The organism is Bacteroides sp. An322 (genome assembly GCF_002161765.1).
In the GTDB taxonomy this organism is placed as follows: domain Bacteria; phylum Bacteroidota; class Bacteroidia; order Bacteroidales; family Bacteroidaceae; genus Phocaeicola; species Phocaeicola merdavium.
On sequence record NZ_NFIN01000006.1, the window covers coordinates 115,344 to 172,252 of the forward strand.

Genomic DNA, 56,909 nt, shown 5'->3' on the forward strand with positions numbered 1-56,909 from the left:
AGGCAGGCGATGATGCCTTCTACACGCATATTCACCAAGTTTTCGATATTTCGTTTTTCGTGTTCGAAACGTTCGTGCGAGGTAGTGATGATGACGAAATATCCGTTAGCTATGGCTGTATCTTCAATGCCGCTCAAGATGGACGAGAAGAAATGCGTCACGATGTCGGGCACGATGACTCCGATGATGCGGGGCGTGTTTTTCCTCAGGCTCATGGCGAACGGATTAGGGCGGTAATTCATTTCTTTGGCAAGTTGTTTGGCTTTGGCACATAGTTCGCGGCTGATTTCGGGACTGTCCTTTAGTGCTCGCGAAACGGTGGGAATAGATACGCCGATCCGTTGGGCGAGGTCTTTCAGCGAGGTATGCTTCAGGTTGTTCATGAATGTTTGATTATTGGTTTCTTCTGTATCCATTTGCAAAGAAAGCATTTTTTACGGAATAACGGTACAGATATACGGATATTTTACGTAAACCATTACGTATATTTTCTGATGAGGTCACGGACTGATGAGGTTTATCTTGGCTTACCTTTGTCTTTGTAACCATTAAATTCGAAAAAATTATGCAATACCATGAAATCGGAAAAACGGGCATGAAGGTATCATCGCTCAGTTTCGGCGCTTCTTCATTAGGGGGCGTTTTCCATGACATTAAAGAAAAAGAAGCTATCGAAGCGGTGTTCACCGCTATTGAAACAGGCATGAATTTCATTGACGTATCGCCTTATTACGGCCATTACAAGGCAGAGACTGTATTGGGTAAGGCGTTGCAAGAGATTCCGCGTGAGAAATATTACCTCTCTACAAAAGTAGGCAGATATGGCAAGGACGGAGTGAACACGTGGGATTATTCGGGCAAACGTGCTACGGAAAGCGTGTACGAAAGTATGGAGCGTCTGCACATTGATTATATTGATTTGATAAATGTGCACGACATTGAGTTTGCCGACCTTCATCAGGTGGTAGATGAAACATTGCCTGCTTTAGTAGCCTTGCGCGAGAAAGGCGTTGTGGGGCACGTGGGCATTACCGATTTACAATTGGAAAACCTGCAATGGGTCATCGACCATTCACCTGCCGGTACAGTAGAGTCGGTGCTTAACTTCTGCCACTATTGCCTTTGCGATGATAAGCTAGCGGACTTCTTGGATTACTTCGAATCAAAAGGTATCGGTGTCATCAATGCTTCGCCTTTGTCGATGGGGTTGCTTACCGAACGTGGTGTACCCGATTGGCATCCCGCACCCAAATCCTTAGTGGAGGCTTGTTGCCGGGCTATGGAGCATTGCAAGGCGAAAGGTTATCCGATAGAGAAACTTGCCATGCAATATGCTGTAAGCAATCCGCGCATTGCCACCACGTTGTTTAGTACGGCGAATCCGCAAAATGTCCGCAAGAATGTAGCGTTTGTAGAAGAACCGATGGATGAAACCTTGTTGCAGGAGGTTCGTGCCATTATTGGTGACCAGATGCGTGTCAGCTGGGCGAATACTTAAAGGAGGAGTGCATTATGGCTTATACAATCATAGATGCCCATGCTCATTTGTGGCTAAGGCAAGATACGGTGGTAGACGGTTTGCCTATCCGTACATTACTGAATGGACGCTCGATGTTTATGGGCGAGGAACGGCAGATGCTTCCGCCTTTTATGGTGGATGGTGTGAACAGTGCCGAAGTGTTTCTTTCGAATATGGATTATGCCCAGGTAGGGGCAGCCGTGATTACGCAAGAGTTTATCGACGGGTTCCAGAACGATTACTTAGAGGAAGTCGCGCGGCGTTATCCCGACCGTTTTTTCGTGTGCGGTATGTGCGAGTTCCGTAAGCCGGGTTATTTGGAAGAAGCCCGTCAGTTGATAGCCCGTGGATTTAAAGGAATCAAAATACCGGCTCAGCGTCTGTTGCTGAAGGAAGGACGTGTAAAATTGAATTGCGATGAAATGATACAGATGTTCCGCTTGATGGAACAGAATGGCGTATTGCTTTCAATTGATATGGCAGACGGTGATACACAGGTGGGGGAATTGGAAGAGGTGATAGCCGAATGTCCGAATCTGAGAGTGGCAATCGGTCATTTCGGCATGGTCACGACTCCGGGCTGGACCGAACAAATTAAATTGGCTCGTCATCCTCATGTCCGCATTGAGTCGGGTGGCATTACGTGGCTTTTTAATGATGAGTTTTATCCTTTCCGAGGAGCGGTAAGGGCTATTCGTGAGGCAGCTGATTTGGTGGGCTTTGAGAAACTGATGTGGGGTTCGGACTATCCGCGTACGATTACGGCTATCACTTACCGTATGTCGTATGATTTTATTACGAAATCATCGGAATTGTCGGATGAGGAAAAGCGGCTTTTCTTGGGTGAGAATGCACGTAGCTTTTACGGCTTTGGCGATTTGCCCGAATTGCCTTACATTAAGAATATGTCGGAATAACCCCAATCGGTATGCGTATGAAAAACAAGAATTATACATTGCCTCTTGCACTGGTCTTCAGCTTGTTCTTCCTGTGGGCTATCAGCAGCAACCTGTTGCCTACGATGATACGGCAGCTGATGAAGACGTGTGAATTGAATACGTTCGAGGCTTCGTTTACCGAGTCAGCCTACTGGCTGGCATATTTTATCTTCCCGATACCTGTCGCTATGTTTATGAAGCGGTATAGTTATAAGGCGGGTATTGTTTTCGGCTTGTTGCTTGCCGCCATAGGCGGACTGCTCTTTTTCCCGGCTGCTACCATTAAGGAATATTGGGCGTACTTGTGTATCTTCTTTATTATCGCTACAGGGATGTGTTTCCTTGAAACGGCTGCCAATCCTTACGTTACGGCATTGGGTGACCCAGCTACAGCACCTCGTAGATTGAATCTGGCACAATCTTTCAACGGACTGGGCGCATTCATTGCTGCTATGTTCTTGAGTAAATTGATACTAAGCGGTGATACATATACTCGCGAAACGCTTCCTATGGACTATTCCGGAGGTTGGGATGCTTATATTCAAATGGAGACGGACGCAATGAAATTGCCTTACATGGCATTGGCTTTACTTTTGTTATTGATCGCTGTGGTGATTGTTTTTTCTAAGTTGCCTAAGATTGGTGATGAAGGACGGAAAAGCGAGTCGAAAGAAAAACTGATTGACTTTGGTGTGTTGAAACACAGGCATTTGCGTTGGGGTGTAATCGCTCAGTTCTTTTATAATGGCGGGCAGACGGCTATCAACAGTTTGTTTTTGGTGTATTGTTGTACGTATGCCGGATTGCCCGAAGCTACGGCTACCACTTATTTCGGACTGTATATGCTGATGTTCTTGTTGGGAAGGTGGATTGGTACCGGACTGATGGTGAAGTTCCGTCCGCAGGATATGTTGTTAGTTTATGCATTAGCCAATGTGGCACTTTGTGCGGTAGTAATGGCATTTGGCGGTCAGATAGGACTGTATGCCATGTTGGGTATTTCGTTCTTTATGAGCATCATGTATCCTACGCAGTTTTCTTTGGCATTGGAAGGGTTGGGCGAGCAGACCAAAAGCGGTTCGGCTTTCTTGGTCATGGCGATTGTAGGCAATGCTTGTCTGCCTCAGTTTACGGCATATTTGATGCATATCAACGAACAGATGTATCAAGTGGCATATATCGTACCTTTGGTATGTTTCCTTTTCTGTGCTTACTATGGATGGAAGGGATATAAAGTAATAAATTAAGAATCGTATTATTTAGTATTGAAGTTGAATATGAAAGCAGTTCAGATTGTAGCGCCTTCTGATATGAAGGTTGTAGAAATAGAACGCCCGGAGTTGCATGCCGGCGAAGTGTTGGTTAAGATTGCCTACGTAGGTTTTTGTGGGTCGGATTTGAATACTTATTTGGGACGTAATCCGATGGTGAAGTTGCCGGTCATTCCAGGTCATGAAGTTGGTGCGGTGGTAGAGGATATCGGTCCGGATGTGCCCGAAGGTTTTAGTAAAGGTATGTATGTAACGGTAAATCCGTATACCAATTGTGGTAAGTGCGCTTCATGCCGCAATGGTCGTGTCAATGCTTGTGAGCATAATGAAACCTTAGGTGTGCAACGTAATGGGGTTATGTGTGAATATGCTGTATTGCCTTGGACTAAAATTATTCCTGCGGGAAATATATCTCCGCGTGATTGTGCTTTGATAGAGCCGATGAGTGTAGGATTTCATGCCGTTTCACGTGCACAGGTTATTGATAATGATGTGGTTGTGGTTATCGGTTGCGGTATGGTAGGCATGGGAGCCGTGGTACGTGCTTCGTTGCGTGGAGCTACTGTGATAGCGGTTGATTTGGATGACGAAAAATTAGCATTGGCGCATCGGACAGGGGCAACGTATGTCATCAATTCTAAAACGGAAGATGTGCGCGAACGTGTGCGTCAGTTGACAGATGGCTTGGGTGCGGATGTGGTGATAGAAGCCGTAGGTAGTCCGGTTACATACGTGATGGCTGTAGATGTGGTAAGTTTTACTGGTCGGGTTGTATGTATCGGTTATGCCAAGAGCGAAGTGGCTTTCCAAACCAAGTACTTTGTGCAGAAGGAATTGGACATCCGTGGCTCGCGCAATGCATTGCCTGCCGATTTTCGTGCGGTTATTCATTATCTGCAAAGCGGAAATTGTCCGATAGAAGAATTTATTTCGGCTGTTGTCGCTCCAGAAGAAGCGCAACAGGCAATGGAACAATGGGCTGCTAATCCGGGAAAAGTTTTCCGTATTTTAGTGAAGTTTTAATTTAAAGAAATGGTTATATGAAAAGATTGCTTGCGTTAGGGTTGTTGTCTTTGACATTGGGAACCTCATTAAAGGCACAAGTAACCGAACGTCCTCGCCCGGTAGAGTGGGAACAGTTAGTGCCGGGTGCACGCTTTATGGACCGCTTTTTGCCAATGCCTGATGGAGTGAAAGGACAACATATTTGGGGTACGGATAGTGTGCAGAACCGTTATGTAGACAATGGCATCGAATTGCCGGATGTTTCGTTTTGGGGCGGCAATATCTTGCAGACTCCTGATGGGAAGTATCATTTGTATGTATGCGGTTGGCCCGAGCGTTCACCCAAAGGACACATGTTTTGGGGAAACTCGACTGTATTCCATGCGGTGAGTGATAAATTGTCGGGACCGTATCAAGTGCAAAATTCGATAGGTAAAGGGCATAATCCTGAAGCTTTCCGATTGGCAGACGGGCGTGTAGTGGTTTATGTAATTGACGGTTATTACATAGCCGATAAGGAAGACAGTCCGGTGTGGATGTATCAGAAGTTTGATTTTGATGCACGCGACCGTAAGATTATCGAAGGGCTTTCTAATCTTACTTTTGCCCGCCGTCCTGATGGCTCTTACCTGATGGTATGCCGAGGAGGAGGCGTATGGATTAGCCGCGACGGATTGTCGGCTTACCGGCAATTGACAGACAAACGGGTTTATCCGGATGTAGAGGGACGTTTTGAAGACCCGGTGGTATGGCGGGACAGTTTGCAATATCATTTGATTGTAAACGATTGGCTGGGGCGTATCGCTTTTTACCAACGTTCAAAAGATGGACTGCATTGGGTAACTGAACAAGGCGAAGCATACGTTCCCGGTGTTTCTGTACATCGTGACGGTGAAGTAGAGTATTGGTTTAAGTACGAACGTCCGAAGGTATTTCAGGATAAGGAAGGGCGTGCCGTGCAGATGAATTTTGCGGTGATAGATACATTGAAATGGGAAGACTTGCCTGGCGACCGGCATTCATCGAAGAACATTTGCATTCCGCTGAACAAAGGCTTGATGCTTTCCGTATTGAACGAAGAACCGATAACCGCTGCAACCAAACGTATTGAAGTGCGTATTAAAGCGGAACCGGATTTTCATCCGCAAACTGATGTGGATGTGGAATCATTGCGGTTTGGTTCATACAACGAAGTCAACTTCGGCAGAGGCTGTAAACCTGTAAAGACTCGGGAAGAAGGCGACGATTTGATTGTGGTGTTCAATGGAAAAGGAAGTGGTATCACTGCCGATGAATTTGCACCGAAACTGATAGGGCGTGACGTAAAAGGAAATTTGTTGTATGGTTATGCCCGTTTGCCTTACGTAGACTATACGCCTGCTCTGCTTTCTGCCCGTCGTCCGATATACGATAGAGAACAAAATGTATGGAAAGTGCAAGTGGAAAATTTCGGCTTATCGGCTTCTCAACCGACTGAAGTAGAAATCTATTCAGCCGACCAATCATTGGCAAAAGGAGAGGTTCCCGTTCTTGCCCCTTATGAAAAGACAGAACTGACCTTGCGTTCCGTTGAGGCTTTGCCTACAGATTCTGTAGCGTGCGAAGTGGTTATCCGTAGCGGTGAGGTGGAATTGGAAAGAGTGAAGTTTGAGTGATGATTTAGAAATGCGCTTATGAAAAAGATTCTTTTTTTACTTGCGTTCGTTTGCCTTATGATTCTGCTTTATTCGTGTCAGTCATCTGCAGGCTTTCGGGTCGTTTCTCCCGATGAGGCTTTAGAAGTGTCTGTTTCGAAAGATTCTTCCGGACTTTATGTCTACTCGTTTGCAGCCCAAGGAGAAGAATTAATCGCTTCTTCTCGTATTGGCTTTGAAGGGAAACATCAAGGAATGATTCCCGGTGCAGATTGGAGTGTTTCGTCATCTGTTTCCTGCTACGATGGGGTTTGGAAGCCGGTTTGGGGAAAACGAAGAGAAGTGAAAGACCAATATAATGAACTACTCTTATCGTTTAAAGCACCGGACGGGCAACAAGGCATTAACCAAATCCAGGTTGTCTTTCGAGTATATAACGATGGAGCTGCTTTTCGGTATATGATTCCGCAAGAAGCTGAGCCGAGCGAGGAGGTTGTAGGCGAATCTACTCAATATAACTTTGCCGGTGATTATACGGCATGGTTCTATAATGGCGAATTTCATAATTTAGGACCGGATAAATTGAGTGAGGTAGAAGGAGAGCGTCAACCTGTTATGACCATTCAGGCAGGCGAGCATCAGTTTATGGCTCTTCATGAAGCCGATTTAAGGATGGGAGAACCTTTGCTCTTATCTTCATTGAAAGGAGAACAAACATTTAACGTAGCTTCCAAGCCTGCTCAATTGGAACCGGGGTATGTTTCTGCGTGGCGTGTTGTCTTGCACGGGAAAACACCGGGAGAGATGGTCGATTCGCATTTGCTTGAACTGTTGAATCCGGAACCTGCAGGTGATTTTTCATGGGTAAAGCCCGGGGTGGCTGTATGGGACTGGCGTATTAACGGTGCAATTACAGACGATGGCTTTACCTATACGATGACTTATCCCTCGTGGGTGCGTATGGTTGATTTTGCTTCCGAGCAAGGATTCAAGTATTTGGTCTTGGATGCGAATTGGTATGGACCGGAGTTTGATGACGAATCGGATCCGTTGTCAGGAGGTAAGGTGAACGATGTAAAACGAATCTTGGAATATGGGAAAGAGAAAGGAGTCGGCATTTGGTTGTATCTGAATGATGTTGGCGGGCGGCAATATCCGATAGAAGAAACCTTGAAGCAATATAGCGAATGGGGAGCGGCTGGAGTAAAATATGGGTTTATGAATGGAACTCCGGAAGAAAAGAATGCTTGGACGCAACAGATTACCCGTTTGTGTGCCGAGAATAAGTTGCTGGTTGATTTCCATGACGGACCGGTTCATCCTTACGGACAAATGCGTACTTGGCCCAATGCCATTACCCGCGAATATTGTCAGGCTCAGTTGGATGCCCATCGGGTATTCGAACCCAAAACTTTTGTAACAGCTGTTTTTGTCAATATGTTGGCAGGTCCGTTGGATATGAATAATGGTATGTTTGATTTGCGTCAAGGCAATACCACTCGTGTGGATGAGAACAAGCCGGTTCCTTCTACGGTAGTGTCCGAAGCAGCCCGCACATTAATCACTTTCTCAGGCGTAACGATTATTCCAGATATTCCGGAGATGTATCGTAAATATCCTGAACTATTGGCTTTCTTGTCTGCTCAGCAAATGCCTTGGGTAGAAAGCAAGACTTTGATGGGTAAGATAGGAGAATATATCGTGATGATGCGTGAGACAGAAACGGAATACTTGGTTGCTGCAGTTACGAACGAGGAGGCGCGTACTTTGTCTATCCCTTTGGACTTCCTTCCTGAGGGCTTTTATACGATACAATTGATGTTGGATAGCGAGGATGCCCATTATTTGACGAATCGGGAAACGTATCAAGTGAAAACACAGGAAGTGAAATCTGGAGATTCTATTCAAGCCAAACTGGCTCCGGGTGGAGGTGCTTGCATGCGTATTAAGAAATAAATTGAAACACAGAGGCACACAGAGTGTTAATTTCTCTGTGTCCTCTTGGTTTTACTTAGTGATAAGAATGCCGGTATTCTTGTGGAGTAGTACCGACTAATTTCTTAAATAAACGGTTAAAGTAAGAATAGTCTTCGAAGCCGAGATTGAGGGCGATGTCTTTTACTGAAGTGTCGCTTGTTACCAATGTAAGTTGGGCTTTTTCTATCTTTTTTTGGTTGATGTATTGTAGTGGAGTCGTTTTTATTTCATGCTTGAACAGACGGATGAAGTGGTCTTTGGATAAACATGTTTGTTCAGCCAATTCGTCTATATTTAGGTTTTTGTTAATGTGGTTATGGATGTATGATAACACTTTCACTAAACGTTCGTCCCTGTTTTCCGATTTTGCTTGCGCATATTTCATAAAATGAGAGAGGAGTTGGTAAACAATTCCCCTTGATTCTACTTTGTCATAAAAAGCCCGTTGCTTATTTTTTAAGAGATTCTGCATGAGCGTTACGTTATTATCATAAGTTGTAGGATCTGATTTTTGTAGGCTCATGTGTGGATTAATGGCGCAGAAACGTTTTATCAATGCCAAATCCATTTCATTGCCAGGTATTTCTATTGGGAAGTTCCATTCGTCTAATATATTCTTACCTTGTTGGTTTTCTTCGTAGATGTGCATGTAGTAGTGGCAGAAGTAGGAATCGCAAATCGTATTGTGTTTGGTAAATGTTGGAATAAAATACATGTGTTGAGGTTTTAGTTGATAAATTCCAGAGGGCAGTTCTATTTGTGCGGTTCCTTCCGTTACATAATATAGGCGGACAAAGGGACTAACGACGTTTTTCCAATTCCAGTCGGCATTGTGAATAGCCAATCCGGCATTTAGTACTAGAGGATGCAGTTGGTCTATTGAGAAATTCATGATAATGAAACCTTTTGGTTGACACCTGCAAATATATATAAGGTATATGAATTCTCAAAATATTTGTTGTTCGAATTAATGTCGAAATAGTCCTATGAAATGTCGTTATTGTCAGATTTTCTTCTTAAAATTAATAGAATAAGTCGATAAAGTCCTATTATAACACGTTTATATCCTATATTGGAACGGTTTTATTCTGTACTTTTGTGCAGTGAATAATTTATAGTCATTAACTAAATAATACAATGTATGAAAAACAAGGCTTTATTCTTTTCATTGTTGTGCGCGGCTTTCGTGTCGTGTAGTCAAACTCCGAAATCTCCTTATGAAGTGCCGGTCTCTGAAGCTGACGAACCGATGATGACGGGTAAGTTTGAACCAACTTGGGAGTCGTTGAAGAATTACGAGGTGCCTGAATGGTACCGTAACGCGAAGTTTGGTATTTGGGCACATTGGGGACCGCAATGTGTGGAAGGTACAGGCGACTGGATGGCTCGCTCGATGTATATGGAAGGTTCGCATGCATATAAATACCATGTAGAACATTACGGACATCCTTCTGAAGTGGGTTTCAAGGATATTATTCCTTTATTTAAAGCAGAACATTGGAATCCTGATTCATTAGTGGCTTTCTATAAGAAAATAGGTGCGCAATATTTCTTTGCTTTGGGCAATCATCATGATAATTTCGACTTGTGGGACAGCAAGTACCAGCCATGGAACTCTGTAAATATGGGTCCGAAGCGTGATATATTGGCTGAATGGGAGAAAGCGGCTCGTAAACAAGGTCTTCCTTTCGGTGTCAGCCTCCATGCAGACCATGCATGGTCGTGGTATGAAACATCACAACGTCACGATACAATCGGTCCGAAGAAAGGCATTCCCTACGATGGTAAGCTGACTAAAGCCGATGGCAAAGGCAAATGGTGGGAAGGTTATGATCCGCAAGACCTTTATGCGCAGAATCATCCGATGAGTGAAGACAGTTGGGATGACGGTGCGATACATCGCCAATGGGCATGGGGAAATGGCGTCTGCATGCCTTCACAGGAATTTGTGACAAATTTCTATAACCGTACATTGGATGTCATCAATCGCTATAATCCGGATATTTTGTATTTTGATGTGACGGTTCTTCCGTTCTATCCGATCAGCGATGCCGGATTGAAGATTGCCGCACACCTCTATAATCACAGTATGGCTACACATGATGGTAAACTGGAGGCGGTGCTTACAGGTAAGATATTGGATGAAGAACAGCGCAAGGCTTTGGTATGGGACGTAGAGCGTGGGGCACCCAACGAAATTGTTGCTGATAAATGGCAGACTTGTACTTGCTTAGGCGGTTGGCATTACGACCAGTCGATTTATGACAACGACCGTTATAAATCAGCTGCCGATGTAGTGAAACTGTTAATGGATGTAGTGAGCAAGAACGGCAATCTGTTGCTGAGCGTACCTTTGCGTGCTGACGGAACATTTGATGAGAAAGAAGCGAAAATCCTGACCGAATTTGGTGACTGGATGAACATCAATAAAGAAGCTATCTATGATACAACCCCTTGGAAGGTGTTTGGGGAAGGACCGATAGCTAATTCGGATATCGCTATTAATGCCCAAGGATTCAACGAAGGCTCTTATACCAATACTACCGCTCAAGAAATACGTTTCACCCAAAAGGGAGATGATTTGTATGTAACGGCTTTGGCTTGGCCTGAAAACAAAAAGGTGATTGTAAAATCGCTTGCACAAGGGAATGAACTTTATCCCGAAGAAATAAAGGAAGTGGAACTGTTAGGATACGGAAAGGTGAATTTCAAACGTACGGCAGAAGGACTCTCAATAGAACTTCCTGGTAAACAATTAAATAAGATCGCTCCAGTTTTCAAGGTAAGGTAATCAGAATATCATAATAAGCAAATGGTTTGCCGGCTTTTTTAAGTCGGTAAGCCTCTCTTATGTCTTTTTTAAACATTAAAATTTTTGTGTATGAAAAGATCTTTTTGTAAAAGGATTTTGCAGGAGGTGAAAGTCATCCTTCTGCTAATGGTATGCTTTGTCGGCACTGTTGAAGCACAGGGACAAGGTATTGTGAGAGGTACTGTAACAGACAGTAGTGGCGAGCCGTTAATCGGTGTGAGTATTTTGGTGAAAGGTACGGCAAATGGGGTGATAAGCGATCTTGATGGTGGTTTTTCTATTTCAGCTGCTGCCGATGATGTCCTTCAATTCAGTTACGTAGGATATATCAATCAAGAAATACAAGTAGGTAATAAGAAGATACTGAATGTAATTATGGAGGAAGACACCAAACAGTTGGATGAAGTTGTGGTTGTAGGTTACGGTACGCAGAAGAAGGTTAATTTGACAGGTGCCGTGTCATCTATTACTTCCGATGATTTGATTAATAAGCCCGTTATGAGTACTGCTCAAGCTATTGCCGGTTTGGCACCAGGCTTGAGTGTTGTGGCAAATTCAGGTCGTCCCGGTGCAGGTGCCAGTGTGAAGATTCGTGGTACAGGTACTTTTTCTGGTGCAGGAACAGACCCATTGGTGTTGATTGACGGACTTTCAGGAAGCATTGATGATGTAGACCCGAATGACATTCAAAGTATCTCTTTCCTGAAAGATGCTGCATCTGCTTCTATCTATGGAAACCGTGCTGCCAATGGTGTCATTTTGATTGAAACAAAGAAAGGACAAGAGGGTAAGACGCAAATCAGTTACAATGCAACGTTCGGTTGGCAGACGCCGACAGAATTGCCTGAATTCCTTGATTCATGGGAATATGCTGAATATTACAATATGGCAATGCGCAATATGGGTTTGGCTGAAGCTTATTCTGCCGAACAGATTCAGAAATTTCGCGACGGATCTGACCCGGATAATTATCCTAATGTGAATCACTTGAAGTGGTTATTGGATACAGGTTCAGGATTTCAGCATCAGCACAATGTAAGTGTAAGAGGCGGTAATGAACGTACTAATTACAGTTTGTCGCTTGGATACCGCAAGCAGGATGGTTTGACGGCAAAGACATCAAATGAGCGTATGACTGCTACTTTTTCTTTGCAGACTCAGTTGACCAACCGCTTGTTGCTGAATATAAACATTAATGCGTATAATAACAATTATGATGCGCCTTATGGACAGCAGAATATTGATCAGATGATTGGTTATTCTGTACGTGAGCCGAATACCATTCCGGGACAGAAGTCGGACGGAAGTTTTGGCTATCAAGATAACTACAGCCCAGAAGCTTGGTTGGCTGGCGAGTCTTTTATTCACTATATTAACCGCAATGTCAGTGCGTTTGGTCAATTAAAATGGAATACGCCGATTGAAGGGCTTTCGATTTCCGGTAAAGCGGGTGTAAGCTATTGGACCAAACATGATAAAGAGTACATGGCTGAAACTTATTTTGATGATACCAAGACGGTAGGACCTTCCTCATTGTCTGTGCATTCTACAAACAAGACATACACAACATTTGAGGCATTGGTAAATTATGACAAGGTATTTAATGAAGTACATGGATTGAAAGTATTGGCGGGTACGTCAGTAGAACAAAGTGCTGACCGTTGGTTGGACGGATCCCGCAACACGTTCCCCAATAACTTCTTGTATGAACTAGGTGCGGGTGATGCGTCAACCGCTACTAATGGCAGTGGCTTTGATGAATATGCTTTAGTTTCTTTCTTCGGACGTGTCAATTATTCGTTCAAGGACCGTTATCTGTTGGAAGGAAATTTGCGTTACGATGGTTCTTCTCGTTTTGCCAAGGATAATCGTTGGGGACTCTTTCCTTCCGTATCAGCCGGCTGGAGAATTTCGGAAGAAGATTTTTGGAAAAACAGCAAGGCTGCTGATGTTTTTGATAATTTAAAGTTGCGTTTGTCTTACGGTGTGTTGGGTAATCAGAATATCGGAACTTATCCTTATCAACAGGTTTATGATTTGGGACATAACTATCCGTTAGGTAATCCGGCTACATTGACTCCCGGTACTTATGTATCTTCTTACAAGAATGAGGACATTACGTGGGAAAAGACAGCCATTACGAATGTCGGTGTGGATTTTGGCATGTTCAATGGAGCTATTAACGGTAGTTTGGAGTATTTTTACAAATATACGTCCGATATTTTGGCTTCAATGGAAGTGACTGGTATTATGGGAAGCGGAGTTGGAGAGTCCAATGTAGGTGCTGTGTCAAACAAAGGTATCGAAGTGAACCTTTCTTTCAATGGTCGCATAGGGAAAGACTTCCGTTTTAGTATAGCTCCTAACTTTACGTGGGTGAAGAATGCCGTGGAAGAACTGGCTAACGGTGCTACGGAAGAAATCAATAGTGGACGTATTGTGGGACAACCTCTTGGCATTATTTATGGGTATCAGACGGATGGTTTGTTTGTAGACCAGGCTGAGATTGATGCGGCTCCCGAACAATTGGTTGGTAAAAGCGACTTGAAGCCCGGTTATGTGAAGTATAAAGACATTAGCGGTCCGGACGGTGTGCCCGATGGAAAAGTCGACGCAGAATACGACCGTACTGTATTGGGAAGTACAACGCCTAAGTTCTATTATGGCTTGAATTTGTCTGCTTCTTATAAAGGCTTCGATTTTTCGGCATTGCTTCAAGGTTTGGGCGGATATCAGCGTTTGATAGGTTCGTATATGGCATACGCTTTTTATAATAACGGTAACATCCAACGTTGGCAAGCTGACAATTGCTGGACAGAAGAGAATCCGGATAAGTGGGCTGAATATCCGCGTATTGAGACGTTGAACATGAATAGTCCTAACCTTCAGACTTCAGATTATTGGATGCGTAATGCCAGTTTCCTGCGTATTAAGAATGTTCAGTTGGGTTATACATTCCCTAAGAAAATAACTAAGAAAATCGGTGTTGAAAAGTTACGCCTATATGTCAGTGGTCAGAACTTGTATAGCTTTAACGGTTTCTACAAAGGTTGGGATCCTGAAAATGAAATCGGTACAGGAGATGCTCCTTCGTATTATCCGATTACGGCTATCTATTCTTTTGGTATTAATCTTAATTTTTAATCATTTAAAATGAAAGTATTATGAAAGCATTCTATAAATGCGTTGCCCACATGATAAAGTTGGGTTTGTGTATTCTTCCTTTAGTAGGGGGAGTGTGCGGCTGTTCCGATTTATTGGATAAGAGCCCTAATTCGTCCATTTCCGATGGGAACTTTTGGAATAATGAAAAAGACGCTTATTTGGCTTTGGTAGGTTGTTATACGTTCCAAAGCGGGTGGACGAACGATGATTTTGCTACGGCTTGTGGTCTGCTTTATTTGGATTTCTGTGGTGGTAATGGTACAGAAAAAGAGAATTTCACGTCCATGATGGCGGGTACTAACTCGATAGCTACTAACAGTAATTCCGGACGTTATTGGAATAACGCCTATTGGATGATAGCCAAGCAGAATAATTTCTTGAAAAACGTGATTAATTGTCCGATGGACAGTGAGCAGACTCGTGCCCAATATATGGCTGAATCTAAGTGTTTGCGTGCATACTTTTTGTTCTATTTGGCTTTTCATTATAAGGATGTGCCCATGCCTTTGACTACGTTGACACGTGAGGAGGCTAATTCTATTTCACAAACTCCCCAGCAGGACGTATACGACCAGGTTGAGTCTGATTTGTTGGAATCTATAGATGTGTTGCCTGACTCGTATGACGCTTCGTCTTACGGGCGTTTCACTAAAAACGCTGCTCGTGTATTGTTGAGTCGTGTTTATTTGGCACAGAACCGTTGGGGAGAGGCTGCTTCCGTATTGAGGGCTGTCATGGATTCAGGACTTTATGAACTGGACCGCCGCAATGGAGACGATAGTTATGAGAAACTGTTTTGGATAGGCGGGGAGTATAGTCCTGAGACTATCTTCTGTGTAATGGGACTGGAGGACAAATTCACTACTGCCCGTTATCAATACCAATATCCGGAATGTGCTTATGGTGGCTGGCATCAGTTTGCCGTTTACAATGAATTGGTGAAGGAATACTTTTGTACGGATGGGAAGGGCATTGAGACATCGGAAGTCTACGATGACAACGACCCGTATATGAATCGTGACCTTCGTCTTTATGCTTCTGTTTTCTTGCCTCCATTGGGTAACTATCCCGGAACGAAGTTTAACGACTTGACGTATGATTGTTTCAACGGACCTAATACGGCTGATAGTTATAATCGTTATCCTTTGTTCAATGGCTATTGTCCTAAAAAAGGATGTGACCCTTCTATTACGGAAAACATAGGCTCTACACCTACTTATACTCCGCTTATGCGTTATGCAGAAGTTTTATTGAGTTATTTGGAAGCGTTGAACGAATCTGCTCCTGGCGATGTGACTCAAAGTGTGCTTGATGAAACTATCAATGATATTCGTGACCGTGTAAATTTGCCGGGTTATTCTAAGGCAGAACTTGCTTCGCAAGAAGCTGTACGCGAGGCTGTCCGCAAGGAAAGAAGAGTGGAATTGGCTTTTGAAGGATTCCGTTACTTCGATGTGCTTCGCTGGGGTATCGCTGAAGAGGTATTGAATCATACATTTACGGGCGTAAAACTTTCGGACAACCCCAATGACCGCAATTATCGCGGAAGTGGGGCTACAGCTTCTCCGGTGGATGAAGATATGTATTATCAGTTTGAAACTCGTTCGTGGGCAGCGCATAACCGGTACTTCCCTATTCCTCAGGGTGATATGAATATTAACAAGAACCTGAAGCAGAACGACGGGTATTGATTGTTATTAGGGTAACATGTACAGACTGGGGCTAAACCAGAACAAGCCTGCCTTACCAATAAAATGATGCATATTTTATGTGAATGTTTTATTGGAATTGGGTAGGCTTTTGTTATTTTTGTAGCGAGATCTCATCTCTTTTTAGCTTATTGCTTTGAAACATTTAAAAAAGAAACGTTATGACACAGAAACAAGGATATCCGGCAAAGAGTTATTCAGTGCCGACCAAACGTTATTGCCAGACATTGAGTCTGAAAGATAATCCAGCTTTAATCGCTGAATATAGGAAAATACATAGCCGGGCAGAATCATGGCCGGAAATCCGGGAAGGAATACGCTCGATCGACATCTTGGAAATGGAAATGTATATTTGTGGAACGCAAGTATTCATGATTGTAGAAACTCCTTTGGATTTCGATTGGGACACGGCGATGGAAGAGCTTTCTCATTTGCCACGGCAGCAGGAGTGGGAAGATTATGTAGCCCGTTTTCAAGAATGCGTACCGGGAAGCACATCATCCCAAAAGTGGAAGCTGATGGAGCGGATGTTTTATTTGTATGACGAATAGCGAGAGTATTGATTAAAAAAGAAAGTCCGTATGAAGCATTTGTTTTTATTTGTTTTTTGTTTCTGTTGTAGCAGTGCCGCTTTGATGGGGCAGCAAGCCGGATGGGGCAATTGGAAGATTTGGGGTGACCAAGGGAACGGTATGTATGTGAATCCCGTCATTCCGTCGGATTATAGCGATATTGATTGCATTCGGGTGGGAGAGGATTATTATGCCATATCTTCCACCTTCCAATTTTCGCCGGGCATGACGCTGCTGCACTCTAAAGACTTGGTCAACTGGGAAATCTGTTGCAACATTGTGGAAGATTTGACGCAAATAGGCGATGCGTTGAACTGGACGGTGATGGACCGTTATGCCCGTGGAATATGGGCAGGTACGCTCCGTTATCACGACGGGCGGTTTTATTTGTACTTCGGTACGCCCGATGAAGGTTTCTTCATGACTTCTTCTGTACGCCCGGAAGGACCTTGGGAACCGTTGACTCCCTTGATGCGTGAAGCCGGATGGGATGATTGCACGGTGATGTGGGATGAAGACGGGAAAGCTTATTTTGTAGGCACTCATTTTGCTGACGGTTATAAGACTTATCTCTTTGAAATGGCAGAAGATGGAAAAGGCATAGACCGCGAGTCGGCTGTGCTTGTCAATGAAGGCAATGGCAGGGAAGCCAGCAAGCTGATAAAGGCCGGCGAGTGGTATTATCTGGTATTCAGTGAGTATAAACCGGGGATAGGACGTTATGTCATGGCTAAACGTTCTCGTAAATTGGTCGGACCTTATAAAGAAGAAAAGCAATTGGCTTTGCCCAGTTGCGAAGCTATGGAACCCAATCAAGGAGGCATTGTAGAAGGGAAGGATGGCAATTGGTATTTCCTTACGCATCATGGCTCAGGCGATTGGAGCGGGCGGATTGTAAGCCTGTTGCCTGTTACGTGGGTAGAAGGCTGGCCTATCATCGGTGAGGTGCTTCCTCAACAGATCGGTACGATGGTGTGGAGCGGGAAGATGCCATACGAATATGAGGAAAAACTGACCCTCAAACGAAGCGATGATTTCGATGAAGCCCGCTTGGCTCCGCAATGGCAATGGAATTACCAGCCTCGTAAAGACTTTTTCTCATTAAGCAAACGACCGGGCTGGTTGCGCCTGAAGGCTTATCGTCCTTTGGAAGCCAATAACCTGATGAAAGCCGGCAATACATTGACCCAACGGACTTTCAGAAAGGAAACAAACGAAGTGACTATAAGGATGGATATTTCGGCTATGGTTGACGGGCAAAAGAACGGGCTTTGCCATTTCTCTTCAGAACATTCGGCTATCGGTATAGTAAAAGAGAAAGGTGTCTGTTATTTGGAATACCGGAAGAACGGTAAAATCACGAAAGGCAATCCTATACATTCCCGATACGTGTGGTTTAGTTCGCAATGGGGATTAGACGGCAAGTCCCGTTATTATTATAGTGTAGATGGAGATAACTTCATTCCCTTTGGTGAAGATTACCAACTGGTATGGGGAAACTATCGGGGTGACCGTATTGGCATTTATTGTTTCAATGATGAAAGCGATGGTGGGGCGGTGGATGTAGACTATTTCCATTACCGGTAAGGATGTATAAGTCTTATGACTTCATGTATAGGTTTGCTTTTTCGGTGAATTGTTATTTATTACGTAAAAGAGTGGATTATGAAAAAATTAATTTGTTTTTTTGTCGTTCTGTTTTGTTTTTTTGTGGAAGGAATGTCGCAAACGGTGCGTTCTTTTCAACGAGAAGATAATCGGGTCGTATTGGAAATGACAGACGGAGAATTACAACTTTATCCGTTATCGCCCAATACATTAAGAGTAAAGTTCGTAAAGCAATCTGTGGGAATGGAAATGCCTGAATGGATTTACGTGAATAGCGGAAAGGAGGAGACGTTTGCCATAGAGGAGGATAAAGATGCGGTTTCCGTTGTATTGCCGGGCATTATAGCCCAAGTGGAAAAGGAAAGTGGATTGATAACCTTCTTATCTCCGGCTGGAGATGTGATTTTACAGGAAGAAGCTCGTCTGCTTACACCGTCTGCTGTTCAAGGCATAGATACGTATTGTGCCACGCAAAAGTTTTATTCACCGGAAGACGAACATCTTTTCGGATTGGGACAGTTTCAGGACGGTTGCTTGAACGTGCGCGGATTGTCGCGCCGGCTTACGCAGGTAAATACACAGATTGCTATCCCCATGTTTGTGTCCGACAAGGGATATGGAGTGTTATGGAACAATTATGGATTGACTGATTTCAACCCTGCGGATGAGATGATTGAACTGGCTCCTTTTCAGAAAGAAGGCGAAGCAAAGGAAGTGGATGTGACTTCGACCGAAGGAGGTAAAAAAGAATTGCGTGAGAATTACATTTTCGCTTCGGAATTGACCATACCTGCAAAGGGACATTATTCGATTTTGTTGGATGTGGGGCAAACCATGGCAAGAAAATATCACTTGCGTATCGGGGATAAGACTGTCTTTGACATGGAAAACACGTGGTTGCCTCCTACCACTTCTGCGATTGTGGAATTAGAGGCAGGAACTTATCACGTCGTTGCAGAATTGGAGAAGAACGATAAGCCGAAAGTCTTTTTAAAGGAAGTGGATAATGAAACCGTACTCCGTTCTCCGGTGGCGGAATGTGTAGACTATACCGTGTTTTGTGGCAAGGCTGATGAGGTAATCGCTTCTTATCGCCAATTGACAGGGCGTGTTCCTTTATTCCCGGATTGGGCTTTAGGGTATATTCATTGCCGCGAACGATTCCACAATCAGCAAGAGCTGTTGGAAACGGCTGCTCAGTTTCGTAAAGATAGTTTGCCGATGGATGTGATTGTACAAGACTGGCAATATTGGGGGCGTTACGGATGGAATGCCATGAAGTTTGATGAAAAGGATTATCCGAATCCTACGGAAATGGTGAATAAATTGCACGAGCAAGATACGAGATTGATGGTTTCGGTATGGTCGAAAGTAGACCCTTCTTCTGAAGTCGGGAAAGCAATGGAAGAGCAAGGCTACTTCATTCCCGGAACTTCATGGGTGGATTTTTTCAATCCGAAAGCTGCAGCTTTTTATTGGGAGAATTTTAGTAACAGGCTCTTGGTGCATGGAATAGACGCTTGGTGGCAGGACGCGACAGAACCGGAGAATGATGACTTGCTTGGACGAAAAGTTGCCAATGGAAAGATACCCGGAGAGGTCTTTCGAAATGCATATCCTTTATTGGTGAGCCAAACGGTTTATGAAGGTTTGCGCCGGGATACCCCGAACAAACGAGCTATGATTCTTACCCGTAGCGCTTTTCCCGGAATGCAGCGTTATGCTACTGCTACTTGGTCAGGCGATATCGGATATGATTGGAATACATTGCGCAGGCAGATTGTTGCCGGATTGGGCATGTCAATTTCCGGGCAGCCTTGGTGGACGTATGACGCGGGTGGTTTCTTCCGTCCGGGTAATCAATACACAGATGCTGATTATCAGGAATGCATGATGCGCTGGATACAGACAAGCGTCTTTTTGCCTTTGATGCGTGTGCATGGATATGGAACAAATACCGAATTTTGGAATTATGGTTCAGAGGTTACTGCCCTTGCTCGCCAGTCGCTTGCCGATCGTTATCAGCTGGCTCCTTATATCTATTCGGAGAATGCGAATATCAGTTTCAATAATGGTACTTTTATGCGTCCTTTGGTGATGGATTTCGCAGATGATTCTGTGGCTGTTTCGCAAAAGTATCAATATATGTTCGGTCCTTCTTTATTGGTAGCACCTATCGTAGAAGAAGGTGTGAGAAATTGGAATGTGTATTTCCCTGCCACAGAAGGCGGATGGTATGATTTTTGGAGTGATAAGTATATAGCGGATAAAGGTTGGCAAGACGTTTCTGTATCTAAGAATCATATTCCGGTGTATGTAAAAGCAGGTTCGATTTTGCCATTGGCAGAGGGCAGACCTCAAACCATGAAAGAGGCTTATGCTGCCGATTGGATTGTTAAAGTATTTGTGGGGGCGGACGGCTCTTATACGTTGTACGAAGACGAAGGGACGAATTATAATTACGAGAAAGGCTTGTATTCGAAAGTCCGTTTCGATTGGGACGACAAAAAAGGTGAACTGACTATCGGAGAGCGGAAAGGCAAGTTCCCAGGAATGATTGGGAATCGTCGCATCCGTTTAGTAAAGGTGTCTGCGGTGTCTTCGGAATCGCATGACATCAGCTATACCGGTAAAAAGATAGTAGTGAAATTGTAGTTTAACAAAAATGATAATAGAATGATGACTACTTTATTTAATAAAATAGCCCTATTCTTGGCAATCGTTGCTTTGTGCGCTTGTCAGACGGAGAAGCAAGAAGTGGTTTCTCCCAATGGAGATTTGAGAGTTACGATAGAATGCATTCCTGAAAATGCTTATGGCGAAGCTGTTTTTTCTGTAGATTATAAAGGGAAACAAGTGCTTGCACAAACTCGTTTGGGCATGGAGACGGAAGTGCAGAAGTTAGCAGGAAACTTGAAATTGAAATCGGTTTCTGAAGCCAAGCCTATCGTAGATGATTATCAAATGCTGACCGGAAAGCGGAGCCATTGTATGAACGAAGCTTCCGAACGTGTTTATACTTTCGAAAATGAATCCGGGCAGGCATTGGATGTTACGTTCCGTGCCTACAACGATGGAGTAGTCTTTAAATATGGCATTTGTACAGAATCAGGCAAAGAGCGTATTATTCGTGAACATACCGCTTATGCTTTGCCTCAAGGTGCTAAGAGGTGGATGCAGAAGTATGATATAGGTTACGAAGGCTTTTTCCCTTTATCTACCGATGGAATACTTACCGGACATCCAGAAGTAGATACGTGGGGTTATCCGGCATTGGCAGAGTTGCAAGATTCCGTGTTCGTATTGCTGACCGAAGCGAATATCCGCCGGGGGCATTGCGGCTCTTTATTGTATAATGGCGAAAACCGCGATTGCTATCAAGTCCGTTTGGCTGATAATAAGATGCTGTGTGAAGGTGCTTGGGAGTCTCCTTGGCGGGTGCTTATCATTGGTAGCTTAGGCGATGTGGTGGAGAGTACGTTGGTGACCGATGTGGCAGACCCATCCAAAGTAGCGGATACGGAGTGGATAAAGCCGGGCTTAGTTTCATGGATTTACTGGGCGCACAACCATGGAAGCAAGGATTACCGTTTGTTGAAAGAGTACATAGACTTAGCTGTCCGCATGAAGTGGCCCTATAATCTGATAGACTGGGAGTGGGACGAAATGGGTAATGGCGGAAAGTTAGAAGATGCAGTGAAGTATGCAACAGCGTGTGGAGTCAAGTCTTTGGTGTGGTATAATTCGAGTACAGCTTGGTTAGGTCCCGGTCCGCTATACAGGTTGAACAAGAAGGAAGACCGCCGGAAAGAATATCAATGGTTGAGTGATTTAGGCGTATCGGGTATGAAGATAGACTTTTTTAACGGAGACAGCGTGTCTGCCATGAATTATTTCATCGACTTATTGGAAGATGCTGCCGATTATCAATTGATGGTGAATTTTCACGGAGCTACGGTGCCTCGCGGATGGCAACGTACTTATCCGCATTTGATGTCTGTAGAAGGTGTTTACGGTGCGGAATGGTATAACAATAATGCAATACTGACCGACCGGGCTGCTGCACACAACGCTACCTTGCCTTTTACCCGCAATGTCATAGGTCCGATGGATTATACGCCGGGCACTTTCTCTGACTCGCAATATCCGCACATTACCTCATACGGTCATGAACTTGCCTTGCCTGTGCTTTTTGAGTCGGCTTTACAACACATGCCCGACCGTCCTTCTGTTTACGCTCAGTTGCCGGAGGCAGTTAAACAGCTTTTGTCTGTTCTTCCTACGGCTTGGGACGATACGAAGTTGTTGGCAGGATATCCGGGTGTAGAGGTCGTTATGGCACGCCGCAAAGGTGACGTTTGGTATATAGCAGGCATCAATGGTACGGACAAGCCGCGCACGCTTCGTGCTTCTTTGGAGAAGTTGTCGGTGGATGGCAAGTCGATGGCATTGTTCAAAGACGGTGCCGATAACCGCAGTTTCAGTATTGAAGAGAATGTGCCGGCTGGTGATTCTCTTATTGTAGATTGTTTGCCACGAGGAGGTTTTGTAGGGGTGATAAAGTAAACAAAAGAAAAAGCGAGGTACCATTTTCTTGCCAGAACGACATGTTTTGTCGTTCTGGCTCCTTATCTTTGTCCCAAACAAAAGGAGGAAAGTCTATGGGAAGCCGATGGAAGGATTACAGCGGTTGCTGTTCATTATCAACAAATTGGAAGGGAAGAAACGTTATGTTCCCCAATGATTTTGTCATGGAGCTTCTTTCCCGAAGCCGTTCGTTGGAAGTGATAAGTCCTTTGCATCTCAGGGAGCGGGTACGGAGTATTTACGAAGAAGCGTTGAAGCGGAATGAATGTTAAGCATAATGGTTCTGTTATAATGCTCCGCTATCAGATATAATTGCTATGCCGGTACGATTATTAATCGTATCGATGTAGCCTGTGTGGGATGTTTTCCGCATGATTTTTTCCCATCGGGCAATGGCAGGCAGTTGCCAAACGTCCGTTATTTGTTTGTCTTCATTGATTTGCTTCATCACTTCATAATAATAGAAAAGATATTGTGATAGGTTCCGCTAACCCAGATTGTCCCGTTATCTTTTAGAAACTGTTTTAATTTAATTCGATAGTTTGTTTATCAAGCCATGAATCAATGTTTTGTCGAAAGGTATAGAAATCTGTTTCAAGCAGTCTCCCTTTTACGTTCTCCGTCCCAAAACCGTATGTTTTTGGTTCGAAAACCGTACGGTTTTGGGACGGAGAACGTACGGTTTTGGTTCGGAAACCATAAAAGGATGCCGTCTGCATCGGCAATATAACCCAAGTGTTTCATGTTTTGAAAGCATTTGGAATATACTTATAATGTCCGTAACATTTTTCTTTGATTAATTCAAAACAGTCTCTTAGTTTTTCACGACATTCCTTTATCCACGCATACGACTTTCCCACTTTGCACGCTTATCCCGCCATTGCTCAGGAAATAAGGCGGGTCGGCAAATATCATATCGAACTTGAAACTGAATTGTTTCAACAGTTCGATGCAGTCGCCGTGGAGGAGGGTGAAGGCGTGGTCGGAAGATTTGAAATAAGGGAGTATTTTATCATGAGAAATACAAGGATATTACTTATGCACTTTCCATCATAATTCATATTTGGAATACAAAAGAATATCAAAAATAAATCATCAATGGCAAAAGATCATTATATAACTTCCGTGATCAAAAAAGATCACTTTAATATTTGAATATGAATCAATATATCAGCTAATTGCAGATATGGAATGATACAGTAAGGTTAGAATATGATTACAGGAATATGGAGTTTCGCTTGCTTTCAATATTTTGTGAGAAATCTGTTGGCAAAGCATGCTTGATGTCTTCCAAAAGTTGCGTTTTCCCGCCTACCCATTTTACAAATGGTTTTGCAGATGTATATGTTTTGTTGTTCATATTCAGTACAAATGTTATTTTCTGCACAAAGATAATAAATCCATTGAAATTTCTTCCACTCTAATAGCCTCATACCCTTTAATCTGCACCACTATGGGATGCAGGGTTGTTCCTTGTATGAGCGATTTTACCTTTTCGCCTTGCGTGTATGCCTTGATTTGCTCTATGGCTTCCGCCCATTGGGCTTCGGCTTTTTCTTCTGTAGCCGTTTGGGGCAGGTATTTCAGTTTTAAGATGTAGCTGTGCTTTACCATGGGCCAACGGGTCAGGTCGGGCATGAGGAAGAAGTCGCAATAGCCGTGGTTCAGTTCCACTTCGGGGGCGGTGAGGTAATACGGGTTTAGGCTGAGGTAGGCGTTCATGAAGCCTTGCAGGTTCCGTTCGCCCTCTATTAGGCTTCGCACGGCGGTGGTGTCGTGATAGGCTTTCAGGATATGGTTCATCATGGAACGCCATTCCCCTTTGAAGGCGGCATCTGTATAGCTGCGCACCAAAGGCGAGAAGTCTATGGCGTGCACTTGTTGGTATTCCCGCAACAGGAAATCGTAATACTGCTTACGCACGTTGTTGTTGGGGATGCTCAGCTCTTGTTCAATGCCGTATGTGCCTGTAATGGTGACCATGCCGTAATAGAACAATAGGCTCTTGAACATTTTCGGGTCGGTCAGTTGGGCAGCAGGGAAAGAGTCTGCTACCGTGCCGAGCGTATATCCGTTTTCCGCTACTTCTAACAGGATTCCTTTCCGGTCTCCGTCCAATTGGTCGAGTTTGACGAGCTTGCCTAATTTGGCGTAATCCGTCCGTGTGTTGCGGTCTACCATTTCTTGCGGGGCATTTCCTTGCTGGATGAAATTGTTCAGATAATAGGCTACCATATCGCAATTGAACATCTTCGGGTCGGAATATACTGCCCTTTCCGAGAAGCAATATCCGTCGTACCAAGGCTTCATTTCGGCGATTAACGCTTCTTCATCGGCATGGAGTATGCCGGCTGATTGGTAATAGCGTATCATTTCCCGCACTTCGGTTTCGCTGAATCCTAACATCCGGTTGAACCGGGAATCCATAGTGATATTGGTGGCGATGTTGTATCCGCTGGTCAGATCATCCAGCGTCACAGGGCTTACTCCTAACATCAGAATGCGGTCGAAATTGCCTTTGAACTTCTTGAACACATCGCGGTAGAATCCGCTGGCATGGGTCATGGCATGGTAGATGGCTTCACCTTGTTCGTTAAGCACTGTGTTGGTGAAGTTATCGTATTCATCCACTATGAGGAATAGCTTATGGTTCTGTTGACGGGCAAAGGTATGAACGTAACTCATGATATCGCTTGCGGAAGTGAGTCGGGAAAGTTCATCCAGATAATAATCGGGATAATATTGAGCATATCTTCGGGCGAAATCCCGATATTGTACCCGTATGTAACCGTCGAAGTTTTCTTCCAATGCATGGATGTCTCCTCCTACTTGCGAGAAGTCAAGGTGGAGCACTTGGAATTTCCCTTGCCACGGCGTAGGATGTTCCGCTACCCATAGTCCTTTGAACATTTCGGGGAAGTTCTCCCGCTCGTTGATGTCGTAATAATAACGGAGCATGGAAAGGAACAGGCTTTTCCCGAACCGGCGCGGACGGATGAGGAATAGGAAGTGCCCTGCTTGTTCCATGGTTTCTATGTACATCGATTTGTCTACGAAGTATAAGGATTCCGTCCGGATTTGGCGGAAGTCCGATATGCCGTAAGGAAGGGGTTTGTATGTCATAGCCGTTTGCGTTTAAAAAGTCTGTTACAAAGATAATGAATTTGGTGGAATATAACTGCATTCGTTATGCGGTGAATGTTTTTTTCTTTATTTTTGTAGAGGTCTGTAAGATGTTTATGACTGATGACAATCCGTTGATTATTAAAATTGTGTTATTATGAGAACAAAACTTTTATTCTTGCTATTAGCATGTAGCCTGACTTTTCCTGTCAAGGCGCAGGGATATCAGCCTACCGAAGCGAATTTGAAAGCCCGTCAAGAGTTTCGGGATAAGAAATTCGGTATCTTTTTACATTGGGGACTATATGCCATGTTGGCTACGGGCGAATGGACGATGACGAATAAGGATCTTAATTATAAGGAGTATGCCAAGTTAGCTGGCGGTTTCTATCCTTCTAAATTCGATGCAGCAAGATGGGTGGCAGCCATTAAGGCATCGGGTGCAAAGTACATTACTTTCACGAGCCGTCATCATGAAGGCTTTTCAATGTTCGATACGAAGTATTCTGATTATAACATTGTGGATGCTACTCCTTTTAAACGTGATGTGCTGAAGGAATTGGCGGATGAGTGCCACAAGCAAGGCATCGGTTTACATCTTTATTATTCGCATATTGACTGGTATCGCGAAGATGCGGTGTGGGGACGTACGGGGCGTGGCACAGGCCGTCCTTATCCGGAAGGTAACTGGGATAGTTATTACGCTTTTATGAATCATCAGTTAACTGAATTATTGACCAATTACGGTCCCATCGGTGCCATTTGGTTTGACGGGATGTGGGATCAAGACCAAAACCCGGATTTTGATTGGGAATTGGATAAACAGTATGCTTTGATTCATCAGTTGCAACCCAGTTGTTTGATAGGTAATAACCATCATCTTGTTCCTTTCTCGGGTGAAGACATCCAAATCTTTGAGCGTGACTTGCCGGGGGAGAATAAAGCGGGGCTTTCGGGACAAGATATTAGTTCGTTGCCGTTAGAGACTTGTCAGACCATGAACGGAATGTGGGGATATAAAATAACGGATCAGAATTACAAGTCGGCTAAAGAATTGATTCAGTATTTAGTGGGTGCCGCCGTGAAAGATGCCAATTTATTGATGAATATCGGTCCGCAACCCGACGGAGAATTGCCGGAAGTGGCGGTACAGCGTTTGGCAGAAATGGGTGAATGGATGAAGGTCTACGGTGAAACCATCTATGGGACACGGGGAGGATGTGTCGCTCCGCATTCTTGGGGAGGTACTACGCAGAAAGGGAATAAACTTTACGTTCATATCCTTGACCTGAAGGACAAGGCGTTATTTCTTCCGCTTATCGGTCAAAAGGTTATGAAGGCTTCTTATTTCGTGGATGGAACACCTGTGAAGTACCAAAAGAATCAGGAGGGTTATACGCTTTTGCTTCGTGAGGTTCCGGTAGATATCGATACGGTAATAGAATTGGAACTGGATTGAAACTGCGGACCTTGTTCAGATAAACAATATCCCGATAACTCCGCAGAATAATCCGGTGAAGAATCCGCCCATTACTTCATTTAGCGTATGTTGCCGGACAATGATGCGTGCCGAACCCAACATGCCTGCGAGTAGGATGAAGGCACAGAGCCAGCCGATTGGGTTGAACTGGAAGATGAAGCTGTATGAGAGCAGTCCGCCCACCATCATGCCGCTACTTGCCGTATGAGTGCTGATTTTCCACTTGATATTAATAAGCGCACAGATGACCATACAAAGCAGGGTGGCGATGATGATGCCGCCCATATAGCGGGGCAGGTGATAGCGGTACATTGTGATCACGCATCCGATATAGCTTAGGATGGTGAGCGCGTAGGGGACGAAACGCCGCTCGCGCTTGCCTAATTCATGAAGTGTCCAGCCGTTGATTTTCTGCATCAGGTAGATGCTGAGCATGGGCAGGAGGATGGTGAAGCAATACACGATGCCGAGCACAATCAGCTTATATTGGAGGGGCAGGATGCGCAAGTAGGTGAACGTGAAGAGCAGGACGAACGCCACGAACGGAAGCAGGAAAGGCGTGAATATTGCGGAGATGATTTGTGCCGTCCTGTACAAGTTGTCCTTCGGTTCGGTGCGTTTGCGCGGTTCAGGTTCGTGATAGGTCAGTTGGTCGGGGATGTTCGTATCTTCCATATTCGGTTCTTTTATCTTCTTAATCGGGCTACGGGGATATTCAATTGCTGGCGGTATTTTGCCACGGTGCGCCGTGCAAGCGGATAGCCTTTCTCTTTTAAGATAGTAGCCAGTTCATCATCGGTGTACGGGCTGCTCTTGTCTTCGTGGTCCACACACTCTTTCAGGAGGCGTTTGATTTCGCGCACCGAGAGTTCTTCGCCGCTTTCGGTGGTATATCCGTCGCTGAAGAAGAACTTGAGCGGATAGATGCCGAAGTTGGTCTGCACGTATTTGCTATTGCTCACGCGTGAAATGGTCGATACGTCCAAGTGCGCACGTTCCGCCACGTCTTTCAGAATCATCGGGCGCAGGAGCGATTCGTCTCCTTCCTGAAAGAAAGGACGTTGCAGGTCGATAATTGCTTGCATGGTACTCATCAGGGTCTGTTGGCGTTGCTTTACGGCATTGATGAAGTTCTGTGCCGCATCCACTTTTTGTTTCAGGAAAAGCATGGCGTCTTTCGATTCCTTGCTTTGGTTCGCCTTGTTGCGGGTATGTTCGTCCAGCATATCGGTAAATTCCCGGCTCAGGCGGAGTTCGGGCACGTTATGATTGTTGAGGCTCAGGCTGATAGTGCCGTCGTCTTCGGTCTCCACGATGAAGTCGGGGATGATTTGCTGGAGATTCTTTCCGATAGCTTCTCCCATCGAGCTTCCCGGACGCGGATTGAGCTTCACCAGTTCCGCCACGGCGTCATCGTATTGCTTTTCGGTGATGTTCAGCTTTTGCAAGATTTTATCTTTGTTCTTCTTGGTGAAGTCATCGCAACACTTGTCGATGATGTCGTATTCGATTTGTTTCAAGGGCGAGTCTTCCTTGCGCTTGATTTGCAGGAGGAGACACTCTTGAAGGCTTCGTGCGCCGATGCCCGCCGGGTCAAAATCCTGAATGATAGAAAGCACGTGTTCCACTTCTTCGGGAGTAGCGTTGATTCCCTGATAGATAGCAAGTTCGTCAATAATGGCATCAATGTTTTTCCGCAAGAGTCCGTCATCGTCTAAGGAGCCGATGAGGTATTCGCCCAATTGTTTTTCCTCGGGCGTCAGGTCTTGCATATCGAGTTGTTCTTTCAAGGTCTCGTAGAAAGAAACGTTGTCTGAGAAGGGAATATCTTCGGGCTTCTCATCCCTTGAGCGGTTGTTCTCTTGCAATTTGTAGTCGGGAATGTCGTCTTCGGTGCGGTAATCACCCAAAGAGAGGTCTTCACCGAAATCGGTATTTGGCTCACCGTCCTGGTCGGTAGCATAGTCTTCCCCTTCGTCTTCGTGCAGGTCGTCTCCCGAAGGCTCCTTGCCTTCTTCCAATGCCGGATTGTCCAATAGTTCCGCATGGACGCGTTCTTCCAGTTCTACCGTGGGGAGCTCCAATAGCTTGACCGCCAATATCTGTTGGGGCGACAAGGTTTGTACTTGTTGCTGGGTCTGTGTCTGTACTTGACTTGAGTTGATTGCCATAAGCCGAATTTGATTAACTTTCGCAAAGGTAGAAAATAAATTTGAGAATGAATCGTTTTTCCTTATCTTTGTCAAATGATAGTTTGTAGGGGCGGGGTTTGCCCGCCTGTATGCACACACGTGGATGTTTTCGGGCAGGCTGACCCTGCCCCTACGAGATAATAATAAATTAACCTTAAACTTATGAGCAGATTATTTTGCATTGGTGTGCTGTGCGCACTTTTGTCGGCTTGCGCTTCTCCGTTCGAGAAGCAGGTGAAGGCGGATTTCGAGGAGAAGAAAGCCTTGTTTACCCAAGGGGATTTCTTTGAGGTGATTGATGCGGAAGGGCTTACGTCCGAAGAGCGGAATGCCCTGATGTTCTTGTATGCGTATATGCCGGTGGGTGATATCACCGATTATTCCGGCGAGTTTTATTTGGAGAATGTCCGAAGCTCGTTCGCCACGCGCGACGAAACGACTTGGGGGAAGTCGATACCCGATGAGGTGTTCCGCCATTTCGTCCTTCCGGTGCGGGTGAACAATGAGGCGCTCGACCGTTCGCGGATGATATTCCATGATGAATTGATGCCGCGCCTCGAAGGCTTGTCGATGTATGATGCCGTACTCGAAGTGAACCATTGGTGTCATGAGAAGGCGAACTACCAGCCTTCGGACGCACGGACCAGTTCGCCCCTTGCCACGGTAAAAACCGCATACGGGCGTTGTGGGGAAGAATCGACTTTCCTCGTGGCGGCACTCCGTTCGGTGGGCATTCCGGCACGGCAGGTGTACACGCCCCGCTGGGCACATACCGACGATAATCATGCGTGGGTAGAGGCATGGGCAGACGGGAAATGGTATTTCTTAGGAGCTTGCGAGCCCGAACCAGTCTTGAACTTGGGCTGGTTTAACGAGCCGGCAAGCCGGGGGATGCTGATGCATACCAAGGTGTTCGGACGCTACGAGGGACCGGAGGACGTGATGCGCACCACCGCCAATTATACCGAGATAAACGTGATAGGCAATTATGCGCAAAACGCACCTATATCGGTACGGGTAACGGATATAAATGGAAAGCCCGTGGCAGATGCTTGCGTGCGCTTCGGCATATATAATTATGCCGAGTTCTATCCGGTTTCGTCCCAACATACAGGCGAGGACGGTCTGGCGAGCCTTTCGGCAGGACTGGGCGACATGGTGGTATTGGCGGTGAAAGACCATGCCTTCGGGATGCGGAAAGTGTCGTTCGGGAAGGACAAGGAAGTGGAACTGAAGCTCGAACATCAGGTGGGCGATACGCTTTCACTCTCGCTCGACATCGTTCCTCCCGCAGGCGACTCGACTCTTCCGGACGTTACTCCCGAACAACGGGCGGAGAACGACATTCGTTTCAATCGGGAAGACTCCATCCGCAATGCGTATATCGCCACCTTCCCCGATGCAGATGCTATCCGTACCTTCGCTTCGGAGACGGGATACGATGCCGAAGCGGTTACTCCTTATATAATAGCTTCGCGCGGGAACGCTTCGGAGATAGAGGCTTTCTTGAAAGATGCGGCAGAGCGGAAGATGCGGAAGCGTGCATTGGATTTGCTGGGTACGCTTGCCGAGAAAGACCTTCGCGATGCTGAAGCCCGTGTGCTCGATGACCATTTGTATCACACCGATTCGCTGGCGGATGTGGCTATGGTATTGGCTCCCCGCATCGGAAACGAGATGCTTACGCCGTACCGCTCGTTCTTCCAGGAGGTTATCTCCGAGGAAGATGCTGCCCGCTTCCGTGCGAATCCTTTGGCGTGGGTGGAATGGTGTAAGGATAGCCTGACGCTCCGTGATGACTTGTGTACGGTGGGTACGGTTATCTCGCCCGAAGGCGTATGGAAGAGCCGCATCGCCGACCGCACTTCGCGGAACACGTTCTTCGTGGCGGTGGCTCGTTCGCTGGGCATTCCCGCCTGGATAGACCGTGTGACGGGATATGTATTATATAAAGAGAACGGCGAGGATGTGGCGGTCGATTTCGAGAGCGGAAGCTCGGAGCAGGTGGCGGAAGGCACGTTGAAGTTAGCCTATTCGCCGATTCCCCGGCTGGATGACCCTGCATACGCCCGCCATTTCTCTTTGTCGCGCTTCGACGGAGAAGGCTTTGCACTTCAGACTCATCCCGACTTCGAGCCGTGGAGCAACTTGTTTAAGGAGTCGGCGGTTCTTCCCGCGGGATATTACATGCTGGTATCGGGCAACCGTTTGGCGAAAGGCGGCGTGTTGGCGCAAGTCTCGTTCTTCGGCGTAGAGCAAGGCAAGGAGACTGATACGGAATTAGTGGTGCGCGAAAGCGATGAGGAGGTCAGCGTGATAGGAAGTTTCAATTCGGAAGCCAAGTTCCAGACTCCTGAAGGCGAAGAGACCTCGGTATTGCTCACTACAGGCAGGGGATATTTCATCGTCGGAATCGTGGGCGTGGGCGACGAGCCTACCAATCATGCCTTGAAGGATATAGCCGCCAAAGCGAAGGAACTGGAAGCGTGGGGCAGGAAAATCGTCCTCCTTTTCCCCTCCCGTGCCGCATACGAGAAATACACGGCGGCTCCGATTGAGGGCTTGCCCGCTACGGTGGTCTTCGGCATTGACGCGGACGGAAGCGTTGAGGCGCAGATACGTGAGGAGATGAAGCTCCGTGCCGGGACGCGCTTGCCCATCCTCCTCATCGCCGATACGTTCAACCGTGTGGTCTTCGAGTCGCACGGCTACACCATCGGCATGGGCGACCAGTTATTGAATACCATTCACGGATTGTAATACGATAGTTTTCACCACAGATTACACAGATTTAGATAATTAATAATTAAAAGTGAATAATGAACAACGGCAAGCGTATCCGTCTGCTGCTATTAACTATTAATTGTTCATTATTAATTATTTAAATCTGTGTAATCTGTGGTGAGTAAAAAAAGAAGCATAATGAAAAACGAGATTTTACTTTCACTCTCGAAAGAAGAACTGATTCGGCTTATCGAGGATTACTCGAAGAATTGGCTGGCGATAGACGGCGTGTGGTTCCAGTCGGTAGAGCGGACACGCGGAATGGACGAGGCAATGCATCACGATGCGGAAGCGTGGCGGAGGTTTACCGTTATCGAAGCCAAGCGCATCAAAGCGTTCTTAGGCTTGCCCGAACGTGCGGGACTGGAAGGATTAGCCCGCGCCCTGCAACTCCGCTTCTACGCCAACCTGAACGAGGCGGACATTATCATAGACGAGGAAAAGAAAACATTGGTCTATCGTACTCGCGAGTGCCGTGTGCAGCGGGCGCGCGAACGCAAGGGGATGCCTTTCCACCCGTGCAAGCCCGTGGGCGAGATAGAGTATGCAGGTTTCGCCCGCACCATCGATGAACGCATCACGTGCCAATGCCTCTCGTGCTTCCCCGATGTCACCGATCCCGGATGCTGTTGCGCTTGGCGGTTCAGGCTGGAGGAGTGAGCGGAGACAACGCTAAAAATATTCCGTAAAATAGGTACAAACATCGGGGATATGTCTACTTTCCCGCCTTTCATGTTGCCGTATCTTTGCGGACAATAAACTAAATGCAAGGAATTATGACACTCGAAGAATTTAAGGATTTTGTCAAGACCGGCAAGCCGCTTGACACGGAAGAGATACATCAGTTTATGGACAAAATGGGAGGGGAGGCGCGGAAAATCACTTTCCGGCTGAACTCTGCCTATCATACTCCGGAGGAAATCAGGGACATCTTGTCCGAGCTTTTCGGGAAAGCCGTCCCCTCCACGCTCCGTGTGTTCCCGCCGTTTTATACCGATTTCGGCAAGAACATCGAGGTGGGCGAGGATGTGTTCATCAACGCCTGCTGCCATTTCCAAGACCATGGCGGCGTACGCATCGGGGACGGATGCCAGATAGGGCACAATGTGGTGTTTGCCACGCTCAACCATTTTCTGGAGCCGGAGAAGCGCAAGATGACTTATTCCGCGCCTATCGTCTTGGGGAAGAATGTCTGGATAGGCTCTAACGCCACTATCCTGCAAGGTGTGACCATCGGCGACAATGCCGTGATAGGTGCCGGGGCGGTCGTTACGGGCGACATCCCTGCCGATACGGTGGCGGTCGGAATGCCGGCAAGGGTGGTCAAGCATATCTAATCAGCTCCGCACCCTCTGGCAGTACTCCGACGGCGTAACGCCCTCCTGCTTCTTGAACATCCGGCTGAAGTGCTGGGGATATTCGAAGCCGAGGCGGTCGGACACTTGGGAGACGGTTTCCCCTGCCGCAAGGCCGTTCTTGGCAAGCTGGATGACGAACTGGCGGATGTGGTTGCTCGCCGCGTCGCCGGTCGTCTTTTTGATGACATCGCCGAAGTAGTTGGGCGACATGCAGAGTTTGTCGGCGCAATACTGCACGGTGGGCAGGCCGAGGGTCTGTTGGAGCTTGTCCTCGAAATAATCGCGGAGCAGGCGGTCGAAGCAGACGAGGATGTCGGAGTTCTCAATCTTGCGGGTGACGAACTGGCGGTTGTAGAACCGCTGGCAGAAATTGAGTGCCAGTTCTATGTAGCCCACGAGGATGGCGTTTTGAAGCTCGTCCGGATTCTTGCCCAGTTCCTCACGAATCTGACGCATCAGGGAGGCAAGGATGTCATGCTCTTCGTCGGTCATGTGCAGGGCTTCGTTGATGCGGTAATCGAAGAAGGAATATTCCTTGATGCGCCTTTCCAGCGGGAAACCGTGCAGCAGGTCGGGATGGAACAAGAGTGCCCAGCCCGTCAGCATCACCTCCTCGCCGTTGTCCTCCTTGCCGCCTATCTGCCCGGGAGCCACACAGATGACCGTACCCTTCTTGTAATCATACTTGCCACAGCCGTATGCCAGGTCTATCTCCGCCTCATCGTGGAAGAAGATGCCGTACACGCCGTAATCGTTGAGGCTGTGGCGCACTGGCGACACTTCGGTATAGTCGATGACGCTGACCAACGGGTGCTGCTCTTTGCATCCGAGGTAGCGGCTGTAGTCGTTGACGTTTCGTACTTTCAGTATCTTGCTCATCTTGTTTCCTATTAAAACCTCTACAAAGATAAAGGATTTGAAAGATATAAGCGAGAAAAGCGGAAGGGAAACACTTGCCTCGCTCCCCGATTTTCTCTATCTTCGCAAACAAAAGAGAATATGATTATGAATTTCATTATCCGCCCAATCCGCCTCAACGAAACCATTCTCTTGTCGGAATTTCTCTATGAGGCCATTTACCAGCCTGACGCTTTGCATCCTGTTCCAAGAACGATTCTCCAACATCCTTCCTTTTGGAAATATATAGAAGAATTTGGAACACGGGAAGGGGATTTATGCGTTGTAGCAGAGATTGACAAGGTTGTCGTTGGTGCTGTGTGGACTCGGCTTATCCATTCTTATGGATTTGTAGATAATAAAACCCCGGAATTATCCATTTCACTTTATCCTCAATATCGGAATCAAGGCATTGGCACAAAGTTGATATATGGCATTTTTGAGGAGCTTAGCCGTGCGGGGTATCGAAGTGTGTCGCTATCTGTCAGCAAACAAAATCCTGCTGTGCGAATGTATCTTCGGATAGGATTTGCAATTGTCCAAGAAAATGATGCGGATTACATTATGGTTCATCCTCTTGCTTCGAAATGCTGAATTTCTTCTTGCCCACTTAAAATTTCTATCCGCCCCGATAACCGCTGCCGAAGCCTCCGACAGTTCCAATCGGCGCGGTTTTTATCCGTCGGAGGCTCGGACGGCATTTATCCTATAGGATTGGCATCATCCGAGGTTCCGACAGCACTTATCCAACAGGATTAGCATTGTCAGAGACTCCGACAGCGTCAATCGGGACGGATTGGTTCTGTCCTAAGCATTTTCGGGGCAAATTCTGCGGGATTACCGAAAGAAAAGCCTACATGCAGGGTATGCCGTAACAGATACATGGCACACCTTTTTTATTTCCCGATGCAGTTCCCGTCCCAATTTCCGTAAAAATGGTACGCTTCCCCCACTTATGGTTACAATGTTCCTCCTTATTCCACCGTAACTTTGCATCAGACAAAAACGAGAATACAATGAAACAGGAAACAGAATTACCTGAAGAATTGTGCGCGGACGAGGCGGTGTGCTTCATCGCATACCGCCATCACGTCACACCGCAACAGCTCTTGCGCCATTTCCTTTACGGGGAGGCATCCATACCCTTGGAGGATAACGAAGTGGAGATACTGAAAGGATTGTCCGAACAAGTCAGAGAAGATAAGATTACGAACATAAAAACGAGATAAAAGGATGAAAAAAGCAATCGTAATAATCGCCCTCGCACTGGCAGGAAGCCTGTCCGCGACGGCACAAACAACAGACAATATGAATAGAATCGAAGTATGCAAGCAGAATTACCGCACCCTGTTCGGCGGCGAAGCCTTGACCGGACAGGGCACAGACCCGGAGATGATGGACATCCTCCAGAAGTTCATCTTTGGTGAAGTATTCCAGACGGGCAACCTTACGCTGAAACAGCGCGAAATGATTACCTGCATCACCCTCGCTACGATGCAGACGCTCCCGCAACTGAAAGCCCATGCGGGTGCGGCACTTAACGTAGGCGTTACTCCCGAAGAATTGCGCGAAGTGATGTACCTTACCGCCCCGTTCATCGGCTTCCCCAAGATGCTGAATGCCGTGGGCGCGGTGAACGAGGTGTTCAAGGAGCGGGGCATCTCCCTGCCGTTGGGAAAGCAAGGCACGGTAACAGAAGAAACACGCCACAAAACTGGCAAAGCCATTCAAGACAAGCTCTATCCCGGCGGCATCGCCTCGGTGATGGAAGGCGTGCCCGGCAACATGGGCAAGGACGTGGAGCAGTTCCTCACGGATTATTTCTTCGGCGATATCTACAGCCGCGGCGCACTCGACTTGCCAACGCGCGAGCTGTTGGGCTACTGCGTACTGACCACCTTGGAAGCCGAAAGCCAACTTCATTCGCACTATCACGGCAACGTCAACGCCGGCAACTCGCCCGAAACATTGACCGCTGCCGTCATCCAGTGCCTGCCCTACATCGGCTTCCCCGCCGCTATCAAGGCGTTGCGCATCATCAAAGAGGAATATGTCATAAAATAACTGATTGAAAATATGACACCATTTATCCTTCGCCGATGGCAGGAATCAGACATTCCAGCTTTGGCAAAATACCTCAATAATAAAAAGATTTGGGACAACTGCCGGGACAGCTTGCCATATCCTTATACTTCCGAAGATGCTGCCTCATTCATACAATATGTCAAATCTCAAGACATACAGAATAATTATTGTATTGAAGTCCATGCGGAAGCTGCTGGAAATATAAGTTTCGACAGAGGCACGGACGTAGAACGCTTCAATGCGGAAATAGGTTATTGGATTGCCGAACCATATTGGAATAAAGGGATTATGACGCAGGCTTTGCGTCAAGCTGTCAGCGATTATTTCAACCAAACTGATGTCGTGCGGATTTTTGCTAAAGTTTATGCCGGCAACTTTGCCTCCATACGGGTATTGGAAAAGGCTGGTTTCCAAAAAACGGGTATTCAACACAATGCTTGTTTCAAGAATGGTCAGTTTTTGGATTGCCATTGTTTCGAATTGTTGAAAGAATACGCATTATAGGCATCCTCCCTTGCCCACGTCAAAAACTTCCAATCCTTCCCGATAGCCGCCGTCCCCGGCGGGGACAATGCTTAAAATTTTCCGCAAGCATCGTCCCCGGCGGGGACAGTGCTAAAAAACTTCTGTAACCTCCGTCCCCGCCGGGGACAGCATTAAAAATTTTCTGTAAGCGTTGTCCCCGCTGGGGACGGAGCTAAAAAACTTCTGCAACTATTGTCCCCGGATTTGGTCGGCTGCTCCGAAATCGCTATATTTGCGTATAATCAAATTTTTACCGTATGAAAAAGATTGTTACATTAAACGTCAAGCAACTTCGCACCGAAGAATGCTTCGGCTATCTGAAACTCGTCCTCGCCGAGACCGAAAACCTCCCTGAAGAAGAAACCCCGTCTATCCTCACCACTTCCGTAAACACATATACGGATAAATTCAACGGCTACGACACTGCATTGAAAGCGTCTGCCGTAAATCCTGCCACCGTTTCGGTGACCGCGACTGATGCGGGACGCGACGATGCGTGGCGCGGGACGAATGCTTACGTGAAGGCGATGTGCAACCACCCGACCGCTGACGTGGCAAGCGCGGCTGCCGAAGCCAAGTCGCTTTTCGACAAGTACGGCGACCCGACATCGCTGGCGCAGACCGAGGAAAGCGGCGTATTGCACAATCTGTTACAAGATTTAGAGGCATTCGATGCGAGCAAGCGCACTTTGTTGAATCTCGACGTATGGATTGCCGACTTGAAGGCGAAAGAAGAAGCGTTCCTTGCCGCAGCCGCCGAGCGGACGGAAGCCGATGCAGCCCGTCAGGTGGGCATCGTGAAGGAAACCCGCACCGCCGCCGAAGCCGCCTATCGCTCGTTGGTTGATACGGTGAACGCGCTGGCGATGATAAACGGCGATGCGGCATACGCCACGTTTATCGACCATGTGAACGCGATGATTGAGCGTCAGAAAGCTATCTCAAAGGCTCGCTCCACGCGGGCGAAGAAAGAAGACGAGTTTGCGGAATAACTGAAGAATGAATGCAGAGGCACGGAGACATAGAGTGATACATCAATAAAAAAACTCTGTGTCTCCGTGCCTCTGTGTTTGTTCTTATTTGCACAACGCTTCAATCGTTGCCCGCACGCGGCGGGCGGTGGTGACGTCGCGCGAATATTCGTCGGCGTCCTTGGCTCCCATGGTGACTTCGGGGTTGGTGAAGGTCATGAGGCTCTTCACTTTCTCGCGGGCGGAGAAATGGAACTCGCGGATGCCGGTGTCTTGCGCCAGTTGGCGGATGTTCGTTTCGTTTACGCCGCATCCAGCCAGGAGGATGATGCGCCCTGCGGCATAGGCTTGCAGGTCGTGGAGGAGGGGCGTGCCTTGGGGAGCGGTGGGCTGCTGTCCCGAGGTGAGGATGCGCGTCACGCCAAGCGAGGCTAATTCGTCGAGGGCACGGTACGGGTCGCGGCAATGGTCGAAGGCGCGGTGGAAGGTGACGGGAGTGCCTTCGGCGGCATCTATCAGGCGGCGGGTGGTCTCGATGTCGATGTCTCCGTTCTCGCGGAGGCATCCGAATACCAGTCCGTCGGCTCCCGCGCGGCGTGCCATGCGGATGTCTTCCAGCATCGTTTCCACTTCTATGGGGGAATAGAGGAAGTCTCCTCCGCGGGGGCGGATGATGACGTGCAGGCGGATGTGGAGCAGGCGGCGTGCCATTGTGATTTCGCCATACGAGGGGGTGGTCCCTCCTTCGGGGATGCCTGCGCATAGTTCTACGCGGTGCGCTCCTCCTTCTTGTGCGGCAAGGCAACTCGCTACGGAGTTGGCGCACACTTCAAATGTATAAGTTCCGTTGTTCATTGTTTGTGTTTTATTTCAACGCAGAGGCGCAAAAGCGCAGAGGTTTAAATTTATTGAATATCCGCATTTTATCCACTTGTCTATAGGGGTGTATTGCATACGCCCTGAAAACATTCACGTAGATAAGTGCATGCATTCGGGCGTATGCGATATGCCCCTACATAGGTTGTTTGCGGACATTCATATTAAATTTTAAGAGGAAGCGAAGTGTATAGAGAACAAGTGTCTGGTTTTGCGTCCTTCGCCTTCTTAAAAATAATTCTTTGCGCTTTTGCGTCTCTGCGTTCGATTATAAAAAAATTAATATACAAAGCTGCTTCCGCCCAAGAACTCGCGGAGGAGCGAGGTGGGAGGCAGCTGGTTATCGGGTACGGACGTGAAATAGCCTAAGAAACGCAGGAGGCGGTTGGCTTCGGAGTATGCCGGGCAATTGTTGGGCACCTTGCGCAAGAGCGGCTCGGCGTAGTCTTTCAGCACGGCAAGCTCGAAGAGGAGAGCAGAGTTGAACATCGCGTCGGCGTTCTCCTGATAGGGGAATATCCATTTGTCTTCGCCCGCCCGCACGCTTTCCCAGCGGTTGATGGTGTCTTCGGCACTGCTCCCCCGGTATTTCGAGTCGCGGATGATGCGCCGGATGAGGCGGTTGTCCGTGGTGGGGATGTAGTTGTGGTTATCCAGTTGGATAGTGGTGAGTGCCGACACGTATATCTTGTATTTGTTTTCGTCGGGGATTTGGGCGGTCAGTTCGGGGTTGAGGGCGTGGATGCCTTCCAGTATCAGAATCATGTTGTCGTTTATGCGGAGCTTCTTTCCGCTCATCTCCCGCTTGCCCGTCACGAAGTTGAAGCGGGGAAGCTCGATTTCCTTTCCTGCTATCAGTTCTTTCATCTGCGCTTCGAAGAAAGGCAGGTCGAGGGTGTAGAACGACTCGAAGTCGTGCTTTCCGTGCTCGTCCAGAGGGCTGTCTTCACGGTTCACGAAGTAATCGTCCAGCGAAATGGGATAGGGACGTATGCCGTTGGTGAGCAACTGTACGCTCAGGCGTTTGCTGAAGGTGGTCTTTCCCGACGAGGAAGGTCCCGATATGAGCACTAACTTCACGCGCTCCCCGTTTCGGTCGCGGTGGGCGATTTCATCGGCAAGGCGGGCGATTTTCTTTTCTTGAAGTGCTTCAGAAACGTTGATAAGGTCGGTGGCTAAGCCTTTGTGGCACGCAATGTTGAAGTCGCCCACGGTGGCGATGCCCATGATTTCGTTCCAGCGGTGGTATTCCTGGAATACTTCGAGCATCTTTTCCTGCTTCACCACTTCCTGCAGGCGGGTAGGGTTTTTCCGGTCGGGCACGCGCAGGAGCAGGCCGTCATAGTATTTCACGATGTCGAACAGGCGGATGTATCCCGTGCTGGGCACGAGGCTTCCGTAGTAGCAATCCGTGGTATTCCCCAAGCGGTAATAGAATGTATAGAGCTGGTCGTAGGTGCTCAGGAGCTTGGCTTTGTCCACCATTCCCCGCTGGGCGAATATTTCCGCCACTTGGCGGGTGTGGCATTCGATGCGTTCGAAGGGGATGTCGGCATCGATGATTTCCTGCATCTTCTGCTTGATGCGGATTACGTCGTCCAGCCCGATGGAACGGTCTAAGTGTAGGTTGCAATAATATCCTTTCGATACGGGATGTTCCAACGAGATGCTTCCCTGGGGATAGAGTTCTTCTACCGCCTTGACAAGGATGAAGCAAAGCGAGCGGAAGTAGGTGCGCATACCCGAAGGGTTGGTGATGTCGAGGAATTCCACGTCTTTGTTGTAATAGACCCTGAAGTTGAGGTCTTCCACTTTATTGTTAACCTTTGCGCTTACCACGCCGTAGGGCATATCCAGTCCGAAATCGTTGTAAATTTCCAAAAGGCTGATTCCTTCGCGGAAACTTCTTGTTTGATTGATGTTTTTACAATATATTTGTAACATGATTGTAATATGTATTACTTATGGTGAGAATTTGCCGTTAATTTACGGAATAAACACCGAAAGCCAATTGACATCTTAACTTAATTATAAATGGAGTATAGTTTTTATGATTTTTTAGCACTGTTAGGCTCGCTTGCCCTCTTCTTGTACGGCATGAAAATCATGAGCGAGGGACTTCAGAAGTTTGCGGGCGACCGTCTTCGGAGTATCCTGACAGCAATGACGACCAACCGGGTGACAGGTGTGTTGACCGGTACGCTCATCACCGCATTGGTGCAATCTTCTTCTGCCACGACGGTTATGGTCGTGAGTTTCGTAAACGCAGGCTTATTGACCTTGACGCAGTCCATCAGTGTCATTATGGGTGCCAACATCGGAACCACGGTCACCGCTTGGATTATCTCGGCTTTGGGATTCAAGGTAGACATTTCCGTCTTTGCCCTTCCGCTTTTGGCTTTCGGCATCCCGCTTCTTTTCTCGCAAAAAAGCTCGCGCAAGTCTATCGGTGAGTTCATCTTCGGCTTCTCTTTCCTGTTCATGGGATTGGATTTATTGAAGAAGAACGCTCCCGATCTGAGCCAGAATCCAGATATGTTAGCGTTTGTGCAGAATTATACCGATATGGGATTCTTCTCGGTCATCTTGTTCGTGATTATCGGTACGGTATTGACGATGATTGTGCAGGCGTCTTCCGCCACGATGGCGATTACCCTGATTATGTGTGCCAACGGCTGGATCAGTTTCGAACTGGGTGCGGCGTTGGTGTTGGGCGAGAACATCGGAACGACCATTACCGCCAATCTTGCGGCACTTACCGCCAACACACAGGCGCGGAGGGCTGCCTTGGCGCATCTGATGTTTAATGTATTCGGCGTGATTTGGGTGTTGATATTGTTCCAGCCGTTCCTGAATATGGTAGGTTGGATTATCGACGACTGGATGCAGGTGAGCGATGCGGGAGGTGCTGCGGTCTCGTTTAAACTCTCGGCGTTCCATACGTGCTTTAATGTATGCAATGTGTTGATTCTGATATGGTTCGTTAAATTGATTGAAAAGACGGTATGCAGGTTTATTCCCCAAAAGGAAACGGAAGAAGAGTACCGCTTGCAATTCATTTCGGGCGGTATGCTTTCTACGGCTGAGCTTTCCATTTTGCAAGCCCGCAAGGAAATTAACCTCTTTGCCGAGCGTATCCGGCGGATGTTCGGAATGGTGCGCGACTTGCTTCATACCACGAACGAGAACGATTTCAACAAGCTTTTCGCCCGCATTGAGAAATACGAAGGCATCAGCGATAACATGGAGGTGGAGATAGCTACGTATCTGACCCAAGTATCCGAAGGACGGTTGAGTTCGGAAAGTAAGTTCGAAATACGCGAAATGTTGCGCGAGGTGAGCGAGATAGAAAGCATCGGGGACAGTTGTTATAACTTGGCACGCACGATGAACCACAAGCGGCGTACCAACGTGGAGTTCACCGAGGAACAATATGGGCACATCGAACAGATGTTCCAACTGACCGATACAGCCCTGACGCAGATGATAGAAGTGATAGAAGATACGCATCATGCGGTAGACGTGAACCGTTCGTTCAATTTAGAGCACGAAATCAACAATTACCGCGACCAGTTGAAAGACCGTAACGTGATAGACATCAACGAAAAGGCATATAATTACCAAACGGGCGTACATTATATGGACCTCATCGCCGAATGCGAAAAGTTAGGCGACTATGTGGTGAATGTGGTGGAGGCGCATACCGAGACCAAGGAGAAAAAAGCCTGACGTTTGCTATGGATTGACCTACATCAAGAATTCGGCAGATTTGCTCAAATAGATGTTGTATAGCATGACAACGTAAGGTGCAAACCTGTAATTTTGTGTCGTAAAACATAAAAACAGATAACTGGCATGCTTAAAAGAGTGAAGAAAATTCTTGTAACAGGTCTTCTGGAAATGAAGAATAACAACGTGCGTATCTGGGAAGACATGACACGTTGACAGAGGATTAGAATTTTTTTGAATGTAGGTAAAAAGGTTGATGTATGATCTTTCAGGGTCATACATCTTTATGTTGAAAGCAAATGAAAATGGAATGAATATGAAGAAAGACCGCGGGCTTCGTGCTTCGCGGTCTTTCTTTTTTCTCAATATTTCACCTTATCCGCTTTGGCTTCCCAGTCGCGGAAAGCCTGAAGGGCTTCTTCGGGCAAGAGGCGTTCCGATTTCAGGCGGCGGTCTTCGGGTTTCAGTTCCAGTTCCTCGTAGATGAAAGCGTCATCAAAGCCGATGCGGGCGGCATCGTGCTGGTTGTTTCCGTAATACATCCGGTCGAGGTGTGCCCAATAGATGGCTCCCAAGCACATAGGGCAAGGTTCGCACGAGGTGTAGATTTCGCATCCGCTCAGGTCGAATGTGCCTAATTTGCGGCATGCGGCGCGGATGGCACTCACTTCGGCATGTGCGGTAGGGTCATGTTCGGGAGTCACGCGGTTGGTGCCTGTGGCGATGATTTCCCCGTCACGTGCAATGACGGCACCGAACGGACCTCCTCCTTCGGCTACGTTCCGTACCGAAAGTTCGATGGCTTTACGCATCAGTTCTTCTTTAGTCATAGGCATTCATGATTTTCGTGTCTCTAAAGATACGGAAAATTTCTTATCTTTCAAACGCAGAGACGCAAAATCGCAAAGTTATTATTTCCTTTCTCCGCGATTTTGCGTCTCTGCGTTCAATAATAAAAAAGCGGAGGTACACCGTATTGCGTACCTCCGCTCTTGGAACTTTATATAGGGTTAGGAAATTACATCATTCCGCCCATGCCTCCCATGCCTGCGGCAGGCATTTCAGGCTTTTCTTCTTTCTTTTCTACGATAACGCATTCTGTAGTCAGGAACATACCGGCGATAGAAGCGGCGTTTTCCAAAGCCACACGTGTTACCTTGGCGGGGTCTACGACACCTGCAGCGTGCAAGTTTTCGTAAACGTCAGTACGGGCGTTGTAACCGAAATCGCCTTTGCCTTCACGTACTTTCTGAACCACTACGGCACCTTCCTTACCAGCATTGGCTACAATCTGGCGCAACGGCTCTTCAATGGCACGCTTGATGATTTCGATACCGGTAGTTTCATCGGCATTGTCACCCTTCAAGCCTTCCAAAGCGTCGATGGCACGGATGTAAGTCACGCCACCACCCGGAACGATACCTTCTTCGATAGCGGCACGTGTAGCGCACAATGCATCGTCCACACGGTCTTTCTTTTCCTTCATTTCTACTTCGCTGGCTGCACCTACATACAATACAGCTACACCGCCTGACAATTTGGCAAGACGTTCTTGCAATTTTTCCTTGTCATAGTCGGAAGTAGAGTTCTTGATTTCGGCTTTGATTTGGTTGATGCGGTCCAAGATGTTGTCCTTATCACCCGCACCGTTTACGATAGTGGTGTTTTCTTTCGTGATAGTAACCTTCTCGCAAGAACCTAACATATCGATAGTAGCTTGTTCCAGCTTCAAGCCCTTTTCTTCGCTGATGACAACGCCGCCAGTCAGGATAGCGATATCTTCCAGCATGGCTTTACGACGGTCGCCGAAGCCCGGAGCTTTCACAGCACAAATCTTCAACTGGCCACGCAAACGGTTGACTACCAATGTGGTCAACGCTTCGCTATCTACGTCTTCGGCGATGACCAGCAACGGACGTCCGCTCTGAACAGCCGGTTCGAGGATAGGCAAGAAGTCTTTCAGGTTGCTGATTTTCTTGTCGTAAACCAAGATGTACGGGCGTTCCATGACGCATTCCATTTTTTCCGTATCGGTTACGAAGTAAGGCGACAGGTAGCCGCGGTCGAACTGCATACCTTCTACCACGCCGATTGTAGTGTCGGTACCTTTGGCTTCTTCGATGGTGATGACACCGTCCTTAGAAACCTTACGCATTGCGTCGGCAATCAGCTTACCGATAACCGGGTCGTTGTTGGCAGATACGGTAGCTACTTGTTCAATCTTGTCGTAGTTATCGCCTACGGTTTCAGCCTGAGCCTTGATGCATTCTACCACTTTTGCAACAGCTTTATCGATACCACGCTTCAAGTCCATCGGGTTAGCGCCTGCGGTTACGTTTTTCAATCCTACGCCTACGATAGCTTGAGCCAATACGGTAGCGGTAGTAGTACCATCGCCCGCATCGTCACCGGTCTTCGAAGCTACTGATTTAACCAACTGGGCACCTGTATTTTGGAACGGGTCTGCCAATTCTACTTCCTTAGCAACGGTCACACCGTCCTTTGTGATTTGCGGAGCACCGAACTTCTTTTCGATGATAACGTTACGTCCTTTCGGACCGAGGGTTACTTTTACGGCATTCGCCAATTCGTCCACGCCTTTCTTCAATTGGTCGCGGGCGTCAATATTGAAAAGTATTTCTTTTGCCATGATTGTTCTAATTTTTGATTTTTAATTCTTAATTGAGGATTGCGAGTACATCGCTTTGGCGCATAATCAGGTATTTCACACCGTCGTGTTCGATTTCGGTACCCGAGTATTTGCCATACAATACTTGGTCGCCTGCTTTCAGTACCATTTCTTCGTCTTTCGTGCCATTGCCTACGGCTACCACTTCGCCTTGCAACGGTTTTTCTTTAGCTGTGTCGGGGATGATGATTCCGCCGATTGTCTTTTCTTCTGCAGGTGCCGGAAGAATCAGCACTCTGTCTGCTAACGGTTTAATGTTCATAATGCAATATTGTTTTTGTTATTTATACGTCTTTTATCCGGTTTACTGATGTAAACCACTTCTATTTCTACTAAAACCGTGCCAAACTATTAAAACTGACAATATGGCAGTCCTTTGCCTACCCCGTTTTAGACAGGTTATGTGAGGAGACAGGTATTTTTAATAATTGCCTTGGCGGATATGCTTGCATTTATCCCGGAATATATATGCGTAGCCCGATGTATTTAGTCTCGTGCGCGGATGCAAATAGGTGCATGTAATTGCCTGCATATCAATGATGAAAATAAAAGACATTTGCTTGTTAACAGTTTTTTACGTTCGGATTCCCATTTCCCTTGGCGTTTTGAACGGGCTTTGTTATCTTTGCTTTTCGTAAAACGAAAACACGAATAAGCGAATGGAAATCGTATACCTTATTATCGGATTGATTGTCGGATGCGTGGCAGGCTGGGGGCTTGCCTCGCGGAAGAATGCCGTGCTAGCGGCTGAACTGAAGATGCAGGAGACGCATGCCCGCGAGATGCTCGATGCCGAACGTCGCCGCTTAGAAGAAAAGCTGGCGGAACAGAAACGGGAAGTGGAAGAATTGCACAAGCGTTCAGCACTGGAATTCGAGAGCCTTGCCGACAAGATATTCCGCCAGCGTGCCGAAGCGTTCAACCGCCAAAGTGCAGAAAGCCTGGGTGCCTTGTTGAAGCCGTTTGGCGATAACCTGAAGGAGTTCAAGCATCGGGTGGAGGAAGTGTACGACAAGGAATCGAAGCAACGTTTTTCGCTGGAAGACCGCATCAAGGAACTGGTTCAGTTGAACAAACAGATCAGCGATGATGCCAACAACTTGACCCGTGCATTGAAAGGCGATTCGAAGATGCAGGGCAATTGGGGCGAGATGATATTGGAAACAATACTGGAAAATTCGGGGCTTCACGAGGGACAGGAATATTTCCGCCAAGCGTTTTTAAAGGATGTCGAAGGCAACACCGTGCGTAACGAGGAAGGTCAACGCCTCCAGCCCGATGTGCTGGTGATGTATCCCGATAACCGGCGGGTGATTATTGACTCGAAGGTATCTCTTACGGCATACGCTTCGTATGTGGCAAGTGAGGACCGTGAGAAGCAGGAACGTTTCTTGAAAGCCCACTTGGCGTCGGTGCGGGCACATATCGACGAACTGAGCCGCAAGGATTATTCGCGTTACGATGTGGGTGCGCTTGATTTCGTGATGATGTTCATCCCCAATGAACCAGCCTACGTGCTTGCCTTGCAGACCGATTCCGAACTATGGAATTACGCCTACCGCAAGAAGGTGGTGCTGATGAGCCCTACGAACCTGATTGCTGCGCTCCGTCTTGCACTCGACTTGTGGAAACGGGAGTATCAGGAAAAGAACATTCAGGAAATCGTGCGCCGCGGCACTGCACTTTATGAAAAGCTGGTCGGTTTTACCGATACGTTCGGGCGTATAGGCGACACACTTAAATCGGTTTCGGAGGCATACGAAGCTGCACTTTCCCAGCTTTCGGAAGGGAAAGGCAACGTCATCCGCCAGGCGGAAATGCTGAAGGAACTGGGCATCACACCGAAGAAGCAGCTGAAAATGAAGTCGGAAGAGTGAGTTTTTCACCACGGATTATACAGATTTCAATAATTGTTGATGGTTAATAATGGAACTTACACTATTAACTCTTAATTATTCATTATCAATTATTGAAATCTGTATAATCCGTGGTGAATGTTAACGCTTTACGGCTTCAATCAACTCGTCGGGGGTGACAAGCGTCTGCTCGCCCGTTGCCATGTTCTTGAGCGTGAGCTTGCCTTCCTGCATTTCGTTCTCGCCCGCTATCGCTACGAAAGGAATGGCTTTGGCGTTGGCGTAACTCATTTGTTTTTTCATCTTCGACGCGTCGGGGAAGATTTCGGCACGGATGCCTGCCTGGCGTGCCTTTGCCAAGACGGGGAGCACGTATGCGGATTCTGCCGCTCCGAAGTTGACGAACAAGAGTTGCGTGCTTGCCGAAGCCTCTTTCGGATAGAGGTCGAGTTGGTTCAGTACGTCGTAGATACGGTCGGCGCCGAATGAGATGCCTACGCCCGATACTCCCGGAAGGCCGAACACGCCTGTCAGATTGTCATACCGTCCGCCTCCGCTGATGCTTCCTATCTGTACGTCGAGTGCTTTCACTTCGAAGATGGCTCCCGTGTAATAATTCAGGCCGCGCGCCAAAGTGAGGTCGAGTTCCACTTCCGAGTGGATGCCCAGTCCGGCAATCGTGTTCAGGATAAATTCGCTTTCCTCGATGCCCTTCATTCCCGTTTCGCTCGAAGCGAGCGTTTGCTTCAGGGTGTCGAGCTTTTCTTGGTTCGTCCCGCTCAGCCGGATGATAGGCTGGAGCTTGTCGATGGCTTCCTGAGGGATGCCTTTCGATGCCAATTCGGCGTTGACGTTTTCCAATCCGATTTTGTCTAGTTTGTCGATGGCTACGGTGATGTCTACTATTTTCTCCGCTTCGCCGATGATTTCGGCGATACCGCTTAGGATTTTGCGGTTATTGATTTTGATGGCTACCCGGATGCCGAACTTGCGGAATACGGTGTCGAGCATCTGTACCAATTCCACTTCGTTCAGGAGCGAATCGCTTCCTACTACGTCGGCATCGCATTGGTAAAATTCGCGGTAACGTCCTTTTTGCGGGCGGTCGGCACGCCATACGGGCTGTATTTGGAAACGCTTGAAGGGAAAAGTAATCTCATCGCGGTGCATCACCACGTAACGTGCGAAAGGCACGGTAAGGTCATAGCGCAAGCCTTTCTCGCAAAACTTGCAGGCGAGCTTGGCGGCGTTGCGCGAGAGTAGTTCCTCATCGGTCAGCCCTGAAAAATAGTCGCCCGAGTTTTGTATCTTGAACAAGAGCTTGTCGCCTTCGTCACCGTATTTCCCCATCAGGGTGGAGAGGCTCTCCATAGCAGGTGTTTCTATCTGTTGGAATCCGTAGAGGCGGAACACCTCGCGGATGGTGTCGAATATGTAGTTGCGTTTCGCCATTTCTACGGGCGAAAAGTCTCTGGTTCCTTTCGGTATGCAGGGTTTTGTTACCATAATAAAATCGTTTTAAGTTTGTCCGTGCAAAATTACGGGATTCTTTTTTAAATTGAAAATGTATCTGAACAGAAACGCAGGTTAACGCAGATTTTCGCGGATTATCATTTAATTATTAGTCTGCGTTAATCTGCGCTAATCTGCGTTTTCTTCGTTTCGGATAGACTCACTCGCGGCGGTTGGTGAAAATCAGGATGTAATACACTAAGGTGGCAAGCGAGCCGAGTGCAGCCACCACGTACGTATATGCCGCTGACTTCAGCGCGTCGAAAGCCTGAGATTGGTTATAATTATTGGTCACTCCCGCGCCTCTTAGCCATACTAAAGCGCGTCGGCTGGCATCAATTTCCACGGGGAGGGTGATGAAACTGAACAAAGTGGTCATCGCGAAAAGGCAGATGCCGATGAGCATCAATTGAGGGAAAGTGTTAATCAGGAACATGCCCGCCAACAATACCCATTGCACGATGGAAGACGAGAATTGCACCACGGGGACTAATGCCGAGCGCATCTGAAGCGGAGCGTATGCGCGTGCGTGTTGCACGGCGTGTCCGCATTCGTGGGCCGCTACGGCAGCCGCGGCTATGCTGCATGTGTTGTACACCCCTTCGCTAAGATTGACGGTTTTGTTGGCAGGGTTATAATGGTCGGTAAGCATTCCCGGTGTGCTGGTCACCCGCACGTCATAAATGCCGTTGTCGCGCAACATCTTCTCGGCAATCTCCCGTCCCGTCATTCCGTTGGAGAGCGCTATGCGCGAATACTTGTCGAATTTCCTTTTCAGGTTGGCTTGCACCAAATAGCTGAGGATGGCAATGCCGATAAATAAAATCCAATACGTCATAATCAATTCAAATCTTTAAGTAGTTTCTAGAAAAACAGTACAAATACTTTGCCAAAAGTAAGGAAAAAATAAGGAAATGTCAATCTGTCAGCCCTTAATTGAGGATTATTAAGTGATTAGATGAAGATATTTGAACTTTTTTTCAAGATTTCTTTGCGGATTCAAAAAAAAAGCGTACCTTTGCACTCGCAATCAGAAATGATGCAAATAGGTTTGATTCGCTAGCTCAGCAGGTAGAGCACAACACTTTTAATGTTGGGGTCTTGGGTTCGAGCCCCAAGCGGATCACTCAAACAAAAAGCAAAACAATGAAAACCGCTGATAATCAATCATTATCAGCGGTTTTTCTTTTTATCCATACCGCAAATTGAAGCAGAATACCGCATCTTACTGGAGGTGAAATAGGTGGACTTAATTTCCACATAAAAACAAGTCCACCTGATTGGATTATATTTCACTGATTTTCTGTGTTTTGCATAAAACAAACTCTTTTCAAAACATGTATTTTTACACCATCAAAAAAAGAAGAGTATGGCAATGCAAAGAAACTATTTTACGGTATTGTTTTTCCTGAAGAAATCAAAGCTGCTAAAAAATGGAGAAGCACCAATCTGTATGCGTATCACAATAAACGGAAAACGTGCAGAGGTACAAATCAAGTTACTTATTCCATTTATGATAATTACAATTTCAGGAACATTCTTAAGACCTCCATTTCTGCTATTTGTTGCAAACTCATCAATAGCCCCTATACCAGGAACAAACATGGAATCAGAAAACAAATGGAAGGATCTGCTTAGGGCTATTAGATATGACAAGTATAACAATAGTTGGTTAATATATACTTCAGATGGAATGTATGAATTTAAAGACTTATGGACCTCAGAAAGAATATCAAGACTAAATACTCCACCCATAAGTGTCATGGGATTAAACGTAATGGAGCAAATCAATGAAGATGAATGGATTATAGGCTCCTTTAGTGGCCTGTATATATGGAATAAAACTTTTGAAACATATTATGATGCTTTAAACAACAATATAGAAGCTCAAAGTTATGGTTTGCCTTTCTCTAATAATCAAGTATCAGGTCTTGTTTTCTACAACAATGAGCAAACAATACTATTTGATTATAATAATGGAGCTAGCACAATCGAATCTAAAAATGGTTTTATCAAAATGCCAGACAAATACAAAACAAGGCCAATGTCACTATGGAATCTGTCTTTAGAAATACATACTGGCAGAATTGTTACCTTTTTAGGAATCATGACATTACTAATACCATGCATATTAGGTATCACAATTATTATAATTCTTATAAGCGGTTGGAAAATAAGTAAATTAAAATGCTTTATTATGAGTGCAACTTCTTATATAAAGAAAGTATATAAATAATTTTAAAGTTTATCATATAAATAGGGATATACGGAATTAAGTATTGTTTATGCTTTTTATAATAGACAATACTTGTTCCGTATAATGGATATAAAATTCAGTTATTTATTAACAACGATTTTCTATTAACAAACTTAAATGCAGGTAAAAGAAATAATACAGCAAACGTCCAAGCAATGGGGTCTCCAAAACAAATAGCCCAGAATTTGAATATGGGGACTGCAAAAACACTAACAAATGTCCTTGCCAGCATTTCTGATATTCCGGAAAACAAAGCCAGTCGAGTATAACCTACCCCTTGGATAGTATATCTGAATATAAATGAAACTCCCAATACAATAAAGAATATTGCAGAAATCCTTATGAACAAAGCTGCATTCTCAATAACATCAATCTCTGAGGAATCAATAAACAACAGAACCAATTCTTTTGAGAAACTCCAAACAATTATATTCAATATTAAAACACATACTATTACTATTTTTAAAGCTGATTTTATTCCTAACCATATTCTTTCAGGTTTTCCGGCACCATAGTTCTGTCCACTATAAGTAGCCATAGCTATACCAAGACTTTCAAGCAAACAGACAAAAAATATTTTAATTCTCATTGCGGAAGTATATGCAGCAATATAAACAGTTCCAAGAAAATTATTGGCACTTTGCAGCATAATCATCCCTATAGCTATTATTGAAACCTGCAGTCCCATAGGAATACCTATATACAATAACTGCCTTGCAATTCTTAAATCAAATTTTTTATCGTGTTTGGAACCCTTAAGTATATCATACTTTCTGTAAATGTATATATAACAAAGTAAGGCTGATATTCCTTGTGAAAGCACCGTTGCAATAGCTGCACCAGTTACACCCCAATCCAATAAGAGAATAGTCAATAAATCCAATAATATATTTATCAGAGTTGATAAAGCCAAAAACAAAAAAGGTGTTCTACTATCTCCAATAGCACGTAGAATACTTGAAAAAAGATTATAGAAGAAAGTAAATGGAATACCCAAAAATGTAATGAGCAAATATATATAAGCTTTATTCATTATCTTTTCAGGAGTTTTCATCCAACCCAATATATCCGAGCACAACAGGCTTGTTATTATGGCAATCATTATAGACATTACTGCTGAAATCTTCAGACTAATAAAAATATATCTACGCAATGTCAAATAATCATGTGCACCAAATTTCTGAGCCATAGGGATTCCAAAACCACAACAACAGCCTGTACAAAATCCCAATATAAGGGTTATCACAGAAGTACCTGCACCAACAGCCGCAAGAGAGTTTATACCTAAAAATTTACCAACTATTACTGCATCAACTATAAAGTATGTCTGCTGGAGAAGATTGCCCAACAAAAGAGGGACTGTAAAATTAATCAAAACAGTCAATGGAGATCCAGATGTCATATCTCTATTACTTGCTATTTTCAACATACCAGAATTTATATACTTAAAAATGACTACTAAATAAAAAAATCCCCCAGACAGGGGATTCCTTCATTTAGATCTTACTACAATATAAAAACAGTATTCTCAAGCTATATCATAAAATCAGTTAGCTTTCAAATACATATCTTCTAAACATTGTATTCCTGATTGTGTTCTAAATATCTTATTTCTTACATTCTCAATCATTTCAGCAGAGAATCCATCCTCGAATATATTAACAAGAAAGTCTGCTTCAACAAGCAACTGATAATCTATTCCACTGATATTTGTATATGTGTGATGATGACCGACTAACCAACAAACCCGTTCTATCTGTTCACATGTATAATTACCTGTTTTTATCAAGAGTTTCTCCGCTTCTGCCGGACCTTCAAGTTCCTGGTGTTTTCCATCACAAACTCCATACTTCTGTTCACATATACGTATGCCAATATCATGAACAATTGCTGCTGTTTCAAGAATAAAAAGAGTTTCTTCGTCCAATTGTTCTTGTCTTCCAAGCAATGAAGCAAAATTATATACTTTGATAAAATGTTGTATTCGTTTAGCATCACCCCGATAGTATTCTATCATAGAGGAAATTAGCTGCAAATGTGTTGTATTCATAATTTCATTCTGTAAAAATAGGATTTACGTCATAATTAATCATCTTACCCATTCTCTCTCCAATTTCTCAAATTGAGGAAATAGAATATTATTTTCAATGAATATATGCTCAAATAAATCCTCTACAAACGTTTCCAGTTCAACCATCATCTGTTCATAATTTATACAAAGATTTTCATCCGGTACTCTAAAACCGTTTGTAATCTTTCTCAAATGCATATAGCGCATCCTTTCATTTTCATGCTCCATTGTCATTACTCTGATAGGATTTGAAATTGTTCCACAATGCATAGTCTCTATATATTCTTCATTATGTGAAGCATCGAACAATTCATACAAATATGGGAATAACACACTCTCTTCTTTCTGAAAATGCGATTCCAAGTCGTGCATTGACAACTTAACCTGATTAAACAATTCATTTAATTCAGGATATTCCATTCCATAATTGTCCTTCACATTCTCAATCATAGAAAGAAGATAAGCCCCTTTTTCCTTTGTATTCCTGTGATGATACTTTATAATATAATCTAAAAGCAAATCTAAAGGCCATAAATAAAATGGTGTTCCCTGATGTGATATATTTTCCAAATCGTGGAGGACTTCATCTATATTAGCGCTATTTTTTCCAGATAAATCTTCCAAACTCATATTTCCATTGCAATAGTCTATCCCATATCTGAAGAAAACAGACGCACTTGCAGAGTTTTCTAAGACAATATCCTTTACTTTCTTACATCTAAGTTCCATAAAATCAATATCTATTTTAAAATATTATGCAATAATCATTTTATATATCAAGATTTCACACTCTAGATAATTAATAACATCAAACAATATATCACCTATTATTTCTGTCTTGAGAGATATTCATTCTATATCTGAGATTTTCTTTCTGTAATTTAGTATAATTCTTGTAGAATGGAAAAACCGGCCCAAAACCTGTCCCGAAAGAAAATTTTGCTCCATAACTTATGGCCTTATGAATAAAATCTTCAGATTTATCTATTGCATCAATAATATTCCATCCTCTTGCTAAATAAGTAGCAATAGATGATGCGAACATATCACCCGTTCCATTCACATTCTTTGTTTTAATTATAGGTTTAATATATTCCCTAAAATCACCATTTTGTGGACAATAAAAATAATCTGCAAGTTTATCTTTATATGGCACAGATTTTATTATCACAGAATTACCCCAAATAGAAAGTTCCTTCAAGTCGTCTAGAATCCCATGTATATTCAATTTTCGCCCGAGTAGAATCTCTGCCTCTCGCATATTAGGTGTAATGATAGTGGCTAGTGGCATCAGTTTCTTTTTATAACAAAAAATAGCTTCATCTTCAAGAAGTTGATCACCCGAGGAACTAACCATAACAGGATCTACCACCAACGGTATACCAGCATAGTTTTTTATCGTCTCAGAGACTTTCAATACCAAATCTTTCGAATACAGCATTCCAGTCTTAATACAGTCGGCCTCGACATCCTCCATAAAAGACTGTATTTGAGACACTACCATATCAACAGGTATTAAACAAACATCCTTTACATGCTCTGTATCTTCATCAACAACACATGTGATAGCCCCTGCAGCGTATCCTCCACATGCAGATATTGCCTTGACATCTGCCTGTATCCCTGCAGAGCCAAGAGGTTCACTACCTGCTATAACAAAAACCCTGTAAGGGACCTTTCCTTCCTTAATCATTCTTACATCCTAATTTATCCAAACAACATACTAACTTATCAATGAAATAATCAACTTCCGACTTTGTAATACATAATGGAGGCAATATTCTCAGAATATTCCTACCAGAATATCCGGTAAAGATATGGTGATTGAACAGAAGCATCTCTCGGATCTTTGACACAGATATGGCAAACTCAACTCCTATCATTAGCCCACGTCCTCTAACATCAGTGATTAATGGCGATTCAATAGAACGCAGTTTGTGTATGAAATAATCTCCCACATTATTTGCATTTTCTATCAGGTTTTCAGTTTTCATGACCTGTATCACCGACAATGCAGCAGCACACCCAAGATGATTACCGCCAAATGTAGTTCCAAGCATTCCCTTACGAGGTTTGAAAACGTCACTTATCAGAACACCTGAAAATGGAAAGCCGTTGGCTATACCTTTGGCTACAGTAATGATATCCGGTTTAATGCCACTCCATTGATGAGCAAAGAACTTTCCTGTACGCCCGTAGCCAGACTGTATTTCATCCATAATTAGAATTGCGCCATATTGTATAGTCAGCTTACGCAATTCTTTAAGAAAATCATCCTCTGGAACTCTTATTCCACCAACCCCAGAAATACCTTCTATTATTACAGCACAAACATCTCCACTACGCAATACACTTTCCACCTCAGCTATATCCATTCCTGAAAAATATACATTATCATTGCAATTAAGAGGAGCTGTGATCAAAGGATTGTCTGTTACCTCTACTGCTGCTGATGTACGACCATGAAAAGAGTTTCTGAATGCTATCACCTTTTTCTTTCCGGTATGGAACGAGGCTAGTTTAAGGGCATTCTCATTTGCCTCAGCTCCAGAATTTACAAAAAATGCACTATAATCAGAATACCCGGAGATTTCCCCCAATTCATATGCAAGCTTCTCCTGAAGTTTATTAACTACTGAGTTAGAGTAAAACATCAGATTCTGCATCTGCTCATACATACATTTTACAAGGTACGGATGAGAATGCCCTATTGATATTACAGCATGTCCACCATAAAAATCCAAATATGAATTACCGTTGTCATCGTAAACATAACAACCAGAACCCCTAACAATATTTATAGGGAATATAGAATAAACATCAAACAAATTCATAATCTAATATTTTACTACTCCATCCTTCCATACTTCATTTCATCGCCATTCTTATCGTATTGTTTACGCTTGCCTGTTGGAGGAGCCGATAAGGTTACTTTGACTACAGCTGTACGATGAAGGCTTCTTTTAACTGCTTCCTCAAAAGCGTCCATGTGTTTTGGCAGAAAGCGTTGGCTAATTAATCTCAATGCCAAAATCTTTTCTTCATTATCAGTAACAACCTCAGCTTTTCCAAATGCAATAGCCGAACGGTACTGAAGAGTGAAAGTTCCATCTTTAGGACCAACCGTAGGTTGGCATTTTGTAACAGCAGAAAGACATACTTCTGGATTTACTGCTATAGCATCAAGTTTATCACCTTCTGGAGCACAATGAAAATACCAAATATCATCACCATTACTGGCCAAAGATAATGGTACTCCATATGCAGTACCGTCCGGTCTTGTAAAACTAACCGTTATATATGGAGCTTTGCGCATTATTTCCAATGCCCAGTTGCTGTCCATTTCCCTACTTACTTTTCTCATAAAGTTCTAAATATGCTTAAATATTTGCCTAATATTACAGGTAAGAACAACCTCTGTTCTATTACCTAGGTATAAAATATTCTATAACTATACGACAAAATTACCTTAGATGAAAAAAATACGATGTAATAAAAATGACACCATTGATATTTATTAGAGAAAATACCTGATGAAATAATCAATCCAATACATTTTCATTCTTAACTGTATGTTTTATTCAGCGAATATTTCAAATCTAAGAAGCTGTTTTGATTTCATTCGATAAATTTGTTAAGCATGATTTGGATGAATGCGATTTGTACCATGGCTTCCGCAGTTTCAGCGAGGAATTCATAATCGATGG

General features: G+C 45.4%; 44 protein-coding genes, 1 tRNA gene and 3 pseudogenes (1 of these 48 only partly in view). 27 read left to right on the top strand and 21 right to left on the bottom strand.

The features are described from left to right. A protein-coding gene (locus tag B5F91_RS05205; RefSeq protein WP_087428075.1) for a LacI family DNA-binding transcriptional regulator crosses the window boundary here: on the bottom strand, positions 1 to 383 show its start. It extends 649 nt beyond the left edge of the window; the window shows 383 of its 1,032 coding nt (coding positions 1-383); it begins with the start codon at positions 381 to 383; the stop codon falls past the left edge of the window. Between the two features lie 182 nt (positions 384 to 565). On the opposite strand from B5F91_RS05205, the gene B5F91_RS05210 reads away from it, so the two are divergent. From B5F91_RS05210 to B5F91_RS05235, 6 genes are read left to right on the top strand one after another with little or no spacing between them, the layout of a single operon-like run. Then, positions 566 to 1,498, top strand: a complete 933-nt coding sequence (locus B5F91_RS05210) for an aldo/keto reductase (RefSeq protein WP_087428031.1) — start codon at positions 566 to 568, stop codon at positions 1,496 to 1,498. Between the two features lie 14 nt (positions 1,499 to 1,512). After that, complete coding sequence (locus tag B5F91_RS05215; RefSeq protein ID WP_087428032.1) at positions 1,513 to 2,436, top strand: amidohydrolase family protein; 924 nt, start codon at positions 1,513 to 1,515, stop codon at positions 2,434 to 2,436. Between the two features lie 17 nt (positions 2,437 to 2,453). Then, entirely contained in the window at positions 2,454 to 3,704 is a 1,251-nt protein-coding gene (fucP, locus tag B5F91_RS05220; RefSeq protein ID WP_087428076.1) for an L-fucose:H+ symporter permease, read from the top strand. Positions 3,705 to 3,734: 30 nt separating this feature from the next. Continuing rightward, positions 3,735 to 4,751, top strand: coding sequence for a zinc-binding alcohol dehydrogenase family protein (locus B5F91_RS05225; protein ID WP_087428033.1), 1,017 nt, complete (start codon positions 3,735 to 3,737; stop codon positions 4,749 to 4,751). A gap of 17 nt (positions 4,752 to 4,768) precedes the next feature. After that, entirely contained in the window at positions 4,769 to 6,388 is a 1,620-nt protein-coding gene (locus tag B5F91_RS05230; RefSeq protein ID WP_087428034.1) for a glycoside hydrolase family protein, read from the top strand. 18 nt (positions 6,389 to 6,406) lie between these two features. Continuing rightward, positions 6,407 to 8,323, top strand: coding sequence for a glycoside hydrolase family 97 protein (locus B5F91_RS05235; RefSeq protein WP_087428035.1), 1,917 nt, complete (start codon positions 6,407 to 6,409; stop codon positions 8,321 to 8,323). Between the two features lie 55 nt (positions 8,324 to 8,378). Here B5F91_RS05235 and B5F91_RS05240 read toward each other — a convergent pair whose 3' ends face one another. After that, positions 8,379 to 9,236, bottom strand: coding sequence for an AraC family transcriptional regulator (locus B5F91_RS05240; protein WP_087428036.1), 858 nt, complete (start codon positions 9,234 to 9,236; stop codon positions 8,379 to 8,381). 249 nt (positions 9,237 to 9,485) lie between these two features. Between B5F91_RS05240 and B5F91_RS05245 the strand changes: the two genes are divergently transcribed. The 8 genes and pseudogenes from B5F91_RS05245 to B5F91_RS14860 all read left to right on the top strand — a co-directional run. Then, complete coding sequence (locus B5F91_RS05245; RefSeq protein ID WP_087428037.1) at positions 9,486 to 11,135, top strand: alpha-L-fucosidase; 1,650 nt, start codon at positions 9,486 to 9,488, stop codon at positions 11,133 to 11,135. Between the two features lie 90 nt (positions 11,136 to 11,225). Beyond that, positions 11,226 to 14,300, top strand: a complete 3,075-nt coding sequence (locus B5F91_RS05250; RefSeq protein ID WP_087428038.1) for a TonB-dependent receptor — start codon at positions 11,226 to 11,228, stop codon at positions 14,298 to 14,300. A 50-nt stretch (positions 14,301 to 14,350) separates the two neighbouring features. Beyond that, a complete protein-coding gene (locus tag B5F91_RS05255; protein ID WP_087428077.1) occupies positions 14,351 to 16,012 on the top strand; it encodes a RagB/SusD family nutrient uptake outer membrane protein in 1,662 nt (553 codons plus the stop codon). A 179-nt stretch (positions 16,013 to 16,191) separates the two neighbouring features. Continuing rightward, on the top strand, positions 16,192 to 16,581 hold the full coding sequence (locus B5F91_RS05260) for an L-rhamnose mutarotase (protein WP_087428039.1): 390 nt from the start codon (positions 16,192 to 16,194) through the stop codon (positions 16,579 to 16,581). Positions 16,582 to 16,611: 30 nt separating this feature from the next. Next, on the top strand, positions 16,612 to 18,189 hold the full coding sequence (locus B5F91_RS05265) for a glycoside hydrolase 43 family protein (RefSeq protein WP_087428040.1): 1,578 nt from the start codon (positions 16,612 to 16,614) through the stop codon (positions 18,187 to 18,189). 78 nt (positions 18,190 to 18,267) lie between these two features. Further along, positions 18,268 to 20,865 (top strand): TIM-barrel domain-containing protein, encoded by a 2,598-nt coding sequence (locus tag B5F91_RS05270; protein WP_087428041.1) that lies wholly within the window; start codon positions 18,268 to 18,270, stop codon positions 20,863 to 20,865. 21 nt (positions 20,866 to 20,886) lie between these two features. Beyond that, positions 20,887 to 22,776 (top strand): glycoside hydrolase family 97 protein, encoded by a 1,890-nt coding sequence (locus B5F91_RS05275; protein WP_162611697.1) that lies wholly within the window; start codon positions 20,887 to 20,889, stop codon positions 22,774 to 22,776. Positions 22,777 to 22,949: 173 nt separating this feature from the next. Further along, a pseudogene (locus tag B5F91_RS14860) lies at positions 22,950 to 23,069 on the top strand (WYL domain-containing protein); the annotation flags it as partial. A gap of 79 nt (positions 23,070 to 23,148) precedes the next feature. Here B5F91_RS14860 and B5F91_RS05285 read toward each other — a convergent pair. The 3 genes and pseudogenes from B5F91_RS05285 to B5F91_RS05295 form a co-directional block, all read right to left on the bottom strand. Then, positions 23,149 to 23,313, bottom strand: a pseudogene (locus tag B5F91_RS05285) (site-specific DNA-methyltransferase); the annotation flags it as partial. 315 nt (positions 23,314 to 23,628) lie between these two features. Then, positions 23,629 to 23,805 (bottom strand): annotated as a pseudogene (locus B5F91_RS05290) (site-specific DNA-methyltransferase); the annotation flags it as partial. 366 nt (positions 23,806 to 24,171) lie between these two features. Next, complete coding sequence (locus B5F91_RS05295; protein WP_087428043.1) at positions 24,172 to 25,920, bottom strand: ATP-binding protein; 1,749 nt, start codon at positions 25,918 to 25,920, stop codon at positions 24,172 to 24,174. A gap of 157 nt (positions 25,921 to 26,077) precedes the next feature. On the opposite strand from B5F91_RS05295, the gene B5F91_RS05300 reads away from it, so the two are divergent. Beyond that, positions 26,078 to 27,379 carry an alpha-L-fucosidase gene (locus tag B5F91_RS05300; RefSeq protein WP_087428044.1) on the top strand — a complete coding sequence of 434 codons (1,302 nt, stop codon included), beginning with the start codon at positions 26,078 to 26,080 and terminating at the stop codon, positions 27,377 to 27,379. Between the two features lie 15 nt (positions 27,380 to 27,394). On the opposite strand, the gene B5F91_RS05305 is transcribed toward B5F91_RS05300, so the two are convergent. Next, positions 27,395 to 28,075 (bottom strand): hypothetical protein, encoded by a 681-nt coding sequence (locus B5F91_RS05305; protein WP_239416253.1) that lies wholly within the window; start codon positions 28,073 to 28,075, stop codon positions 27,395 to 27,397. An 11-nt stretch (positions 28,076 to 28,086) separates the two neighbouring features. Continuing rightward, positions 28,087 to 29,571 (bottom strand): RNA polymerase factor sigma-54, encoded by a 1,485-nt coding sequence (gene rpoN, locus B5F91_RS05310; RefSeq protein ID WP_087428045.1) that lies wholly within the window; start codon positions 29,569 to 29,571, stop codon positions 28,087 to 28,089. A 183-nt stretch (positions 29,572 to 29,754) separates the two neighbouring features. On the opposite strand from rpoN, the gene B5F91_RS05315 reads away from it, so the two are divergent. The 3 genes from B5F91_RS05315 to B5F91_RS05325 all read left to right on the top strand — a co-directional run bounded on the left by B5F91_RS05315 (position 29,755) and on the right by B5F91_RS05325 (position 33,713). Further along, entirely contained in the window at positions 29,755 to 32,352 is a 2,598-nt protein-coding gene (locus tag B5F91_RS05315; protein WP_087428046.1) for a transglutaminase-like domain-containing protein, read from the top strand. Positions 32,353 to 32,514: 162 nt separating this feature from the next. Next, on the top strand, positions 32,515 to 33,036 hold the full coding sequence (locus B5F91_RS05320; RefSeq protein WP_087428047.1) for a DUF6125 family protein: 522 nt from the start codon (positions 32,515 to 32,517) through the stop codon (positions 33,034 to 33,036). Between the two features lie 116 nt (positions 33,037 to 33,152). After that, entirely contained in the window at positions 33,153 to 33,713 is a 561-nt protein-coding gene (locus B5F91_RS05325) for a sugar O-acetyltransferase (protein WP_087428080.1), read from the top strand. On the opposite strand, the gene B5F91_RS05330 is transcribed toward B5F91_RS05325, so the two are convergent. Next, positions 33,714 to 34,613 (bottom strand): AraC family transcriptional regulator, encoded by a 900-nt coding sequence (locus B5F91_RS05330; protein ID WP_087428048.1) that lies wholly within the window; start codon positions 34,611 to 34,613, stop codon positions 33,714 to 33,716. Between the two features lie 120 nt (positions 34,614 to 34,733). On the opposite strand from B5F91_RS05330, the gene B5F91_RS05335 reads away from it, so the two are divergent. The 5 genes from B5F91_RS05335 (at position 34,734) to B5F91_RS05355 (ending at position 38,233) form a co-directional block, all read left to right on the top strand. Then, entirely contained in the window at positions 34,734 to 35,225 is a 492-nt protein-coding gene (locus B5F91_RS05335; protein ID WP_239416255.1) for a GNAT family N-acetyltransferase, read from the top strand. Between the two features lie 422 nt (positions 35,226 to 35,647). After that, the gene (locus B5F91_RS05340; protein ID WP_087428049.1) at positions 35,648 to 35,860 is read left to right on the top strand and encodes a hypothetical protein; all 213 of its coding nucleotides are present in this window, start codon (positions 35,648 to 35,650) and stop codon (positions 35,858 to 35,860) included. A gap of 4 nt (positions 35,861 to 35,864) precedes the next feature. Further along, positions 35,865 to 36,695 carry a carboxymuconolactone decarboxylase family protein gene (locus B5F91_RS05345; protein WP_087428050.1) on the top strand — a complete coding sequence of 277 codons (831 nt, stop codon included), beginning with the start codon at positions 35,865 to 35,867 and terminating at the stop codon, positions 36,693 to 36,695. Between the two features lie 12 nt (positions 36,696 to 36,707). Next, positions 36,708 to 37,220 (top strand): GNAT family N-acetyltransferase, encoded by a 513-nt coding sequence (locus tag B5F91_RS05350; RefSeq protein ID WP_087428051.1) that lies wholly within the window; start codon positions 36,708 to 36,710, stop codon positions 37,218 to 37,220. A 278-nt stretch (positions 37,221 to 37,498) separates the two neighbouring features. Then, positions 37,499 to 38,233: a DUF6261 family protein gene (locus tag B5F91_RS05355; RefSeq protein ID WP_087428052.1), complete on the top strand. Its 735-nt coding sequence runs from the start codon at positions 37,499 to 37,501 to the stop codon at positions 38,231 to 38,233. An 84-nt stretch (positions 38,234 to 38,317) separates the two neighbouring features. Here B5F91_RS05355 and B5F91_RS05360 read toward each other — a convergent pair whose 3' ends face one another. Together B5F91_RS05360 and B5F91_RS05365 are read right to left on the bottom strand one after the other, a co-directional pair. Further along, on the bottom strand, positions 38,318 to 39,067 hold the full coding sequence (locus B5F91_RS05360; protein ID WP_087428053.1) for a copper homeostasis protein CutC: 750 nt from the start codon (positions 39,065 to 39,067) through the stop codon (positions 38,318 to 38,320). A 300-nt stretch (positions 39,068 to 39,367) separates the two neighbouring features. Further along, the gene (locus tag B5F91_RS05365) at positions 39,368 to 41,041 is read right to left on the bottom strand and encodes a nucleoside kinase (RefSeq protein ID WP_204244663.1); all 1,674 of its coding nucleotides are present in this window, start codon (positions 41,039 to 41,041) and stop codon (positions 39,368 to 39,370) included. Positions 41,042 to 41,122: 81 nt separating this feature from the next. Between B5F91_RS05365 and B5F91_RS05370 the strand changes: the two genes are divergently transcribed. Beyond that, entirely contained in the window at positions 41,123 to 42,817 is a 1,695-nt protein-coding gene (locus B5F91_RS05370) for a Na/Pi cotransporter family protein (RefSeq protein ID WP_087428055.1), read from the top strand. A gap of 362 nt (positions 42,818 to 43,179) precedes the next feature. On the opposite strand, the gene B5F91_RS05375 is transcribed toward B5F91_RS05370, so the two are convergent. The 3 genes from B5F91_RS05375 to B5F91_RS05385 form a co-directional block, all read right to left on the bottom strand. Next, the gene (locus B5F91_RS05375; protein ID WP_087428082.1) at positions 43,180 to 43,647 is read right to left on the bottom strand and encodes a nucleoside deaminase; all 468 of its coding nucleotides are present in this window, start codon (positions 43,645 to 43,647) and stop codon (positions 43,180 to 43,182) included. Positions 43,648 to 43,835: 188 nt separating this feature from the next. Further along, on the bottom strand, positions 43,836 to 45,467 hold the full coding sequence (gene groL, locus B5F91_RS05380; RefSeq protein ID WP_087428056.1) for a chaperonin GroEL: 1,632 nt from the start codon (positions 45,465 to 45,467) through the stop codon (positions 43,836 to 43,838). 28 nt (positions 45,468 to 45,495) lie between these two features. Then, positions 45,496 to 45,768 (bottom strand): co-chaperone GroES, encoded by a 273-nt coding sequence (locus B5F91_RS05385; RefSeq protein ID WP_087428057.1) that lies wholly within the window; start codon positions 45,766 to 45,768, stop codon positions 45,496 to 45,498. Positions 45,769 to 46,165: 397 nt separating this feature from the next. Here B5F91_RS05385 and rmuC point away from each other — a divergent pair, with 397 nt between their 5' ends. After that, a complete protein-coding gene (gene rmuC / locus B5F91_RS05390; RefSeq protein WP_087428058.1) occupies positions 46,166 to 47,383 on the top strand; it encodes a DNA recombination protein RmuC in 1,218 nt (405 codons plus the stop codon). A 120-nt stretch (positions 47,384 to 47,503) separates the two neighbouring features. Here rmuC and hisS read toward each other — a convergent pair whose 3' ends face one another. Together hisS and B5F91_RS05400 are read right to left on the bottom strand one after the other, a co-directional pair. Then, positions 47,504 to 48,868, bottom strand: a complete 1,365-nt coding sequence (gene hisS, locus B5F91_RS05395; RefSeq protein WP_087428059.1) for a histidine--tRNA ligase — start codon at positions 48,866 to 48,868, stop codon at positions 47,504 to 47,506. Positions 48,869 to 49,034: 166 nt separating this feature from the next. After that, positions 49,035 to 49,715 (bottom strand): zinc metallopeptidase, encoded by a 681-nt coding sequence (locus tag B5F91_RS05400; RefSeq protein WP_087428083.1) that lies wholly within the window; start codon positions 49,713 to 49,715, stop codon positions 49,035 to 49,037. 212 nt (positions 49,716 to 49,927) lie between these two features. Between B5F91_RS05400 and B5F91_RS05405 the strand changes: the two genes are divergently transcribed. Next, a tRNA-Lys gene (locus B5F91_RS05405) sits at positions 49,928 to 50,000 on the top strand. A 243-nt stretch (positions 50,001 to 50,243) separates the two neighbouring features. Next, complete coding sequence (locus tag B5F91_RS15375; protein WP_239416257.1) at positions 50,244 to 51,110, top strand: Arm DNA-binding domain-containing protein; 867 nt, start codon at positions 50,244 to 50,246, stop codon at positions 51,108 to 51,110. A gap of 97 nt (positions 51,111 to 51,207) precedes the next feature. On the opposite strand, the gene B5F91_RS05415 is transcribed toward B5F91_RS15375, so the two are convergent. From B5F91_RS05415 to B5F91_RS05440, 6 genes are all read right to left on the bottom strand, one after another. Continuing rightward, positions 51,208 to 52,551 carry an MATE family efflux transporter gene (locus tag B5F91_RS05415; RefSeq protein ID WP_087428084.1) on the bottom strand — a complete coding sequence of 448 codons (1,344 nt, stop codon included), beginning with the start codon at positions 52,549 to 52,551 and terminating at the stop codon, positions 51,208 to 51,210. Between the two features lie 126 nt (positions 52,552 to 52,677). Beyond that, positions 52,678 to 53,181 carry an HD domain-containing protein gene (locus B5F91_RS05420; protein ID WP_072530493.1) on the bottom strand — a complete coding sequence of 168 codons (504 nt, stop codon included), beginning with the start codon at positions 53,179 to 53,181 and terminating at the stop codon, positions 52,678 to 52,680. 39 nt (positions 53,182 to 53,220) lie between these two features. Then, the gene (locus tag B5F91_RS05425) at positions 53,221 to 53,931 is read right to left on the bottom strand and encodes a DUF542 domain-containing protein (RefSeq protein WP_087428060.1); all 711 of its coding nucleotides are present in this window, start codon (positions 53,929 to 53,931) and stop codon (positions 53,221 to 53,223) included. Between the two features lie 91 nt (positions 53,932 to 54,022). Continuing rightward, a complete protein-coding gene (gene thiD / locus B5F91_RS05430) occupies positions 54,023 to 54,895 on the bottom strand; it encodes a bifunctional hydroxymethylpyrimidine kinase/phosphomethylpyrimidine kinase (RefSeq protein WP_072530490.1) in 873 nt (290 codons plus the stop codon). Beyond that, complete coding sequence (locus B5F91_RS05435; protein WP_072542228.1) at positions 54,888 to 56,036, bottom strand: aspartate aminotransferase family protein; 1,149 nt, start codon at positions 56,034 to 56,036, stop codon at positions 54,888 to 54,890. The genes thiD and B5F91_RS05435 overlap by 8 nt, the downstream gene beginning before the upstream one ends. Before the next feature lie 14 nt (positions 56,037 to 56,050). Next, complete coding sequence (locus B5F91_RS05440) at positions 56,051 to 56,566, bottom strand: pyridoxamine 5'-phosphate oxidase family protein (RefSeq protein WP_072530488.1); 516 nt, start codon at positions 56,564 to 56,566, stop codon at positions 56,051 to 56,053. Positions 56,567 to 56,909: the final 343 nt, after the last annotated feature.

Bases quoted from the DNA above. Each gene is read 5' to 3' on its own strand.
- B5F91_RS05350 (WP_087428051.1), top strand. From the start codon at position 36,708: ATGACACCATTTATCCTTCGCCGATGGCAGGAATCAGACATTCCAGCT.
- B5F91_RS05355 (WP_087428052.1), top strand. From the start codon at position 37,499: ATGAAAAAGATTGTTACATTAAACGTCAAGCAACTTCGCACCGAAGAA.
- B5F91_RS05320 (WP_087428047.1), top strand. From the start codon at position 32,515: ATGAAAAACGAGATTTTACTTTCACTCTCGAAAGAAGAACTGATTCGG.
- B5F91_RS05275 (WP_162611697.1), top strand. From the start codon at position 20,887: ATGATGACTACTTTATTTAATAAAATAGCCCTATTCTTGGCAATCGTT.
- B5F91_RS05300 (WP_087428044.1), top strand. From the start codon at position 26,078: ATGAGAACAAAACTTTTATTCTTGCTATTAGCATGTAGCCTGACTTTT.
- B5F91_RS05340 (WP_087428049.1), top strand. From the start codon at position 35,648: ATGAAACAGGAAACAGAATTACCTGAAGAATTGTGCGCGGACGAGGCG.
- B5F91_RS05215 (WP_087428032.1), top strand. From the start codon at position 1,513: ATGGCTTATACAATCATAGATGCCCATGCTCATTTGTGGCTAAGGCAA.
- B5F91_RS05245 (WP_087428037.1), top strand. From the start codon at position 9,486: ATGAAAAACAAGGCTTTATTCTTTTCATTGTTGTGCGCGGCTTTCGTG.
- rpoN (WP_087428045.1), bottom strand. From the start codon at position 29,571: ATGGCAATCAACTCAAGTCAAGTACAGACACAGACCCAGCAACAAGTA.
- B5F91_RS05435 (WP_072542228.1), bottom strand. From the start codon at position 56,036: ATGAATTTGTTTGATGTTTATTCTATATTCCCTATAAATATTGTTAGG.
- B5F91_RS15375 (WP_239416257.1), top strand. From the start codon at position 50,244: ATGGCAATGCAAAGAAACTATTTTACGGTATTGTTTTTCCTGAAGAAA.
- B5F91_RS05230 (WP_087428034.1), top strand. From the start codon at position 4,769: ATGAAAAGATTGCTTGCGTTAGGGTTGTTGTCTTTGACATTGGGAACC.
- groL (WP_087428056.1), bottom strand. From the start codon at position 45,467: ATGGCAAAAGAAATACTTTTCAATATTGACGCCCGCGACCAATTGAAG.
- B5F91_RS05420 (WP_072530493.1), bottom strand. From the start codon at position 53,181: ATGAATACAACACATTTGCAGCTAATTTCCTCTATGATAGAATACTAT.
- B5F91_RS05210 (WP_087428031.1), top strand. From the start codon at position 566: ATGCAATACCATGAAATCGGAAAAACGGGCATGAAGGTATCATCGCTC.
- rmuC (WP_087428058.1), top strand. From the start codon at position 46,166: ATGGAAATCGTATACCTTATTATCGGATTGATTGTCGGATGCGTGGCA.
- B5F91_RS05260 (WP_087428039.1), top strand. From the start codon at position 16,192: ATGACACAGAAACAAGGATATCCGGCAAAGAGTTATTCAGTGCCGACC.
- B5F91_RS05330 (WP_087428048.1), bottom strand. From the start codon at position 34,613: ATGAGCAAGATACTGAAAGTACGAAACGTCAACGACTACAGCCGCTAC.
- B5F91_RS05345 (WP_087428050.1), top strand. From the start codon at position 35,865: ATGAAAAAAGCAATCGTAATAATCGCCCTCGCACTGGCAGGAAGCCTG.
- B5F91_RS05315 (WP_087428046.1), top strand. From the start codon at position 29,755: ATGAGCAGATTATTTTGCATTGGTGTGCTGTGCGCACTTTTGTCGGCT.
- B5F91_RS05235 (WP_087428035.1), top strand. From the start codon at position 6,407: ATGAAAAAGATTCTTTTTTTACTTGCGTTCGTTTGCCTTATGATTCTG.
- B5F91_RS05370 (WP_087428055.1), top strand. From the start codon at position 41,123: ATGGAGTATAGTTTTTATGATTTTTTAGCACTGTTAGGCTCGCTTGCC.
- fucP (WP_087428076.1), top strand. From the start codon at position 2,454: ATGAAAAACAAGAATTATACATTGCCTCTTGCACTGGTCTTCAGCTTG.
- B5F91_RS05385 (WP_087428057.1), bottom strand. From the start codon at position 45,768: ATGAACATTAAACCGTTAGCAGACAGAGTGCTGATTCTTCCGGCACCT.
- B5F91_RS05375 (WP_087428082.1), bottom strand. From the start codon at position 43,647: ATGACTAAAGAAGAACTGATGCGTAAAGCCATCGAACTTTCGGTACGG.
- B5F91_RS05250 (WP_087428038.1), top strand. From the start codon at position 11,226: ATGAAAAGATCTTTTTGTAAAAGGATTTTGCAGGAGGTGAAAGTCATC.
- B5F91_RS05225 (WP_087428033.1), top strand. From the start codon at position 3,735: ATGAAAGCAGTTCAGATTGTAGCGCCTTCTGATATGAAGGTTGTAGAA.
- B5F91_RS05295 (WP_087428043.1), bottom strand. From the start codon at position 25,920: ATGACATACAAACCCCTTCCTTACGGCATATCGGACTTCCGCCAAATC.
- B5F91_RS05325 (WP_087428080.1), top strand. From the start codon at position 33,153: ATGACACTCGAAGAATTTAAGGATTTTGTCAAGACCGGCAAGCCGCTT.
- B5F91_RS05255 (WP_087428077.1), top strand. From the start codon at position 14,351: ATGATAAAGTTGGGTTTGTGTATTCTTCCTTTAGTAGGGGGAGTGTGC.
- B5F91_RS05305 (WP_239416253.1), bottom strand. From the start codon at position 28,075: ATGGAAGATACGAACATCCCCGACCAACTGACCTATCACGAACCTGAA.
- hisS (WP_087428059.1), bottom strand. From the start codon at position 48,868: ATGGTAACAAAACCCTGCATACCGAAAGGAACCAGAGACTTTTCGCCC.
- B5F91_RS05265 (WP_087428040.1), top strand. From the start codon at position 16,612: ATGAAGCATTTGTTTTTATTTGTTTTTTGTTTCTGTTGTAGCAGTGCC.
- B5F91_RS05440 (WP_072530488.1), bottom strand. From the start codon at position 56,566: ATGAGAAAAGTAAGTAGGGAAATGGACAGCAACTGGGCATTGGAAATA.
- thiD (WP_072530490.1), bottom strand. From the start codon at position 54,895: ATGATTAAGGAAGGAAAGGTCCCTTACAGGGTTTTTGTTATAGCAGGT.
- B5F91_RS05425 (WP_087428060.1), bottom strand. From the start codon at position 53,931: ATGGAACTTAGATGTAAGAAAGTAAAGGATATTGTCTTAGAAAACTCT.
- B5F91_RS05335 (WP_239416255.1), top strand. From the start codon at position 34,734: ATGATTATGAATTTCATTATCCGCCCAATCCGCCTCAACGAAACCATT.
- B5F91_RS05270 (WP_087428041.1), top strand. From the start codon at position 18,268: ATGAAAAAATTAATTTGTTTTTTTGTCGTTCTGTTTTGTTTTTTTGTG.
- B5F91_RS05240 (WP_087428036.1), bottom strand. From the start codon at position 9,236: ATGAATTTCTCAATAGACCAACTGCATCCTCTAGTACTAAATGCCGGA.
- B5F91_RS05360 (WP_087428053.1), bottom strand. From the start codon at position 39,067: ATGAACAACGGAACTTATACATTTGAAGTGTGCGCCAACTCCGTAGCG.